62 protein-coding genes and 1 pseudogene (2 of these 63 cut by a window edge) are annotated in these 55,008 nt (G+C 69.6%); 38 read left to right on the top strand and 25 right to left on the bottom strand.

Features of this window, described 5'->3' with window-relative positions; translation table 11 throughout:
* The 3 genes from OHA77_RS16395 to OHA77_RS16385 form a co-directional block, all read left to right on the top strand.
* Window positions 1-119, top strand: the 3' end of a protein-coding gene (locus OHA77_RS16395) for a hypothetical protein (RefSeq protein WP_406318927.1). 526 nt of this gene lie to the left of the window's left edge; the window shows 119 of its 645 coding nt (coding positions 527-645); its start codon lies beyond the left edge, outside the window; it ends in the stop codon at window positions 117-119.
* Window positions 119-355, top strand: a complete 237-nt coding sequence (locus tag OHA77_RS16390) for a helix-turn-helix domain-containing protein (protein ID WP_406318926.1) — start codon at window positions 119-121, stop codon at window positions 353-355. Before OHA77_RS16395 ends, OHA77_RS16390 begins: the two co-directional genes overlap by 1 nt.
* 129 nt (window positions 356-484) lie before the next feature.
* On the top strand, window positions 485-733 hold the full coding sequence (locus OHA77_RS16385) for a hypothetical protein (RefSeq protein WP_406318925.1): 249 nt from the start codon (window positions 485-487) through the stop codon (window positions 731-733).
* 20 nt (window positions 734-753) lie between these two features.
* Here OHA77_RS16385 and OHA77_RS16380 read toward each other — a convergent pair whose 3' ends face one another.
* Window positions 754-888 (bottom strand): hypothetical protein, encoded by a 135-nt coding sequence (locus tag OHA77_RS16380; protein ID WP_406318924.1) that lies wholly within the window; start codon window positions 886-888, stop codon window positions 754-756.
* A gap of 147 nt (window positions 889-1,035) precedes the next feature.
* On the opposite strand from OHA77_RS16380, the gene OHA77_RS16375 reads away from it, so the two are divergent.
* On the top strand, window positions 1,036-2,493 hold the full coding sequence (locus tag OHA77_RS16375; RefSeq protein WP_406318922.1) for an MDR family MFS transporter: 1,458 nt from the start codon (window positions 1,036-1,038) through the stop codon (window positions 2,491-2,493).
* Window positions 2,494-2,854: 361 nt separating this feature from the next.
* Window positions 2,855-3,145: a YiaA/YiaB family inner membrane protein gene (locus OHA77_RS16370; protein WP_326819782.1), complete on the top strand. Its 291-nt coding sequence runs from the start codon at window positions 2,855-2,857 to the stop codon at window positions 3,143-3,145.
* Between the two features lie 37 nt (window positions 3,146-3,182).
* On the opposite strand, the gene OHA77_RS16365 is transcribed toward OHA77_RS16370, so the two are convergent.
* From OHA77_RS16365 to OHA77_RS16350, 4 genes are all read right to left on the bottom strand, one after another.
* Window positions 3,183-3,833, bottom strand: a complete 651-nt coding sequence (locus OHA77_RS16365) for a response regulator transcription factor (protein WP_326819783.1) — start codon at window positions 3,831-3,833, stop codon at window positions 3,183-3,185.
* Window positions 3,834-3,879: 46 nt separating this feature from the next.
* A complete protein-coding gene (gene macS / locus OHA77_RS16360; protein WP_406318921.1) occupies window positions 3,880-5,013 on the bottom strand; it encodes a MacS family sensor histidine kinase in 1,134 nt (377 codons plus the stop codon).
* Between the two features lie 443 nt (window positions 5,014-5,456).
* The gene (locus OHA77_RS16355) at window positions 5,457-6,674 is read right to left on the bottom strand and encodes a hypothetical protein (RefSeq protein ID WP_406318920.1); all 1,218 of its coding nucleotides are present in this window, start codon (window positions 6,672-6,674) and stop codon (window positions 5,457-5,459) included.
* Window positions 6,675-6,725: 51 nt separating this feature from the next.
* Window positions 6,726-7,031 carry a hypothetical protein gene (locus OHA77_RS16350; protein WP_406318919.1) on the bottom strand — a complete coding sequence of 102 codons (306 nt, stop codon included), beginning with the start codon at window positions 7,029-7,031 and terminating at the stop codon, window positions 6,726-6,728.
* 442 nt (window positions 7,032-7,473) lie between these two features.
* Between OHA77_RS16350 and OHA77_RS16345 the strand changes: the two genes are divergently transcribed.
* A complete protein-coding gene (locus OHA77_RS16345; protein ID WP_406318918.1) occupies window positions 7,474-7,653 on the top strand; it encodes a hypothetical protein in 180 nt (59 codons plus the stop codon).
* Window positions 7,654-7,901: 248 nt separating this feature from the next.
* On the opposite strand, the gene OHA77_RS16340 is transcribed toward OHA77_RS16345, so the two are convergent.
* A complete protein-coding gene (locus OHA77_RS16340; RefSeq protein ID WP_406318917.1) occupies window positions 7,902-8,618 on the bottom strand; it encodes an alpha/beta fold hydrolase in 717 nt (238 codons plus the stop codon).
* A 258-nt stretch (window positions 8,619-8,876) separates the two neighbouring features.
* Between OHA77_RS16340 and OHA77_RS16335 the strand changes: the two genes are divergently transcribed.
* From OHA77_RS16335 to OHA77_RS16305, 7 genes are all read left to right on the top strand, one after another.
* A complete protein-coding gene (locus OHA77_RS16335; protein WP_406318916.1) occupies window positions 8,877-9,527 on the top strand; it encodes an HNH endonuclease family protein in 651 nt (216 codons plus the stop codon).
* 66 nt (window positions 9,528-9,593) lie between these two features.
* Complete coding sequence (locus tag OHA77_RS16330; RefSeq protein WP_406318915.1) at window positions 9,594-9,881, top strand: hypothetical protein; 288 nt, start codon at window positions 9,594-9,596, stop codon at window positions 9,879-9,881.
* Window positions 9,882-10,219: 338 nt separating this feature from the next.
* Window positions 10,220-11,494, top strand: a complete 1,275-nt coding sequence (locus OHA77_RS16325) for a hypothetical protein (RefSeq protein WP_406318914.1) — start codon at window positions 10,220-10,222, stop codon at window positions 11,492-11,494.
* A 250-nt stretch (window positions 11,495-11,744) separates the two neighbouring features.
* Entirely contained in the window at window positions 11,745-12,410 is a 666-nt protein-coding gene (locus OHA77_RS16320) for a TetR/AcrR family transcriptional regulator (protein WP_406318913.1), read from the top strand.
* Window positions 12,407-13,276 carry an amidohydrolase family protein gene (locus OHA77_RS16315; RefSeq protein WP_406318912.1) on the top strand — a complete coding sequence of 290 codons (870 nt, stop codon included), beginning with the start codon at window positions 12,407-12,409 and terminating at the stop codon, window positions 13,274-13,276. The genes OHA77_RS16320 and OHA77_RS16315 overlap by 4 nt, the downstream gene beginning before the upstream one ends.
* 50 nt (window positions 13,277-13,326) lie before the next feature.
* The gene (locus OHA77_RS16310; protein ID WP_406318911.1) at window positions 13,327-14,844 is read left to right on the top strand and encodes an AMP-binding protein; all 1,518 of its coding nucleotides are present in this window, start codon (window positions 13,327-13,329) and stop codon (window positions 14,842-14,844) included.
* 384 nt (window positions 14,845-15,228) lie between these two features.
* Window positions 15,229-15,450: a hypothetical protein gene (locus tag OHA77_RS16305; RefSeq protein ID WP_406318910.1), complete on the top strand. Its 222-nt coding sequence runs from the start codon at window positions 15,229-15,231 to the stop codon at window positions 15,448-15,450.
* Window positions 15,451-15,556: 106 nt separating this feature from the next.
* On the opposite strand, the gene OHA77_RS16300 is transcribed toward OHA77_RS16305, so the two are convergent.
* Window positions 15,557-16,717, bottom strand: coding sequence for an FAD-dependent monooxygenase (locus tag OHA77_RS16300; protein ID WP_406318909.1), 1,161 nt, complete (start codon window positions 16,715-16,717; stop codon window positions 15,557-15,559).
* Window positions 16,718-16,799: 82 nt separating this feature from the next.
* Between OHA77_RS16300 and OHA77_RS16295 the strand changes: the two genes are divergently transcribed.
* On the top strand, window positions 16,800-17,489 hold the full coding sequence (locus OHA77_RS16295) for a TetR/AcrR family transcriptional regulator (RefSeq protein ID WP_406318908.1): 690 nt from the start codon (window positions 16,800-16,802) through the stop codon (window positions 17,487-17,489).
* A gap of 97 nt (window positions 17,490-17,586) precedes the next feature.
* Here the strand turns inward: OHA77_RS16295 and OHA77_RS16290 are convergent, their stop codons facing one another.
* A complete protein-coding gene (locus OHA77_RS16290; protein WP_406318907.1) occupies window positions 17,587-18,321 on the bottom strand; it encodes a hypothetical protein in 735 nt (244 codons plus the stop codon).
* 226 nt (window positions 18,322-18,547) lie between these two features.
* On the opposite strand from OHA77_RS16290, the gene OHA77_RS16285 reads away from it, so the two are divergent.
* Entirely contained in the window at window positions 18,548-21,814 is a 3,267-nt protein-coding gene (locus OHA77_RS16285; protein WP_406318906.1) for a BTAD domain-containing putative transcriptional regulator, read from the top strand.
* Window positions 21,815-21,969: 155 nt separating this feature from the next.
* Here OHA77_RS16285 and OHA77_RS16280 read toward each other — a convergent pair whose 3' ends face one another.
* Complete coding sequence (locus tag OHA77_RS16280) at window positions 21,970-22,860, bottom strand: sigma-70 family RNA polymerase sigma factor (RefSeq protein WP_406318905.1); 891 nt, start codon at window positions 22,858-22,860, stop codon at window positions 21,970-21,972.
* A 164-nt stretch (window positions 22,861-23,024) separates the two neighbouring features.
* Between OHA77_RS16280 and OHA77_RS16275 the strand changes: the two genes are divergently transcribed.
* Window positions 23,025-23,522, top strand: a complete 498-nt coding sequence (locus OHA77_RS16275; RefSeq protein WP_406318904.1) for a carboxymuconolactone decarboxylase family protein — start codon at window positions 23,025-23,027, stop codon at window positions 23,520-23,522.
* A 221-nt stretch (window positions 23,523-23,743) separates the two neighbouring features.
* Window positions 23,744-24,910, top strand: coding sequence for an FAD-dependent monooxygenase (locus tag OHA77_RS16270; RefSeq protein ID WP_406318903.1), 1,167 nt, complete (start codon window positions 23,744-23,746; stop codon window positions 24,908-24,910).
* Between the two features lie 141 nt (window positions 24,911-25,051).
* On the opposite strand, the gene OHA77_RS16265 is transcribed toward OHA77_RS16270, so the two are convergent.
* The 4 genes from OHA77_RS16265 to OHA77_RS16250 form a co-directional block, all read right to left on the bottom strand.
* Entirely contained in the window at window positions 25,052-25,939 is an 888-nt protein-coding gene (locus OHA77_RS16265) for a hypothetical protein (RefSeq protein ID WP_406318902.1), read from the bottom strand.
* Between the two features lies 1 nt (window position 25,940).
* Entirely contained in the window at window positions 25,941-26,441 is a 501-nt protein-coding gene (locus tag OHA77_RS16260) for a SigE family RNA polymerase sigma factor (protein WP_406318900.1), read from the bottom strand.
* Between the two features lie 68 nt (window positions 26,442-26,509).
* The gene (locus OHA77_RS16255; protein ID WP_406318899.1) at window positions 26,510-26,803 is read right to left on the bottom strand and encodes a hypothetical protein; all 294 of its coding nucleotides are present in this window, start codon (window positions 26,801-26,803) and stop codon (window positions 26,510-26,512) included.
* 58 nt (window positions 26,804-26,861) lie between these two features.
* Window positions 26,862-27,458 (bottom strand): TetR/AcrR family transcriptional regulator, encoded by a 597-nt coding sequence (locus OHA77_RS16250; RefSeq protein ID WP_406318898.1) that lies wholly within the window; start codon window positions 27,456-27,458, stop codon window positions 26,862-26,864.
* Window positions 27,459-27,546: 88 nt separating this feature from the next.
* Here OHA77_RS16250 and OHA77_RS16245 point away from each other — a divergent pair, with 88 nt between their 5' ends.
* The gene (locus OHA77_RS16245; protein WP_406318897.1) at window positions 27,547-28,179 is read left to right on the top strand and encodes an NAD(P)-dependent oxidoreductase; all 633 of its coding nucleotides are present in this window, start codon (window positions 27,547-27,549) and stop codon (window positions 28,177-28,179) included.
* A gap of 2 nt (window positions 28,180-28,181) precedes the next feature.
* The gene (locus OHA77_RS16240) at window positions 28,182-28,997 is read left to right on the top strand and encodes an SGNH/GDSL hydrolase family protein (RefSeq protein WP_406318896.1); all 816 of its coding nucleotides are present in this window, start codon (window positions 28,182-28,184) and stop codon (window positions 28,995-28,997) included.
* A 210-nt stretch (window positions 28,998-29,207) separates the two neighbouring features.
* Here the strand turns inward: OHA77_RS16240 and OHA77_RS16235 are convergent, their stop codons facing one another.
* Window positions 29,208-29,765 (bottom strand): hypothetical protein, encoded by a 558-nt coding sequence (locus OHA77_RS16235; protein WP_406318895.1) that lies wholly within the window; start codon window positions 29,763-29,765, stop codon window positions 29,208-29,210.
* Window positions 29,766-29,871: 106 nt separating this feature from the next.
* Here OHA77_RS16235 and OHA77_RS16230 point away from each other — a divergent pair, with 106 nt between their 5' ends.
* The gene (locus OHA77_RS16230) at window positions 29,872-30,633 is read left to right on the top strand and encodes a GntR family transcriptional regulator (protein ID WP_406318894.1); all 762 of its coding nucleotides are present in this window, start codon (window positions 29,872-29,874) and stop codon (window positions 30,631-30,633) included.
* Window positions 30,634-30,769: 136 nt separating this feature from the next.
* Here OHA77_RS16230 and OHA77_RS16225 read toward each other — a convergent pair whose 3' ends face one another.
* Window positions 30,770-31,138, bottom strand: coding sequence for a winged helix-turn-helix transcriptional regulator (locus OHA77_RS16225; RefSeq protein ID WP_406318893.1), 369 nt, complete (start codon window positions 31,136-31,138; stop codon window positions 30,770-30,772).
* Between the two features lie 62 nt (window positions 31,139-31,200).
* On the opposite strand from OHA77_RS16225, the gene OHA77_RS16220 reads away from it, so the two are divergent.
* The 4 genes and pseudogenes from OHA77_RS16220 to OHA77_RS16205 all read left to right on the top strand — a co-directional run.
* Complete coding sequence (locus tag OHA77_RS16220) at window positions 31,201-31,599, top strand: YybH family protein (RefSeq protein ID WP_406318892.1); 399 nt, start codon at window positions 31,201-31,203, stop codon at window positions 31,597-31,599.
* A 112-nt stretch (window positions 31,600-31,711) separates the two neighbouring features.
* Window positions 31,712-32,284 carry a flavoprotein gene (locus OHA77_RS16215; RefSeq protein ID WP_406318891.1) on the top strand — a complete coding sequence of 191 codons (573 nt, stop codon included), beginning with the start codon at window positions 31,712-31,714 and terminating at the stop codon, window positions 32,282-32,284.
* Window positions 32,247-32,489 carry a hypothetical protein gene (locus OHA77_RS16210; protein WP_406318890.1) on the top strand — a complete coding sequence of 81 codons (243 nt, stop codon included), beginning with the start codon at window positions 32,247-32,249 and terminating at the stop codon, window positions 32,487-32,489. Before OHA77_RS16215 ends, OHA77_RS16210 begins: the two co-directional genes overlap by 38 nt.
* A gap of 21 nt (window positions 32,490-32,510) precedes the next feature.
* Window positions 32,511-32,615, top strand: a pseudogene (locus tag OHA77_RS16205) (hypothetical protein); the annotation flags it as partial.
* 44 nt (window positions 32,616-32,659) lie between these two features.
* Here OHA77_RS16205 and OHA77_RS16200 read toward each other — a convergent pair.
* From OHA77_RS16200 to OHA77_RS16190, 3 genes are all read right to left on the bottom strand, one after another.
* Window positions 32,660-33,871, bottom strand: coding sequence for a hypothetical protein (locus OHA77_RS16200; protein ID WP_406318889.1), 1,212 nt, complete (start codon window positions 33,869-33,871; stop codon window positions 32,660-32,662).
* 254 nt (window positions 33,872-34,125) lie between these two features.
* On the bottom strand, window positions 34,126-34,587 hold the full coding sequence (locus OHA77_RS16195) for a pyridoxamine 5'-phosphate oxidase family protein (protein WP_406318888.1): 462 nt from the start codon (window positions 34,585-34,587) through the stop codon (window positions 34,126-34,128).
* Window positions 34,588-34,797: 210 nt separating this feature from the next.
* On the bottom strand, window positions 34,798-35,214 hold the full coding sequence (locus OHA77_RS16190; protein ID WP_406318887.1) for a hypothetical protein: 417 nt from the start codon (window positions 35,212-35,214) through the stop codon (window positions 34,798-34,800).
* Between the two features lie 43 nt (window positions 35,215-35,257).
* Between OHA77_RS16190 and OHA77_RS16185 the strand changes: the two genes are divergently transcribed.
* Window positions 35,258-35,401 (top strand): hypothetical protein, encoded by a 144-nt coding sequence (locus tag OHA77_RS16185; RefSeq protein ID WP_406318886.1) that lies wholly within the window; start codon window positions 35,258-35,260, stop codon window positions 35,399-35,401.
* On the opposite strand, the gene OHA77_RS16180 is transcribed toward OHA77_RS16185, so the two are convergent.
* The gene (locus OHA77_RS16180) at window positions 35,398-37,005 is read right to left on the bottom strand and encodes a multicopper oxidase family protein (RefSeq protein WP_406318885.1); all 1,608 of its coding nucleotides are present in this window, start codon (window positions 37,003-37,005) and stop codon (window positions 35,398-35,400) included. The genes OHA77_RS16185 and OHA77_RS16180 overlap by 4 nt on opposite strands.
* A complete protein-coding gene (locus OHA77_RS16175; RefSeq protein ID WP_406318884.1) occupies window positions 36,998-37,399 on the bottom strand; it encodes a hypothetical protein in 402 nt (133 codons plus the stop codon). The genes OHA77_RS16180 and OHA77_RS16175 overlap by 8 nt, the downstream gene beginning before the upstream one ends.
* A gap of 106 nt (window positions 37,400-37,505) precedes the next feature.
* On the opposite strand from OHA77_RS16175, the gene OHA77_RS16170 reads away from it, so the two are divergent.
* The gene (locus tag OHA77_RS16170; protein ID WP_406318883.1) at window positions 37,506-38,408 is read left to right on the top strand and encodes a LysR substrate-binding domain-containing protein; all 903 of its coding nucleotides are present in this window, start codon (window positions 37,506-37,508) and stop codon (window positions 38,406-38,408) included.
* A 213-nt stretch (window positions 38,409-38,621) separates the two neighbouring features.
* On the opposite strand, the gene OHA77_RS16165 is transcribed toward OHA77_RS16170, so the two are convergent.
* Together OHA77_RS16165 and OHA77_RS16160 are read right to left on the bottom strand one after the other, a co-directional pair.
* Complete coding sequence (locus OHA77_RS16165) at window positions 38,622-39,581, bottom strand: SDR family NAD(P)-dependent oxidoreductase (protein WP_406318882.1); 960 nt, start codon at window positions 39,579-39,581, stop codon at window positions 38,622-38,624.
* 413 nt (window positions 39,582-39,994) lie between these two features.
* On the bottom strand, window positions 39,995-41,056 hold the full coding sequence (locus OHA77_RS16160) for a leucine-rich repeat domain-containing protein (RefSeq protein ID WP_406318881.1): 1,062 nt from the start codon (window positions 41,054-41,056) through the stop codon (window positions 39,995-39,997).
* Between the two features lie 288 nt (window positions 41,057-41,344).
* Between OHA77_RS16160 and OHA77_RS16155 the strand changes: the two genes are divergently transcribed.
* The 11 genes from OHA77_RS16155 to OHA77_RS16105 all read left to right on the top strand — a co-directional run bounded on the left by OHA77_RS16155 (window position 41,345) and on the right by OHA77_RS16105 (window position 51,446).
* A complete protein-coding gene (locus tag OHA77_RS16155; RefSeq protein ID WP_406318880.1) occupies window positions 41,345-43,183 on the top strand; it encodes a glycosyltransferase family 2 protein in 1,839 nt (612 codons plus the stop codon).
* A gap of 69 nt (window positions 43,184-43,252) precedes the next feature.
* A complete protein-coding gene (locus tag OHA77_RS16150) occupies window positions 43,253-44,272 on the top strand; it encodes an energy-coupling factor ABC transporter permease (protein ID WP_406318879.1) in 1,020 nt (339 codons plus the stop codon).
* Window positions 44,272-45,036: a cobalt ECF transporter T component CbiQ gene (cbiQ, locus tag OHA77_RS16145; protein WP_406318878.1), complete on the top strand. Its 765-nt coding sequence runs from the start codon at window positions 44,272-44,274 to the stop codon at window positions 45,034-45,036. Before OHA77_RS16150 ends, cbiQ begins: the two co-directional genes overlap by 1 nt.
* Window positions 45,033-45,767, top strand: coding sequence for an energy-coupling factor ABC transporter ATP-binding protein (locus tag OHA77_RS16140; protein ID WP_406318877.1), 735 nt, complete (start codon window positions 45,033-45,035; stop codon window positions 45,765-45,767). The genes cbiQ and OHA77_RS16140 overlap by 4 nt, the downstream gene beginning before the upstream one ends.
* Before the next feature lie 200 nt (window positions 45,768-45,967).
* The gene (locus tag OHA77_RS16135; protein WP_326819819.1) at window positions 45,968-46,306 is read left to right on the top strand and encodes an STAS domain-containing protein; all 339 of its coding nucleotides are present in this window, start codon (window positions 45,968-45,970) and stop codon (window positions 46,304-46,306) included.
* A gap of 71 nt (window positions 46,307-46,377) precedes the next feature.
* Window positions 46,378-47,151, top strand: coding sequence for an SDR family NAD(P)-dependent oxidoreductase (locus OHA77_RS16130; protein WP_326819820.1), 774 nt, complete (start codon window positions 46,378-46,380; stop codon window positions 47,149-47,151).
* A gap of 9 nt (window positions 47,152-47,160) precedes the next feature.
* A complete protein-coding gene (locus OHA77_RS16125) occupies window positions 47,161-47,961 on the top strand; it encodes a crotonase/enoyl-CoA hydratase family protein (RefSeq protein ID WP_326819821.1) in 801 nt (266 codons plus the stop codon).
* Between the two features lie 176 nt (window positions 47,962-48,137).
* The gene (locus OHA77_RS16120; RefSeq protein WP_406318876.1) at window positions 48,138-48,785 is read left to right on the top strand and encodes a rhomboid family intramembrane serine protease; all 648 of its coding nucleotides are present in this window, start codon (window positions 48,138-48,140) and stop codon (window positions 48,783-48,785) included.
* Between the two features lie 25 nt (window positions 48,786-48,810).
* Window positions 48,811-49,977 (top strand): histidine kinase, encoded by a 1,167-nt coding sequence (locus OHA77_RS16115; protein ID WP_406318875.1) that lies wholly within the window; start codon window positions 48,811-48,813, stop codon window positions 49,975-49,977.
* Complete coding sequence (locus OHA77_RS16110; protein ID WP_326819824.1) at window positions 49,968-50,609, top strand: response regulator transcription factor; 642 nt, start codon at window positions 49,968-49,970, stop codon at window positions 50,607-50,609. Before OHA77_RS16115 ends, OHA77_RS16110 begins: the two co-directional genes overlap by 10 nt.
* 105 nt (window positions 50,610-50,714) lie before the next feature.
* Window positions 50,715-51,446, top strand: coding sequence for a hypothetical protein (locus OHA77_RS16105; RefSeq protein ID WP_406318874.1), 732 nt, complete (start codon window positions 50,715-50,717; stop codon window positions 51,444-51,446).
* 168 nt (window positions 51,447-51,614) lie between these two features.
* Here the strand turns inward: OHA77_RS16105 and OHA77_RS16100 are convergent, their stop codons facing one another.
* Complete coding sequence (locus OHA77_RS16100) at window positions 51,615-52,415, bottom strand: maleylpyruvate isomerase N-terminal domain-containing protein (RefSeq protein ID WP_406318873.1); 801 nt, start codon at window positions 52,413-52,415, stop codon at window positions 51,615-51,617.
* A gap of 237 nt (window positions 52,416-52,652) precedes the next feature.
* Here OHA77_RS16100 and OHA77_RS16095 point away from each other — a divergent pair, with 237 nt between their 5' ends.
* Window positions 52,653-53,489: a GntR family transcriptional regulator gene (locus OHA77_RS16095; protein WP_406318872.1), complete on the top strand. Its 837-nt coding sequence runs from the start codon at window positions 52,653-52,655 to the stop codon at window positions 53,487-53,489.
* Window positions 53,490-53,531: 42 nt separating this feature from the next.
* On the opposite strand, the gene serC is transcribed toward OHA77_RS16095, so the two are convergent.
* Window positions 53,532-54,641, bottom strand: coding sequence for a phosphoserine transaminase (serC, locus tag OHA77_RS16090; protein WP_326819828.1), 1,110 nt, complete (start codon window positions 54,639-54,641; stop codon window positions 53,532-53,534).
* Window positions 54,642-54,764: 123 nt separating this feature from the next.
* Window positions 54,765-55,008, bottom strand: partial view of a citrate synthase 2 gene (locus OHA77_RS16085; protein WP_326819829.1) — the end only. Its footprint extends 863 nt past the window's final position; 244 of the gene's 1,107 nt are visible here — the last part of the coding sequence; its start codon lies off the right edge, out of view; its stop codon occupies window positions 54,765-54,767.

The raw sequence follows: 55,008 nt of genomic DNA, 5'->3' as shown, positions 1-55,008 counted from the left end.
ATGACCTGTCTCCATACGGTTTCAGTGGCGGCGCTCTCATCGGTCTCTCCGCGCTGGCCGTGTCCGAGATCATTCGGAAAGGACGGCACATGCTTGAGGACCTCGAAGGAACCATCTGATGAAGGATGAGGGCCGAGCCCACGGCATCGAGCTCACACTCGACGAAGTACTCGCTGAGCGTGACATCACCCTTACGGAGCTGTCCCTTCGAGTGGGGATAACGTTGGCGAACCTGTCGATCCTCAAGAACGGCCACGCGAAGGCGATTCGCTTCAGCACCCTTTCCCGAATATGTCGAGAACTCGACTGCCAGCCTGGCGATCTGTTGCGGTACAGCGAACCCTTCTCATCCTGAGGCCGATGAGCGCGCCTGGGCATACCGAAACTTATGATCGGCTCAGTACCGGCAATGACAACGGGAGCTGGGGAGCCCTCCTCGGCTCGGTGACCTGCGGAAGATCGTGTTGCCGGCGCGTGGCGTCCTGTGACCGACAACCTCGGGAAGTGGCCGGCCGACCGAGTGGGCGTCGGAGGTGGCCGTAGTACCGCCGATCGCGCGGCGAGGAGATGCACGGTCATCCTGATCGCTCACCGCCTGTCGACGGTTACCGATGCCGATCAGATCGTCGTGCTGGAGCACGGCCAGGCGCGCGCTGCCGGCACGCATGCCGGCCTCATCAGCGGGGATCAGCCCTACCGCGAACTGGCGGAGACCCAGTTCCTGGCGGTCTGATGAGGTGATCTCAGCGGCTTTCACGTCAGGCAGCCGCGTTCGCTCAAGTGGCGCGAGGCGCGCGAGAGGGCGTTGCGGGTGTAGGTGTCGAGAGGCCAGCCGTCGGCCGGGTTCTCGCCGGGGGCGCGGACGCCTCGGTTAAACCCGGGTGACATTTCGCATCATTGCCAGAACGCTGGACGCGGGCGATGAGTTTTGTCGGTGGTGTAGGTCAGTCTGTATATGACCGCAACGTCTTGTGAGACCCAAGGCTGGGACGCCAGCCATGAACACGCCATGTCCGATAGCCCGATCGAGGTATCGTGTCCGTCCCCCAGCTTGACTCACTCGCCAAATCTGCGGCCGCCGTCCCGGGTCGTACCCCGGCCGTGATCCGGCTGCTGGTGCTCGCCACATTCGTGGTCATCCTCAATGAGACGATCATGATCAATGCGATCCCGCAGCTGATGAGCGCGCTGCACATCACCGAGCAGACCGCGCAGTGGCTCTCGACCGCCTTCATGCTGACCATGGCCGTCGTCATTCCGATCACCGGGTGGTTCCTGCAGCGGGTGTCCACCCGCCACGCGTACACCACCGCGATGGGTTTGTTCCTGCTCGGCACGGCGTTGGCCATCGTCGCGCCGTCGTTCGAGGTGCTGTTGGGCGCCCGCATCATCCAGGCGTCCGGGACGGCGGTGATGATGCCGCTGCTGATGACCACGCTGATGCAGGTGGTGCCCGAGGGGGACCGAGGCCGGGTGATGGGCAACGTCTCCCTGGCCATCTCGGTCGCGCCTGCGATGGGCCCGACGGTCTCGGGAGTGATCCTCCAGTTCGGACGCTGGCAACTGCTGTTCGCCGTGGTGCTCCCCATCGCCGCCGTGATCGCGTGGCGCGGCCTCGCGCAGCTCAAGAACGTCGGAGAGCCACAGTTCAGCACCATCGACTGGTTGAGCATGGTGACCGCCGCCGCCGGCTTCGGCGGCCTGGTCTACGGGCTCAGCCGGTTCGAGGGCGGCGACGCTCGTGTCGCCGCCGCTATCGTCGCGGCCGGCCTGGCCACCATCGCCTTCTTCGTCGTCCGCCAGGTGGTGTTGCAGAAGCGCGGAGCGCCGCTGATGGACCTTCGCATCCTGCGCCACCGCACCTACACGGTCGCGTTGATCCTGATGTCGGTGGCCTTCATGGCGATGCTCGGCTCGATGATCCTGCTACCGCTGTACCTGCAGAACGTCCGCGAGCTCAGTCCTCTGCAGACCGGACTCCTCGTGATGCCGGGCGGCCTCGCGATGGGGCTGCTCGGTCCGATCGTCGGCCGCCTGTTCGACCGGTTCGGCGGCCGGGTTCTGGTCATCCCCGGCGCGATCGGGATCACGCTCGCGCTCATCGGTTTCACCCAGGCCACGATGACCATGCCGTTCTGGCAGCTCCTCGGTCTGCACGCGCTGCTGATGGTGAGTCTGGCCGCGACCTTCACTCCGGTGTTCACCCTCGGGCTCGGAGCGGTTCCCCCGCATCTCTACTCCCACGCCAGCTCGCTCCTGAGCACATTGCAGCAGGTCTCCGGGGCCATCGGCACCGCGCTCGTGGTCACCGTGATGAGCGCGCGAACCGATGCCCTGAGATCCGCGGGGGTCACGGAGGCGCTCGCCACCCTCGGCGGCATGCGGCTGGCCTTCGTCATCGGCGCGGTGCTGTCCGTGGTCGTTGTCGTCACCGCTCTACTCCTGCCGGCCCGAGCGGACAACGTCGGCGAGGTCGAGGGATCCGGCCGATAGGAACGGCCACGATCGTTGGCGGTCCTCTTCTCACCCTCCAAGTAATGAGGCTCGACCGGGTGACCGATGAGGCTGATATTCCAGCCGGAGGTCACTCGTCGCCCAGCGACAGTTCGTCCAGCGGCAGGGACCGCAGGACGTCCTCGGCATCGAGGATCTTCCCGGCGGTGACGACACCGGTAACCCGGCCGCCGCCGGACGGGATCCGCCCGGCGCCTCCACCACGATCGGCGCGGTGACGGCGCAGATGTCGCGGCCATCGGGCCTACGCTCGACGAGCGTCTGTCTGGGGTCACGTACTCAGCTGGGCCGGGTACGAATACTCAGGCGCCCGGTCGGCCGGTGCCGGACCCTTGACGGTATGGACAAACCACTCCAGCCCGCCATGACCGCCGCCTACTACGCGCAGTCCGTCATCTCCTTTGTTGTGGCGCTCGGCAGCGTGGCGCTCGGAATCGTCTTCCTGCCGATCGATCCCTGGGTTCGCGCGTTTCTCGCGATCTCCGTGCTGTACACCGTGACGTCCGCCTTCGGTCTGGCCAAGTGCGTGCGCGACCGGCAGGAACTCGTCAGCGTGTCAAGCCGCGTCGACCAGGCACGCCTCGACAAACTGCTCTCCGAGCACGATCCCTACAAGGTCGACGGTCTATGAGCCGTCTCTCCGACCGCATGTGTCGGTGTCTCGTCGCCTATGCCTCGTCGAGTCCCCGCTCGATCGCATAACGGACGAGCTCGGCCCGGTTGTGGAGCTGGAGCTTGTTCAAGGTGTTCTGCACGTGGTTCTGCACGGTCCGGTGGCTGAGCACCAGGCGTTCGGCGACCTGCTTGTACGACAGGCCCTTGGCGACGAGGCGAAGCACCTCGGTCTCCCGGTCGGTGAGGCGTGGCCCGTCGTCGAAGGGCCGCTGCGTGGCAAGGCGGCGATACTCGCCGAGCACCAGCCCGGCCAGACCGGGGGTGAACACCGGTTCCCCTTCGGCTGTGCGCCGGACGGCGTCGAGGAACTCCTCCCGGCTCGCCGACTTGACGAGGTAGCCGGAGGCCCCGGCCTTGACCGCCTCAAGCACGTCCTCGTGCTCGCCGCTCGCCGACAGCACCAGCACGCGGGGCGGATGGTCGGAGGCGGCCAGCCCTCTGGCCACCTCCACTCCGGGCAGGTCGGGAAGCCGCAGGTCGAGGACGACCACATCGGGGCGGATGGCGGCGGCGACGCGGAGCGCCTGGCGGCCCTCACCCACGGTCGCCACCACCTCGTACGTGGCGTTCTCCAGGTCGCGGGCGACCGCGTCCCGCCACATCGGGTGGTCGTCCACCACCATCACCCGCAGAGCGCTGGTCATGCCGTAACTGTAAACCGGCCCATGTTCCCGTCCAGAGCGGGTGGGCCTACCCGTGGCCGGGAGGCCGTGCGCGGACGGGGATGATCAGCTCGACCTCGGTGCCCTGACCGGGCACGGACGTGAAAGCGACGGTGCCGCCGAGCCCGGCGATCCGGCCTCGGATGGACTGCGCGATGCCGAGCCTGCCCTCCGCCTCCGCGTCCGAAAGGCGTCCCTCGGGGATGCCGGGACCCTCGTCGCGCACCGTGATGGTCATCGAGACGCCGTCGTCCTCGGCGAGGATCCAGGCCCTCGCGTCTTCGCCGCAGTGCCACCGGACATTGTCGAGCGCCGCGCCCACGGCCGCGACGACCTCGCGAGCCTGACCGGCGGGGAGCGGCAGAGGGGTCGCGGGTGTCGACACGGTGACCGTCGCCGTGGTGTACCGGCGTAACCGGGCTCCCACGTCGACGAGGCCCGCGCCGTCCTGCTCCGCCGAGTCCGGCCCGCTACGGATCATCTCGCGCACCGCCGCTTCCTGCTCTCCGGCGAGCCGTCCCAGTTCGGCGGCTTCCCCGCCGATCTCCAGCCCGCGGCGTTGCACCAGTGTCAGTACCTGGAGAACAGAGTCATGGATGCCACGAGCGAGCCGCTCGCGTTCTCGGCCGGCCGCCTCTATCTCGACGGCCCGTTGCAGTTGTTCTTCCGCCTGTTTGGTGAGCCGGGCCACATGGCCGACCACGGTTCCGGCGAGGATCAGCAGCACGGCTCCGTTGACGGGGACGGAGAGGTCGAATCCACGCAGGCCGCGCAGCCACAGGTCGCCGAGCGCCAGCACGACCGCTACGACGGCGCCCGCCCGCCGCCCGCCGTACACGGCCCAAGCGAGAACAGGCCCGCCGATCCAGGTCGCCGTGACCGGCATCACACCGGCCGGTCCGGCATCAGGTCCCTGGACGTACGGCGAAGCCAGCATGCAGCCGAGAGTGACGAGAACGTCCATCACCAGTAGCGGACGGCTTCTTGCGGTCGAGTACGCGATGGTGGTGGTCGCGGTCCAGACCGTCATCACGCCGAGGACGAGCCAGCCCGCGACGGGACGCTGGTAGCCGCCGGCACCCGCCAGCAGCAGTGCGGCGTATCCCAGGGAGGCGATGCGGTACACCGCGATAGCACGCCAGAACGACCCCTCGATCCCCATGCGGCCCCATCACGCTCGATTGGCGCTGTTGCTGGTGGCCCGACTATATGGTGGCTCGCGCCGGATGGGCGTTCCACCGAGCGGGCCTGCCCGCGCAGGAGGGCGAGGTTGCGTCCATGGATGTGGTGCACAGCAATCCGGTACGGCAACGCCGCCTTAGACGATCACACGCCACCGGCCCACAGCTACCGCCTGAGCAGGCCGAGACGCTGCTGACAAGGCGTCTGCCCTTGCCTTGGAAACAGAAGGTCAGGGGTTCGATTCCCCTCGTCGGCTCTGCATATGAAGCCCTTGAACAGGGACCTTGTCCAGGGTCTTCTCGTTTGTCAGGACATAGCCGACCGCAAGGACGGGTCCTCCCTGAAGAGGGGAGCCGACCGGTGGTGAACTCAAACGCCTCTGAACCAGCCGGTACCGCGCGGTACCGGCGTCGCGAGCGCCTCTCAATACAACTTGTCGATGACTGTCCCGAGGAAGCGTTTGTCCCACGCGTCGCCGAACTGCTGCGGGAAGTAGGAATTGCGCATCTGCTTGGCTATCTCCGCCTGCCCGCTCTGTTCCCCGATCCGCTGCCTCTCGCTCGTGGTCAGTGGCGCCTCTCCGGCGTTCCGGCGGTCGGTTTCGGCCTGCTCGACCGCGTTCTCGTAGCTGGCGTGGTAGTCGTACCCGTAGTTGGTCCACGACCCATCATGGTTACCATGAGCCTTGTCGTACTGGCCGCCGAATTTGATCGCGAGCACCTCGCCCGCCGCCTCCTCGTCGATCGCGGCGGCGATGTACTCTTCGCGGCTCATCAGGAGAGGATCCGGTGTCCCGTCCCGGCGCGCGTGATTGACCTCGTGCACCACGGCGCCGGCCATGTCTTCGGGTGTGGTGGTGGACCCGGAGGTGTCCACCTGGATTATGTTGAACTCGTCGCTGTACAGTCCGGCCACCAAGGGGTCTCCGAGGTCCTGGTACAGGATGGTCACGCCGTGCTCCCGTGCCCATGCGAGTGCCTCCCGCCCCATGGGCGTGGCGTTGAGTATCTGCTCCGTCTCGCGCCGGGCCTGTTCGTCGGACTTGAACAGGCCGACGTTTTTGATCATGATGGGGAGTGGTACGAGGGAGTAGGCGACGCTGACTACGGCGGCTATGGGCAGCAGGTTCCTTGCCTGCCGTACGGTGTTGGTCGTGATCTGCCCGATGTTGAGCTTCAGCCGCTCCAGCAGATAGCGGAGCGAGCGGCGGGAGGCGGCCACCCGTAACGCGGCCCAGATCCCTCCGGAGGGGCCGCTCAGCGCCGCACGCATCAGCGCGAGCAGCAGCATGGCCAGGAAGTAGATGACGAGACCCTTCCAGACGACCCGGAAGAGCACCACGGCCAGCGTTCCCAGCCCGGTCAGGTTGGCGGCGGCTCCGCTCTTGGCCAGTGTCTGCCGCAGCCCCTCCTCATCGTTGTACTCGCGGTCGAAGGCGTCGACGTCGTCTCCGCTGTTGCGCGCCGACACCAGCTCCGCCACCTGGTCCAGCTGGGTGGAGGCCGCTTTCACCTCATCCCCCAGGTCGAACCAGGCACGGGCTGACCGCAGGCGGTCGTCCTCGTCGGGGTCCGGCCACGGCGCGTCATCTCCCAGCAAGCCGTGCAGCGACGCCAGCCCAGCGGGTAGTTCCAGGCCCATGGGCCCTCACCCGGCCAGTTCAGCGGGTAGTTCCAAGCTCATGGTCACCACTCACCTGTCCGTGACGCGCTGGACGGTGTCGCCCGCGCCCTGTTCGGCCGCGGCATGCGTGGCGGCCGCCTTGAAGAGGCGGGCCGCTTGATCGGCCGCCCGGTCGGTCAGCGAGCTCAACGCCTGGGGCGCTTGCTCCATGAGCCGGGCGTACTCCTCGTCGAATTCCGCTCCCGGGTGCCGTGGATCCCCCGACGCCCGCCCACCGGTCCCGGTCAGCGCTCGGCGCAGTGCCGACGCGAGTCGGCGGGCCGCATCCTCCGTCTGACCCCGGGCGTCGGCCAGCGACGTATGGTCAACTCGCATCGCCTGTCGCTCCTTTTCCGGCATGTCCGCCGATGACCTACCGGGCAGAGTAGCAACCTAGATCACCAAAGGGAGGGCTCCCGGTCCGGCGGCTTTTACGGGCTCGCGACCGGGCACGTGCGGACGCCCTCCCGGACACCTGGCGAAGGTCGGCGCCCGCTTCTGCACGCCGAGGACGAAGCGGCTGCCCTTGCCTTGGAAACAGCGGGTCAGGGGTTCGATTCCCGCGTTGGCTCTGCCACGCAGAAGACCCCTGAACAGGTATTATGCCCTCAGGGGCCTCGTCGCTTCTGAGGTTCAGCCTGTCTTCCCGATACGACACCTTCTCCGCGGCTATCCTCACGGTATGAGTGCTCAGCCTGTCCACCCACACGTTCCTGGTGAGCCTCGGGTGCCGCGTACCGTCGAGGGGATCGCCACCGCCCTTCAAGGCGGTCGACGGATGGAGTTCTACCGCGAGCTTGGTCAGGCACCCTTGGACCAGGCCGAGGCGATCCTGCGCCGTTGGTGGTGTGAGGCGATGCTCGACACTGATCCCGAGGCAGATCAGATTCGCGAGGCCGCGCTGGAGGGCACCCTGCCTGTCACCACTCTCGCAGATGTCCTTGCTAGCCGAGAGTGAGCTTCCCCCCGTAGCACGGCCACCTCACCTGAGTTGACCCTGTGTCGGCTGGGAAGGAAGTGCTTCGTGCCCGCACCTCAATCGAGTTCCGTCAGCGTGCCGTCGAGCTTACCCGTAAGGGCGATAAACCGGTCTCTGTCCTTGCTGAAGACCTGGGTATCAGCGATTCCTGTCTGCGGAGTCGGATGCGCCAGGCCGACACCGATGACAACAGCGGTGCGAAGCTGACCAGGGCGGTTCGATTCCCGTCACCCGCTCCACTCTGCCTGGTTGTGCCGGCTCAGGTGTCCGACCAGGAGGCGTAGCAGAGCTTCCGGGTCTTCGAGGTGCGGGTCATGCCCGGTGGACAGGGATGCTTCTCGCACCGACGGCGACTCCCGCACGGCTGCCTTCAGCGCGTGGTGCAACCAGGCGCAATACGCCTCCCAGGCGGAGGCGAGATGTTCGGGGAACATGCCGGCGAAGGCCGTTCCATCACCGCTGACCACAAGAAGCGGACAGCGCGCGGCGCGATAGGCGGAGAAGAGGTCGAGAGCATCGATCTCTCGCATGACCTGGAGGAATGACTCGGAGAGCCCCTGCCCCATCTCGCCCAGAAACGAGGTCATCTCCTGGCAGGCACGTGCCGCTGCCGCCTCGTCCAGGCCGAAGAACTGGCCAGGACGCGTCGGGTTGCCGTGGCCATCGAGGTTGACCGCGAGCGGACACTCCGGATGCTCGCCGGCCCACAGCGCGGCGACCATGCCTCCCAGGGAGTGCCCGACGATCACAGGCCGGCGAAGTCCGACCTCGTCGACGACGGCGGCGACGTCCGCCAGCGCTTCCTTCCACGACCACGGTGCCTCACCGGACTCACCATGGCCGCGCAGGTCCATGGTGACCGGCCGGAAGCCGCTCTCCGAGAGAAGCCCCGCGAAGACATCCCAGTCCCCGCGTGTCCGCCCACCGCCATGCAGGAGAAGCACGTCATCACCGTGCCCCCCATGGTCTTCCGCCACGATCGGCACGTCACCGACCGCAAGCTTCCTGACCGTCCTCATACAGGTCACCGCCTTCGTCGCGGCCCTTCCTAGCACCCGGGCGCAGCAGCCGCCACAGCTTTTCCCGCCGGACAGGACGGTCTCGAACGGAGCGAAGCGCAGGGTCGTCCCGTCGGCTTGCCGCACCCTTCGTGCTTTGCGTATCGCCGCCGCCGACGGGGAATGACTGGTATGGGTAGAAGCATGATCTTATTGAGGCGGACGCTCCGAGTCGCGGTACTCACTTTTCTGATCATCCCGTTCACCGCAACCCCGCAGGCGGCAGCCGACTCGCGCAAGCGGTTACCGGCCGATGCCGGAGCGTCGGCCCGCCGTGTGCTGGCCCAGCTGAAAGTCGCCAGGCCATTGTCGATCCGTGGTTACAGTCACCGGCGGTTCCAGCCCCGATGGGCGCACCACAAGGGCAGGTGCGACGCACGAGAGGTGGTCCTGGCCCGCGACGGGCGACGCGTGCGCAGAAACGCGGCCTGCCACCCGGTCAAGGGCCTCTGGTACAGCCCGTACGACGGCAAGTGGCTGAAAAGCGAGAAGCAGGTAGACATCGACCACGTGGTGCCGTTGGCACACGCCTGGCGCTCTGGCGCCGGCAAATGGAGCCAGGCGAAGAGGCGCGCCTTCGCCAACGACCTCACCCGCCCCGAGCTGGTGGCGGTCAGCCACTCCGTCAACATCGCCAAGGGTGCCCAAGGGCCGCAGAGCTGGCGTCCGCCGCGTCGCAGCCACTGGTGCCGCTACGCAACCTCATGGATCACCGTGAAGCGTCACTACCGGCTCTCCGTGACCAAGGACGAGAAGGTGGCCCTGCTCAACATGCTCCGCACCTGCCGAGGGTGACCTGCCGGTCCGCGATCCACCCGCGCCCCTCGTAAGATCTTCCGGTACCCAGGGACTGGAGCGAGCATGGCCGACTACGACTTTCCACCCTCGCTGCTGGAGGCCCAGCGCGCCTATGACGCCGCGGACTCCCGCGTGCAGGAGGTGACGGACGCACTGCCGTCATCGATGGCGGTTCTGTCCGGTGAGGCGGAGATCAGCATGGAGCAGAGGCAGGCCCTGGCTGACGCCCGCGCCGAGCGGCTCCACCGGTTGGCCGTGCTGTACCACGACGCCTGGTGGGACGCCGTGGAGGATCAGCGCGCCGCCAGACTGCAACTGCAGGAGGCGGCCAAGGCCAGGGGAGCCCACTGACCGTCATCTGCCGTGGCCGCGCGACCGGCCGGATGAGATTGTCCCGGTCTTCAACGGCCGGTTCCCCGGTATTGGCCGGCAGGTCAGCCTCGATCGTTAGACCTTGCAGCTGATCGGTTTTGTTCGCGGGCGTGTCCCCTGGCTCTTTCGGCCTCGCGCACCCGCCCGCGGCACCGTCTCTGCAATGGAGGAACCTGATGCGCGTTGTCCGACTGTTAACCGTTCCGGTGGCCGTCGCCTTGGCTGTGGCGGGCTTGGCAGCCCCGGTTCTGGCACACGGGAAGCCGAGCGATACCGCCCATACGAAGCATTTTTCGGTCCGCCGCGACCACCCGGACGTGCGGGTGCCGGTCGTCGTGCGGAAGTCCGGCGAGGCGGTCGTCGACCTGAACGCGGTCGCACCGGGTACGGACTGGGCGGTGGCGGGTGCCGAGTCGGCGGTCGTCTCCATCTCGGTCGACAACCGGTACGCCACCGATCTTGTCGTCTCCGGTAAGCAGTCCCTGCACCGGCAGCTCGCGCTGGGGCGGCTCACCGCCGGGGTGCATCAGCTGCGACTGCGTTTCGCGGGCGAACGCTCCGCGGCGGTGAGCACGTCGGTCGTGGTGGACACGCTGAAGGTCTCGACGTACGCGCCGGGAAGTTCCGAGCACCAGGTGCTGCGGTACGCGCCGGTCGTCTACGGGCGCAACATCGCAGCCCTCGGGAACCCGTACCAGAACGCGACCACCGACACCCCGCTCATCGCCTGGCACGATGCGGTGCCGGCCGCCACTCCCGGCCACACGAAGCTCACCTACTCGGTGGTGTGGAGCAATGAGGACGGCGGGACGAACACGCCGGCGCTGATGGCCCGTTGGGGGCGGACGACCGACATCGAGTGGATCTACGCCGTCGAAGTCGACGAGCACGGCAACCGGGTCGCGGGCAGCGACACCTACCAGGCCGCCAACCACGAGACACTGCACTTCTCCGGCCGGTACGAGGGCGACCACGCCCTGCTGGAGACGTGCACGTCGAACAACAACATGTGCGACGTCGTGGACGACCCCATGCGGTTCTTCCTGTCGGCCCTGCCGACCCTGCCGGCCGGTCAAGCCCGCGAGCACCTCCTGGACACCAACCCCTGGATCTACGAGATCATGGCGAAGGAGATGCTCCGCGAGGGCAAGATCGAGGCGGCATCGGCGGCGACGCCGGCCACCGCGGAGGTGAGCGACCAGCGCAACTATCTGTACGCGGTGGTCAAGAAGACCACGCAGTCGGCCAACACGGGGACGTCCTGGGTCGGTGTCTCGCTCGGCGTACGCCTCGTCAACGGCGACACCGTCTATCTGTCGCACCACGGTGATCCGACCTGGTCCCTCCAGCGTGACGACGCGGCGGCCACCACCGTCGAACTGCCCGCCGGTACGACGGCCGACGACATCGCCGAGGTGACCGCCCACCGCGTCGTGGTCGGCACCGACACCGGCGCGGCCGTACACGTCACCGCGATCAATCGCGGCTTCCTCCTCGGCCAGGACTACCTCCCCCAGCAGTCGTTCCTGACCTGGAACGGTGATGTCCTCCTCGACGGCACCACCACCTCGGCCGTGCTCTGGCGGCGCTGAGGCCACCGCCTGGCGGGCGCCGGTCGGCATCCGGCGCCCGCTCACCTCATCGGACCCGAATAAGACGTTTCCATCGATCGATCGACTGGCTATGAATTCCACGAGCAAGGCGAGACGGATGGATTTCGGAGCCTCTGCCGCAGGAATACACAGATATGAGGGCTTATAACGGAGAAGTGCCCTATGCGTGGTTGACGCGATCTCGCCGGGCTGGTTACCGTTATCCCAATCGATCGATTGGGAGTCGCTCGTGAAGCTTGCGGAGATCCAGCAGGCGGCGGTCTGGCTGTTCGCCCAGAAGGGGTACGCCGCGACCGGCATCCGCGAGCTCGGACGTACCGCGGGCATCAACTCCGCGACCTTGTACCACTACGCCGGAGGCAAGGAGGAGATCCTCTCCGGCATCATGCGCTCGTGCCTTGACGAGCTGCTGCGCTCCGCGATCGATGCGGTCGGCGCGTCGGCCGACCCCGGCATTCAGCTGGCACGCCTGGTGCGGGCGCACGTGGGACTGTCCGCGCTCAATCCGCTGACGGCCAAGGTGACCGACCAGGAGATGCGCGCCCTGACGTCGGAGGATCGCGAAGCACTCATCGGTATGCGCGACGACTATGAGTCGATCTTCGCCAAGGTCATCGAACGCGGCGCGCGCACGGGCGTCTTCCAGCTCACCGATCTCCGCCTCGCCCGGCTGGCACTTCTGGAGATGTGCAACGGAGTCGCCAACTGGTACCGCCCGGACGGGCGGCTGGCCGTCACCGACGTTCAGGACCGGTTCGCCGAGTTCGCCTGCCGGCTTGTCGGAGTCCCGCCAGTGAGCCGCGAGGAGTCCGGGGATCTGCCGGTCCCCATCCGGCTGGCCAGCGAGCCCGCCACCGATCACACGTTCACAGCGAGCACGGAGGCTGCCGGATGAACATCATCGACGCCCGGGTGCGGCTCCCCCAGGAGCTCCGTCCCAGCCCCACCTATGCCGCGCCCAGGCGGCAGACCGAGCAGTACGACAGAGTCCTGCAGCTGACCGACAAGATGAACACCGGCGGTCTGGCCGACCTGCTCCAGGTCATGGACGTCGAAGGCGTCGGCCGGGCGGTCATGCACGCCGAGTCAGAGGGAGGCGAGTCGGCCGACGCGCTCAATGAGGCGCTGTGCCAGGTCCTGGCCAAACATCCCGACCGCTTCGCGGGTATCGGCTGCGTCGACGTCGCGGGTGTCCGGCCGACCCGGATCGCCCGGCAGGCGGCCTCGATCGCCGACCTCGGCCTGCTCGGGATCACACTCCAGCCGGCGTTCTTCGGACTCGACATCGACGACCGCAGCCTCTACCCGATGTACTCCCGCGCCGAAGAGCTCGGCCTGATCGTCGCCGTGCACACGGGCATCACCTACAGCCGCATGCACCCGCTGCGCCACGAACGGCCGGAGCTGCTGGACCAGGTGGCCTGCGACTTCCCCGACCTGACGCTGATCGCCAGCCACGCCGGCTGGCCCTGGGTGACCGAGTACTGCGCGGTGGCTCGCCGCCATCCGACGGTCTACCTGGAGTTCGGCGCCCTGGCACCGAAGTACGTCGCCAGGGCCGGGACCGGGTGGGACCCGCTGTTCGGCATGATGCCCAACGTCCTACGTGATCAGGTGCTCTACGGCACCGACTGGCCCATGATCTCCCCCACCCGCGCCATCGCGGAATGGCGCGCCTCGGGGCTGCCGGACGCGGCGCTCCAGGCCCTCATGCATGACAACGCCGCCCGCCTCTTCGGCCTCGGGAGTCCATCTCAGTGACACGGCAGCCGGCAGGGAACAGTGACAGTGACGGAGCCACCATCACCGCCATGCTCACCCGGGCGGCAGCCGTCATCCCCGATGCGGTCTTCCTGCGCACAAGCGAGGGAGACCTGACCTACCGGCAGGCCGAGCAGCAGTCGGCCGGGCTCGCGACGGCCTTCGCCCAGGCTGGAATGGGGGCGGGCAGTTGTGTCGCCCTGCTGATGCACAACAGCCTCGACCAGGTTCTCGTCTGGTTCGCCCTGGCCCGGCTGGGTGCCGTCCACGCTCCCCTCAACACCGCCCTGCTCGGGGACCGTCTCATCCACGCCCTGCGGGTGGCGGAGGCCTCGGTGCTGATCGCCGATGCCGAGCTGCTACCGGTCCTCACGCCCGTGCTCGATCGGCTTCCCGAGCTGAAGCGGGTCATCGTGAACGGCGTCACGAGCGACGACCGGTTCGAGGACCTGGCCGGCTATCGGCGCTGCACGGACCCGGCCTCCGTCACCGAGGTCGACGAGCTGGCCGCGGCGACCATGCTGTTCACCTCCGGCACGACCGGTGCGTCCAAGGCGTGCGTCCTGTCACACCGATACCTGGCCCGGCAGGGACAGCTGCACGCCGAGCATCTGGGGCTGCGGGCGGGCGACGTCCTGTACTGCCCTTTCCCGCTGTTCCACATCGACGCGGCCACGCTGACCGTCGTGGCGGCTCTGGCGTGCCGGGGCACCGCCGCGCTGAGCCGCCGCTTCAGCGCCTCACGGTTCTGGGCGGAGGTCCGCGCCTTCGACGCGTCCGTTTTCAACTTCATGGGCGCGACGCTGACGATCCTGTGGAAACAGCCGCCCGGTGCCGGAGACCGCGACCACCGGGTACGGCTGGCGTGGGGAGTGCCGATGCCCGAGTGGCGACGCGGCTGGGAGGAGCGGTTCGGCATCCCGCTCAGAGGGATCTACGGCCTGACCGACGGTGGGATCCCCGTCTATGACACCGTCGACGGTCCGCAGAGACCGGGGACCTGCGGCCTGGTGATCCCGGAGTTCGACGTCCGGATCGTGGACGACAGCGGACAGCCGTTGCCCAGCGGACATGTCGGCGAGATCGTCGTGCGCGGCCGCGAGCCGGGGCTGACGATGAACGGCTACCACGCGATGCCCGAGGCCACGGCGCAGGTCTTCAGGCACGGCTGGTTGCACACCGGTGATCTCGGCACGTTGGACGACGACGGATACCTGACCTTCGAGGGCCGGCTCAGCGACTCCATCCGCCGGAGGGGCGAGAACATCTCCGCCTACGAGGTGGAACAACTGCTGATCAGGCATCCGGCGGTGCTGGAGGCAGCCGCCATCGGTGTGCCCAGCGAGCTCACCGAGGAGGACCTCAAGGCCGTCGTCGTGCTCAGACCCGGGGCGGGGCTGACCCCCGAAGAGCTGCACGCGTTCTGCCGGGAGACGGCGCCGCGCTTCATGGTGCCCCGCTACATCGAGTTGGTGCCGGCCCTTCCGAAGACACCGACGCAGAAGATCGAGAAATTCCGCCTGCGGCAGGACGGGATCACGCCGGCCACCTGGGACAGCGGAACATGACAGCGCCGATGCGCTGATCGGACTCCTCCACTCCACCGGGATCGAAACGGATCAGGTCACGACCGCCCGGCCGACGCAGTGCCCCGGCCCGCCCCGCTCCGGCCCGGCGAGCGTTCCGGGCCGGACCGACTGAGCCGCCTCGTCGGCCGGCGACGTCCGAGAAGCCGGCACTGGCCGACGCCCCCCTGGAAGGCACGTGCGAGGGCCTCGGCGCTGCCCGACCGGTCGTGCTTCTCGCCGGATGGCGGCTTCAAGATTTTGATCAACCATTGGCATGATCACGAGGAGTCTGTACTGTCGGCTGCGACAGGTGTCCGCGATCTTGGAGAGGCCATGAGAAGCCGAGCAAGCATTCGGGTAGCCATACTTGGAACAGCCCTGGCCATGACGGCAGGTGTGGGCGTAGTCGGGACCACCACGGCTTCGGCCGCGTCGTCGACTGCTACCTCCACGCAGTCCGTCCTGGCCACGTGGCGGTACTACGACACGTTCTCGTCCTACCTGCGGTGCCTGGACAAGGGGGCCGCACTGGAGCGCAGCGGCTACGCAAGCGACTCCCGGTGCGATTCGGACCATCCCTTCTGGCAGTTGTGGGTCCTGCGCTGACACGCTGACAGTTCAACCGGAACCTGTCCGTCGATCACGGTGGCGGACGTCATGGGTCCTCCTCGGCGGCCTCCCGCCGGGCGTCGTCGATCGTTCGGTATGAGGTTTACGGCACTGCCGGAGTCCTGCTGAGGGTATGCCTCAGCCGTGTGGCGACGGCCACGGCGGGCCACAGGTGGGTGGCCAGGTTCCGCGCCAGGATGCCGAGTCGTGTCGCGGGGACGAGGAGCGCCGCCGCCTGTCCGACGTTTCGCTGTTTGGGTTCCACCAGGCGTCGGTGCGTGGTCTCATATCGGCGGAAGGCCGCCTGGGGATCGTCCGGGCTGGAGGCCAGTTCTTCAGCGAGGGTGAAGGCTCCCGTCATGGCGAGGGTGGAGCCGTCTCCGAACAGCGACACGCAGGACGCGGCGTCGCCGAGGAGCGCGACCCGGCCGTTCCACCAGCGGGGCAGGCGTACCTGGCTGACCGAGTCGAAGTAGAGGTCCTCGGCGGTGCGCACGTGCTCCAGCAGGTCGGGCACCCGCCAGGACACGTCTGCGAACGCGCTGGTCAGCAGCCGCTTGTGCTGCTCGGTGTCGCGGTAGTCGAAGCCGGGCTCCGCCGGGCTGCGGTAGAGGAAGAACGCCAGGTCGCCGCTGGGGGTGGGGCTGACGGCGACCGCCTTGCCGGGCGTGTTGTGCATGAGGATGTCTCGGCCGGGTCCGGTCCGGCCGCCGAGCGGTGTCGTCGCCACGTAGAGGCCCATGTGGCGCGCGAGTCCGCTCTCCGCCCCGAACGCCAGCCGGCGCGTCGTCGAATGCAGGCCGTCGGCCCCGATCACCAGGTCGAAGCGGCGGGGATCGGCGCGGTCGAAGGTGACCTCGACCCCGTGCTCGTCCTGGTCGAGGGAGGCGATGGAGTCGTCGAAGAGGAACTCGGCATGGTCGCGGCTCGCCTCGTACAGGATCGACGCGAGGTCGCCGCGTGGCAACTCGACCTCGTCCGCCTGCTGCACGGCGCGCATGTCCATCCGGCCGATCCGCCTGCCCGAGGCGTTGACGAAGCTGAGCCCCGTCGTGCCGGTGGCGGCCTCGCGCAGCCGGGACAGCAGCCCCATCCGTTCGGCGACGTCCACGGCGCTCCCTCTGACGTCCACCGGGTTCCCGCTGGAACGTAATCCCTGGGCGCGTTCGACGACGGTGACGCGGAAGCCGTGCCGGGCCAGCCAGTAGGCCGCTGTCGGGCCGCCGACGCCGGCCCCGGAGATCAGTACTGTGCGCTCGCTCATGACGCCTCACTAACTGGATGAATTTCCTCCACTTTCTCGATGGTACTCTAAGCGGAGGAAAAACATCCAATTCTCGGTTGAGGTGGCAGTGGAGACGGAGAACCCTCAGGGGACGACGGGGCTGCGCGCCGACGCGCGCCGCAACCGGGACCGGATCATCGCGGCCGCCCAGAAGCTGTTCCTGGAGCAGGACATCGATGTGCCGCTGGAGGAGGTGGCGCGCCGGGCGGGCGTCGGCATCGGCACGCTGTACCGCCGTTTCTCCGACCGGGACGCGCTGCTCCGCGTGGTCTGCGAAGAGAGCCTTCGCCGCCTGGCGGACCTGGCGGAGACCGCCTGGCGGGAAGAGCCCGACGCCTGGCACGCGCTGTGCCGCTTTCTGCGCGCCTCCACCGAACTGCGGCTGGGCACACTGTCGGCAAAGCTCGATCCGCACCTGCACCAGCAACTCCGAGCCGGGCGCGACCTGCACGAGATACGGCAGCGGGTGATCGCCGTCGTCCTGCAGATGACCGAGCAGGCGCAGGCGGACGGAATCCTGCGCGGCGACATCGGCCCCGGCGACATCGCCCTGCTGATGACCGTGCACGTCTACACGCCACTGGACACGCCCGACGAGCAGGCCGTCTCCCGCGTGGTGGAGATCATGCTGAGCGGCCTGCGCGCCGGATCGGAATTCACCCTTCCCGGAGCTCCGCTCACCGGCGACGACCTGCGCCGCTACACGGCCGTGGAGGGATCTCCCGCCACCCGGGTGCAGCTGACCGAGTAGTTCCGAAAAACAGGCGTCCAGATCATACGAACAACGACATGACCGGACGCTTTCGCTATGAACCAGGACCAGCCCACGAAACGGGACGAGAACCGTCTCACCTCTGCGATATGTCGATGTCCCCCGTGGCGCTGGTGACCCGGACCGAGCGCGGCGAGGCGGGGTCGTCCACGACGCCGATCCGCTCCCTCCCCGTGACCGTGCCGGTCACGACGTGGTACGAGCCCTGTGGCAGGCGCACCACGCCGTCACCGGTGGCGGTCCGCACCTCGACCGACTCGGGCGGGCCGCTGAAGGTCAGTCGCACCCCGCCGGTGCCGGACGAGGCGGTGATCCGTTCGGCCGACAGGTTGTCGGCCTCGACGTCGCCGGCTCCCGACCGCGCCTCCACCGTGCCCGACAGCGCGTGCAACGTGACCGTTCCCGCTCCGGCGTCGGCCTTGACCTCCAGGCCGTGCGGGATCTCCACCCGGTAGTCCACCACGCACATCCGGTTGTGCCACACCTTGTCGTCGGACGGGCACGTGTGGTCCAGGGTCAGCGTTCCGCCGTCCACTGCGTGCCGGGTGACGGGCTTGGGGCCTTTCCACCGGAGGGTTTCGGTGACCCGGGCGCCCGACCTGGCGGACTCCGTCACATCGATGGTTCCGGCTCCGGTCGCCACCCGCAGCGCGGTCAGTTCGCCGGACACGTCGTAGGAGACGGTTTCATGCTGTTCCGGGGCGTCGGCACCTCCCACCTCCACCGGGCCGCTGACGCCACCCACCTCCACCGCGTTGCAGCCCGTGAGCACCAGACCGAATGCGAGCAGCACCGCTGCGATGACCGTCATCTTCCCCGCTCCCATGATGTCGACGCGCCTGCCGGCCGTACGGCCGCCGCCCCGGTGGCCCCGAGGCAACCGAAGGTACTCCGGACCGACCGTCCGGGAACGGGCTTCCCGGACGTGGCGCAGAACCTTTTACCTGCTGGGCGGCCACCCGCACGGTCATGGAGGCGCACCGCGTCACGGGGCTCGCCGGGCCGCCCGACTGGGAGCATGGGGGACAATCGGCATCATGCGGTTCGGCATCCTCGGCCCCCTGGACGTACGGTCACCCACCGGCGAGGCGATCTCCGTGGGCGGGCCGCGGCCGCGTGCCCTGCTGGTGATGCTGCTGCTGAACGCGGACCGGGTGGTCGGTGTGGAGCAGCTGATCGACGGCCAGTACGGCGACGACCCCCCGCCCGGCGCCGCCAACGCGCTGCAGGCTCAGGTGTCCCGGCTCCGCCGCAGCCTGCCCGCCGAACTGGTCGAGTTCCACGGATCCGGATACCGGCTCGCGATTGATCCCGACGACGTCGACGCACACCGGTTCGAGCGGCTCGCCCGCGAGGGAAGGCGGCAGCTCGCCGCGGGCCTTCATCCGGCCGCCGCCGACCTGCTGCGGGAGGCGCTCGGCCTGTGGCGGGGAGCGGCCCTGGCCGACCTGCCGTTCGGGCAGGCGCAGGCGGCGCGGCTGGAGGAGCTCCGGCTGGCGGCGGCGGAGGATCTCGCCGAGGCGGAGCTCGCCCTTCCCGAGGGTGCCTCCGTCGCCGACCTGCGGCGACTGGCAGCCGCGCATCCCCTGCGGGAACGGCTCACTGGGCAGCTGATGCGCGCCCTGTACGCGGCGGGACGGCAGGCCGAGGCGCTGGCGGTGTTCGAGGAGACCCGGCGCCTGCTCGCCGAGGAACTCGGCGCCGACCCTTCGCCCGAGCTCGCCGAGGTCCACCTGGCCGTCCTGCGCGCCGAGCGGTCCGCGACGGCACCGCGACGGCTCGCGGCCCAGCTCAGCAGCTTCGTGGGGCGTGAACAGGAGCTCGCCAGGATCGACGGACTGCGCGACTCCCGGCTGATCACGATCATCGGGCCGGGCGGCACCGGCAAGACCCGGCTGGCGATCGAGGCGGCCGGGCGCGGGCGGCACGAGGTGTGCTTCGCCGATCTCTCCCCACTCCGTAGCGGCACCTCCCCGCTCGACAGCGCCTCCTCACCCGGAAGCGCCTCCTCGACCGGCGGTGCCTCCCCGTTCGACGGCGCTTCCTCACCCGGTGGCGCCTCTTCGACCGGCGGTGCCTTCCCGTCCGGCGGCGACCAGGTGCCGCAGGCGATACTCGACGCCCTCGGGTTGCGTGAGACCGGGTTCCAGCCACTGCGCGTGCCGGATCCCACGGAGCGTCTGGTGTCGGCGCTCGCCGGCCGGGAACTGCTGCTCATCCTCGACAACTGCGAGCACGTCGTCACCGCCGCCGCCACGCTGGCCCGCAGGCTGCTGGGCGAGTGCCCAGGGCTGAGCGTCCTGGCCACCAGCCGGGAGCCTCTGGGCATCACCGGTGAGACGCTGGTGCCGCTGGCGCCGCTGGACACCCCGCCACCGGACTCCCCGCCGTCCGCCGCGCTGTCCTACCCGGCCGTGCGGCTGTTCGCCGATCGGGCGGCCGCCGTACAGCAGGGGTTCGAGGTACGGCGGGACAATGTGGAGACGGTCACCCGGATCTGCGCGACGCTGGACGGGCTGCCCCTGGCCATCGAGCTGGCGGCGGCGCGGTTGCGGACGTTCACCGTCGAGGAGATCGCCGCACGCCTGGCCGAGCACGGCCGGTTCCGGCTGCTGTCGCGCGGCGACCGTACGGCGGCGGCCCGGCACCGGACCTTGCGCGCGGTGGTGGAATGGAGCTGGGATCTTCTCACCCCGGCCGAGCAGGCGCTGGCCAGGCGGTTCACCGTGTTCGCGGGGAGCGCCTCCCTGGAGGCGGTCGAGGAGGTCTGCGGCATGGATGACGCCGCCGAGCTGCTGGCCGACCTGGTGGACAAGTCGCTGGTCGAGACGGACGGCGACCGATACCGGATGCTCGACACGATCGGGCTGTTCTGCGCGGAGAAGCTGGACGAGGCAGGGGAGCGCGAGCGTCTGCACGGTGCCCACGCCCGTTACTTCCTGGACCTCGCGCAGCGCGCGGACCCCCACCTGCGCCGGGCCGAGCAGCTCCGGTGGCTGGAGCGGCTCTCCGCCGAGCACGGCAACCTGATGGCCGCGCTGCGCCGGGCCGTACGCGAGGACAGGGAGACGGCGCTGCGACTGATCGCCGCGCTGGCGGCGTACTGGTGGCTGAGCGGACGGCGCAGCCACGCCGGTGAGGCGGCCGCCGAGCTTCTCGACGCGATCGGCCTGCCTCCCGCGGGGCTGGCGGAGGAGTACGTCATGTGCGTGACGCATGCCGTACCCCGAGCGGGGCCCGAGCACTGGGAACGGGCCGGAGCGATCATGGGGTCGCTGGACCGGCCGGCGCGGCACCCCTTCACCGTCGCCCTGTGGGGCATGGTCGCGGGTCCGTCGGGAGCCGTCGAACCCGGAAGCGACCGGCTGTTCGGTTCCGACCCGTGGAATCTGGCCCTGGGGCGGTTGAGCATGGCCCTGCTGGCGGTGCTCGACGGTGACCCGGCCGGGGCCGAGAAGGAGCTTCGGGAGTCGCTGGCCCGCTTCCGTTCTCTGGGGGAACGCTGGGGAACGGCCCAGGGGCTCGACTGGCTGGCCCTCATCGCGAGCCGGCGCGGAGAGTGGGCGCGTGCCCGTGAGCTGTGGGGGGAGGCGGTGGCGCTGCTTGAGGAGCTCGGCGCCCTGGAGGAGACCGCGGACGTGCTGGAGCGCCGGGCCGAGGGGCTGGTGCGTGAGGGGGATCTCGCCGCCGCCGCCATCGACTACCGGCGTGCCGAGGAGCTCACCCGCAAGGCGGGACGGCCGGACGTGTCCGCCGGGGTCCACCTGGGCCTGGGCGGGATCGCGCGGCTCGAAGGCGATCTCGCCGGGGCCCGGCTCCGGCTCGACGCGGCGCTGAAAGCCTCGGAGACCGGGACCTTCGGTGCCGACGGAGCGCGGGCGCGCGTGCTCACCGCCCTGGGGCGGCTGGCCGGAGCCGAGGACGATCCCGCCGAGACCCGCCGCCGCCACCGCCAGGCGCTGGCCTCGGCGCGGAGGTCCCCCCTGACGACGGACATCGCCGACGCCGTCGAGGGGCAGGCGGAAGCCGTCCTGTCGGAGGGTGCGGGGGAACGGGCGGCACTGCTGCTCGGTGTGGCGGTGGCGCTGCGCGGGATGTCCGTGGCCGGTGACCGCGACGTCGCCCGGGTCGCCGCGGGCGCCCGTGACCTCGCCGGTGCGGAGGCGTTCGCGTCGGCGTTCGCTCGCGGGGCCGCGATGCGCCGCGACGAGGCGCTGAAGGTGCTCGACGGCGAGAGCGGCGAGAGCGGCGGGCCGGGGGAGGACGCCGAATGGGGCGGGCACCCGGCCGGAGGGCCCCGCTGAGGATCGCCGGCGTCGGCCGCTTCCCTTCGGCGTTTCTCAGGTACGCACGGGGCCGGATGCCGCGCGCGGAGAGCTCGGATGTGGCCGGCGGCCCGACGCCTGTGATCGATTCGGCGGCCCTCGGCTGGACGGATGGCCTCCGTTACGGGGCGGGATCAGGGCTCCAGGCAGGGGAGGTCGAGGTGGGCCAGCCGGTCGGGGTCGGACAGGATGTCGATCGCGGTGATCTTGCCGTCGGCGACGATGAAGCTTATGACGGAGATCGGCTGACCGTCGACGGTGTTGACCAGGCCGGCGAGTCCATTGATCAGCACAGGGTGGGTGACGGCGGCGGTGGCCATGCGCTGGAAGGTGGGAGCCTGCCCGGCCACGGCCGCGACACCACTGATGATCTTCAGGCCACCGGTGAGAACACCGCCGTCGGCGCGCAGCACCACATCGGGATCGAGGATGGCGAGCAGCGCGTCGAACTCGCCGCCGCGGGCGGCGGCGAGGAACGCATCCACTACCCGGCGCTGATCGGCCAGATCGGGGTCAGGACTCGGGGCCGAGCCGCGAACCCGCTGGCGCGCCCGGCTGGCGAGCTTCTTGGTCGCCACGGGTGTGCGGTCCACGATGGGCGCGATCTGTGCGAACGGCAGACCGAACATGTCGTGCAGCACGAACGCCAACCGTTCCGCCGGAGTCAGCGATTCCAGCACCACCACCAGCAGCGCCAGCCCCACCGAGTCGGCCAGCAGCGCCTGCTGCTCCGGGTCGGCGGCATCTTCACGGCTGACCACCGGATCCGGCAGACGGGTTTCCAGCGGCTCTTCACGCCGCCCTTTCCGGGTGCGGAGCATGTCCAGACACACCCGGCCGACCACGGTGGTCAGCCAGCCGCCGAGGTTGTCGATGTCGCCGGCGTCCGAGCGGGCCAGCCGCAGCCACGCCTCCTGAACCGCGTCTTCGGCCTCTGTCAGCGAGCCGAGCATGCGGTAGGCGACCCCCTTCAGATGGGGGCGATGGTCCTCGAACCGGACGGCCAGAAAGTCAGTGGGCTTCACGGTCGCATTCCCTTTCCTCAACTGTGCCGTACCGCTGACGGATCGAACCCGAAAAGGTGACACGAAGCGCGGAGACGAATTCTTTCTCGCACCGGTCACCTCCACTCCTTGCGAGCCGTCAGAGCGGTGACACACCAATGAGATCCGAAAAGGAAGACCCCGCTATGACCACGACCACTCAGGACGCCCTCCAGTCGCGTCTGCCCAACCCCGCCCGGCTCGTCCCCGAGCTGAAGGAAATCGGCGGAGCCCTGTTCAAGGCCACCGGGAACGGTTCGATTCCGCAGGCGGTCATCAGTCTGGTGCAGTTGCGCGCCGGACAGATCGTCGGCAACACGTACCTGACCGTTCTGCACACCGGCAACCTCCGCAAGGCCGGGGAAACAGAGGAGCGCATCACCGCCGTGGCGTCCTGGCAGGACGCGCCCTACTTCACTGATGCCGAACGGGCCGCGCTGGCGCTGGTGGAGGCCGTCCTCACGCCGAACCCGGCCGGTGAGCGCGTCTCCGACGAGCTGTACGCCCAAGCGTCCGAGCACTACGACGACAGGGCGCTCGCCACGCTCACCATGGCGATCGGCCAGGTCTGCTTCTTCATCTCCCTGGCCCTCATCGGCAGGCCGCTTTCCGGTGTGTCACCGGCGGAGCAGTGGAGGGAGTAACGCTCAGCAGGCTCAGGGTGAGGACACGGCGACCGTGCCTCACCCTGAGCACCGCCACCTCAAAGGCCGATCCCTGCCGGTCTCACCGGGCATCCGGTGACAACGTTCGCCGGCGACCGGCCGACTCGCACGGACGGCACTGACAGCGGCCGACGGCGGAGCCGGGTGGGTGTCAGCCGATGTGCGGTGAGCTGTCAGCGCCTCCCGCGAAGCTTCCGGACATGAAGAACACCACGGTCCTCATCTCCGGCGCGAGCATCGGCGGCCCCGCCCTCGCCTACTGGCTGAACCGCTACGGCTTCACCGTCACCGTCGTCGAGCGGGCACCCGCGCTCCGGCTCGGCGGCCAGGCCGTCGACTTCAAGGGCACGACCCACCACACCGTGCTGGAGCGCATGGGAATCCTCGAGGAGGTACGGCGGCGCCAGACCGGCGGGGCCGACCAGGTCATCGTCGACGCGAACGGCAGACGGCTGACGGTCATGCCGGGCGAGTTCAGCGGCGGCGACGTCGAGATCCTCCGCGGTGACCTCGCCGCCCTGCTGTACGAGAGGACCGCGGGAAACTGCGAGTACGTCTTCGGCGACTCCATCACCTCGCTGACCGAGACGGAGACCGGTGTGCACGTCACATTCGAGCGCGGCGCGCCGCGCACCTTCGACCTCGTGGTGGGCGCGGACGGCATCCACTCCAACGTCCGGCGGCTGGCCTTCGGCCCCGAGTCGGAGTATGTGAAATTCCTCGGTTACTACTACGCGCTGGCCGACATCGACACCGGTTTCAGCGGCGCGATGTACAACGAGCCGGGCAGGATGGTGTCGGTCGGCGGCCCCAAGGCGCCCGCGTTCTTCGTCTTCGCCTCCGAGCAGCTCGACTACGACCGCTACGACACCGGTCAGCAGAAGCGGATCCTCCTCGACGCCTACCGGGGCGGGGGCTGGAAGATCCCCGAGCTCATGGCCAAGGTGCCGGACGCGCGCGACCTCTACCTCGACTCGATCAGCCGGGTCCACATCGACCGGTACGCCAAGGGCCGGGTGGTGCTGCTCGGCGACGCCGCCTACGGCAACACCCTGGGCGGCTTCGGCACCGGACTGGCCCTGGTGGGTGCGTACGTGTTGGCCGGAGAGCTGGCGGCGGCCGGAGGGGAGCACCGGACGGCGTTCCAGAACTACAACGACGTGTTCCGCGGCTACGCCAAGGTGGCCAGGCAGGGCACCGCCGGGCCCTTCCTCGCCCCGGCCACTCCGGCGAAGATCAGGATGCGGAACTGGATGTTCAAGCGCAGGTTCCTGATGAAGGCGATGCTGAAGATGACGGACTGGTTCGCCACGGACATCGAGCTCAAGGACTACCCGAAGCTCGTCCGCACCGCCGCCCCGAGGTGACTTCCGAGAGGGACACGGCCGGGAGCCGCACCCCTCATGGACAGTTATGCCCCGCGGGCCCCTGTTTCCGCAGGGCACAACTGTGCTTGACGCACTCACATCACGTTTTGACCCGCCGGAGACGGCCCGCCGCGGTGGTGGTCAGTTCCTGGGAGTGGGCCGGGACGCGGGACCCCGCCAGGCGTAGGTGACGTCCTTCTCCTGCCCGACGACCTGGTCCGTCTCGTCGTAGGCGGTCACGGTGACCGAGGGGGTGTCGAGGATTGTCATGGGTTCGCCCGATGCGTCTACGCCGCCTTCAGGATCCGAGACCGATTTCCCGAGCACCCGCCCGACGAAGAAGCCGTTGGCCACCTGCGCATCGGTGCGCCGTCCGTCCGCCCAGTCGATCTCCACTCGCCGCACGCCGGGTGCGACGCGCCCGGCCACGACCCGGTAGGAGCCGCCGCTCTGGTCGTCGTCCCGCATGCCGTGTGAGTCCGTCTGCACCTCGTAGGCATCCACGGTGAGGCTTCCGGACAGAGCGGCCGCCAGATCACCGGGGGGCTGGTAGCCCCAGTAGGTGAACACCGCGCGCTCGGCGAACGCCTCGTACTTCTGCGGTGTGCAGAACACGAACCCGGCGGTGCTGCCGACGAGTGCCGTCGACCCCACCGCGTCCCGGTACTCCACCAGCACGCGGAAGTCCTCCGTCTTGCCGTGTTCGGGAATCCGCTGCTTGCCGTCCATGCTGTGCACCGGGCCTCCCATGGGCATGCATTCACGTACCGCCCGCAGTTGCTCGGGGGTGTTCTGCGGCAGTCCGGCGACCTGCGCGGCGATGTTCTGGCCTCCGGCGGAGGGGATCACGACGAGTACGCCGACCACGGAGGCCGCGGCGACCGCGAGTCCGGCGAGCGACCACGACAGCCGGCGGCGCCGCGATGCTCCGGTGGCCGCCCGGGAGGCGTAGGCGAGCGCGTTGACCGGCTGGGCCTCGCCCGCGATCAGCCGCAGCTCGTCGGCGATCTTCTGCTCGTTGACGGTCATGTCAGGCCTCCAGGGTGATGGGTTCGCCGACCAGTTCGCGGAGCCGGACGATCGCCTGATGGGTCTGGCTGCGGACGGTCCCCACCGAGCAGCCCATGATCTTCGCGACCTCCGATTCGGAGAGGTCTTCGTAGTAGCGCAGCACCAGCACCGCGCGTTTGCGCACCGGCAGGGCACGCAGCGCCTGTCGCAGGGTGAGCCGGTTCTCGACTTCGCCGGTGCGGTCGAGAACCGGCTGCTCGGGAAGTGCCTGGACCACTCGTTCGCGGCCCCAGCGGGGACTTCGCCAGCGGCCGACCTGCTCGTGGTACATCACCCGCCGCACGTAGGCCTCGGGATTGCCGCGGATTTTCCGCCAGTGGCCGGCGGTCTTCATCAGCGCTGTCTGCAGCAGGTCCTCGGCGGCGTGCTGGTCGTTGGTCAGGACGTAGGCGAGCCTGATCAGGCTGTCCGATCGGCTGGCCACGAATTCGGTGAAGTCGCGTTGTTGGTCGGGATGCAAGGCTCTCCTCGGGTCTCATCCGCTTAGATGCGACCGAGGCCGTCCATCTATGGTGCCCGGCAAGCGATTCAGTCTCCGGACTCTCCGGAAGCCGGCGTCGGTCTGAGATCGCTGCGCACCGCTTGGCGGACTACTCCGACACCTCTGATCGGTCTCTGCGGACCGGCCGGCTTGGGACCGCCGCCGGAGGGCAGGTGGTCGACCTGGGAGCGGATCACCGCCCCTTCGACGATGGGTAGCTCGGTGGGGAAGCTTTCCCAGGCGGCTCGGCAGGTCAGCAGGGGGCGGAGCCGGTCCCGGGCCTGGGTGTGCGCGATGCCGTACCGGATGGTGTCGGTGAGGGTCTGCGCCTGCGGGGTCACAGGTGGCCGGGTTGAACGACGAGATCATGTCTTCTACGGCAGACGCGAGGACTGGAGGTCAATCGGCCAGGTGAGGGGCGAGCCCCTCGATGAGGGTGCGGGCGAAGCCTGCCGCCGCCTCACGGGTGTCGCGGTGGTCGGGTGCGGCCATGTGGCCGAGGAAGGCGTGTTGGAAGCAGGCGCCGAGCAGCAGTCCTGCGGCGGCTTGGACGTCGGCCTCCGGTCGCAGCCGACCCTGTTGCTGTTCGGCGCGCAGGTATGCGGCGACCGCATCGTTGACCTTGTGCGGTCCGGCGGCAACGCGTACCAACTCCGCCTTGTGAGCCGCCAGCGTCTCCGGGTCGGCGAACATGGAGGCGAACATCGGGAAGCCACTGCGATAGAAGGTGATGGCCGCTTCGGCGATGGCGGTGAGGTTGATCACAACGTCTCCGGTTTCGACTCTGCCGCGGAGTACCTCCTCGAGCCAGCCGAAGCCGGGTGACCGTTCACGCATCACCGCGACGAGCAGGTCTGCCTTGTTGGCGAAATGTTTGTAGAGGGCCGCCTCGGTGAACCCGGCGGCCCGCGCGATCTGGCGCGTGGTCACGTTGGCCAATCCCTGCTTGGCCATGACCTCGGCTGCCGCGTCGAGGATCACATCCCTGGTGCCCATTGCTGCTCCTCTGTCGCTTGACGAAGTTAGTAAACGCTCGCTAACTTCATTTTAGCAGTTAGCGAGCGTTTACTAACCGGGAGTTAAGATGAACCTGGCCATCTTCGGGGCCACCGGTGGCACCGGGCAGCACCTCCTCGACCAGGCGCTCACCGCCGGTCATCACGTCACCGCGATCGTCCGCGATCCGGCTCGCCTGCGCCGGGCGGATCATCCCCGGATCGACGTGGTGATCGCCGATGCGATGGACGCCGATGCGATCGGCGCGAGCCTGACCGGACAAGACGCCGTCGTGTCCGCCCTGGGGCCCCGGCCCGGAGGAAGCGGGTCGGTGTGCGCCGACGGCGCCCGAGCGATCATCACCGCGATGCGCACCACCGGAATCCGCCGTCTGCTCGTCGTCACCGCCGGCGGGCACATCGTCGACGAGGGCGACGATCTGCTCAACCGTGTCCTGGTCAAGCCGGTGCTGCGGCGCTTGCTCCGAAACACCTTCGCCGACTTCGCCCGCACCGATGAGGCTGTGCGCGCCAGCGGACTCGACTGGACGATCATGCGGCCACCGCGGCTCACCAACGGCACACGCCGCCCCTACCGCACCGCCATCGACCGCAATGTGCGCCGCGGCATCACCATCGCCCGCGCCGACCTCGCCCACGCCACCCTGGCCGCGCTGGCCGACCCGGCCGCCATCGGCCACAGCATCGCACTGGGGTACTGACCATGAAGAAACGCATCGTCATCACCCTGTGCCTGCTGTTGGCCGCCGTGCTCACGGGCACCGGAGCCGTCGGCTATCTCACCTTTCTCCGCCCGGCCGACAACCCGCCCGCCGACGCCTGCGCGCCGGGAAGCACACCAGGCACGCGCCCCATCGTGGTCGCGGCCGGTGCCAGCATGACCCAGGGCAGGCTCGGCGCCGACTGGGTGAGCGCGCTACGCGCCGATCCCCGGCACCGGGGATACCAGTTCGTCAACGCGGGCATCAACGGCAACACCACGGCCGACCTACGTCAGCGGGTCGATGCCGACGTCATAGCCTGTCACCCCGCCGCAGTCACGCTCCTGATCGGCACCAACGACGTCCGCAACGGCGTCCCGCTGGAGCAGTACCGAGACAATCTCCGAGCGATCGTCGACCACGTCAAGACCCGCACCACCGCCAAGATCGCGCTGATGTCCCTGCCGCCACTCGGCGAAGACCTGGATGCGACGATCAATCGCACCCTCAGCGGCTACAACGCCGCCATCAAACAGATCGCGGCCGGCGCGGGTGTGGCCTATCTCCCCGCGCACGAGCGAATGGTCGACGCACTCCGGCAGGGCCACGGCGCCGGACCGAAGTACGCCTTCAGCTTCGGTCGCGCCCTCGCTGCGGCGGCCCAGCACCACCTGCTCGGACGCAGTTGGGATCAGGTCGCTCGCTACGGCGGCAGGCAACTCCTCATCGACGACGTTCATTTGAACGAGCGAGCCGGCGCCATCGTGGCCGACCTCGTCGCGCACTGGTTGTCTCGCACTCCCGTTCCCACGCGCTGACCGGAATGGCACTTCGGTAACAGACTCCGGCTTTGTGGACAAAGTTCCATCGAGCGCTGCCACGCCGGCGAGGAGCCGGTGACATGGGGCGGCCCCGGCCTCCGGGGGACGGAGGCCGGGGCCCGGGAGTCCGGCGGGAGGCACGGGGGCGACCTCTCCGCCGGACCGGTCAGGGGATCCGGCCCGTACGCGGGGCGTCGGGATCGGCGGTCACGGGGTCACCTTCCGGGCCCGTTCCGCCTGGTCCTTCAGGCAGGCGGCCAGGTCTTCCGGCGCGTCGGCGTACACCGTGCGGGCGGATCCGGCATCCTCCTCGGCCCGGCTGAGCGGCGGGCGGGTGGCGAACCACCGGCCGTGGTCGCTGCGCCAGACCACCCAACCGGGGTACCGGGTGGCGAGCATGCCCCGCACGCTGATTTCCCAGTCCCTGCGGGCTTTCACATCATCGGTGTACGTACGTGCGGCCGCATCCTGTGGAGTCCGGTAGGCGAGATGAAGCAGTCCCGTGCTGCGGTCGATCAGAAGGGCCACCTCACTGCCGTCCCAGGCGGCCGTAAGGATCCGATCGCCATGGGTGAAAATGCTGTCGGTCACTGCTCGCCAGAATGCCGAATCGGCCTGCTTGAGGGTGACGTACGGTGCGCCTCTGGACACAGAGTCGCTGACGAGCACGACGGTGGGTTCGGGGTCTTCAAGGAGATGCCAGTGCTCGTTCTGCCACACGTAGGAGAGCCGTGCACGATGGGCCGGATCGTGGGGGACGGGCATGAGCACTCCACGTAGATGTCGTATACACGGAAAGTGATTTCGTATACGAAATTGCCTGATCGTGTACGCTCCTGTCAAGTTGAATCCGAGATTGAGGGGGCGGAGCGTGACCGAGAGGCCTCACGCCTACCTCCGTGTCGCCGATCACCTGCGTGAACAGATCGCATCGGGCGATCTCGCTCCGGGTGTCAAGCTCCCGCCGCAGCGAGTGCTCGCGGAGCAGCACGGGGTCTCCGACATCCTGATCAGGCGGGCGCTCGACATCCTGCGCAATGAGGGCCTTGTCGAATCCCGGCAGGGATCGGGCACGTTCGTCCGCGAGCGTCCGCCCGCACGGCGCATCTCGATGGACCGCTACCGTGTCGACGCCGGTCCTCAGGACACTCCGCGGACCTCGTTCACCCATGACGCCGACATCACCTGGTTGCAGTATCGGTTGGACAAGGCCTATCGATGGGTTGAGGCCGATACGCGCCTGGCCGACCTCTTCGGAGTCAAGGCCGGCGCCCGAGTGCTGGAGCGCCGTTTCGTTTTCTACGCCGCCGGTGAGCCCTCCCAGATGTCCCGCTCATGCCTGCTCGCCGCCGACGTCGAAGGTACGGCGGTCGCCGACCCGCACAACGAACCCTGGCCAGGCGGGAACACCGGCCAGTTGAGGACACTGGGCATCGAGGTGGACGGCATCACCGAGGAGACCGCGGTGCGCATGCCTACCCCGGACGAAGCCGGAATGCTCCGGATCGGCGCGGGCGTGCCGGTGTTCTCCGTCACCCGGCAGACGCATTCACGAGGCCGTGTGGTCGAGGTGGCGGACCCGATCGTCATCCCGGGTGATCGCGCGGTCCGGGTGGACCGCATCACGCTGTGAACACGTCCCGGTCAGGTGCCTGCCGGGTCCATCCGGCGGACGGACTCTCTGCGGTGTCCGCACGGCGGCGGCACGTGCAGAGCGACCTCGTCGCTGACGGCAGGGTGCGGGGCCGTCGGGCTCCGGCCGACGGGGGTCAGTGCTGGGCGCCCCAGTCCCAGAGCGACTGGAGGACGGGGCCGAGGCGCTGCCCGTGTGAGGTGAGCGTGTAGTGCACCCGGGGCGGCCAGCCAGGTTGGCGGCGGCGGTCGAGCACGCCGGCCTGGGTGAGGTGCGCCAGCCGGTCGGACAGGACCTTGTCCGACAGCGCGGGCAGGGCCTGGCGGAGCTCGGTGAAGGTGCGGTCACCCTGCAGGAGCTCACGGATCACCAGGGTCGTCCAGCGGCCGCGCAGGACCGCGAGGGTGATCTCCACCGGACAGGACGGGGTGGGTTCGGTGACGTTGGCGTGAGGGTGGTCGGGCAGGCCCGGCCGGGCCGGGTGACCAACCGTTTGGTGAGTCACGAGGGCGCCTCCTAGCGTTGCCGCGTCTGACTGATCTCTGCTCGTTGGAAGGATATGCACCCATGACGAGGCAACTTGCCGAACGTCCCGAGGACGTGCCCGCGACATTCGCCGAACGGTTCAACAGCGGTGACACGGAGGCGGTGGCGGAGATGTACGAAAGCGGGGCGGTGTTCGTCCCCGAGCCGGGCACGGCGCTGACCGGGCAGGACCTGCACGCCGCCAACGGCCGGTTCATGGGTCTCGGGCTGCCGATCACCGTCCGGCCCCGGCACGTCTACACCACGGGCGACGTCGCCCTGCTGATCGTCGACTGGGTCATCGACGGCACGGACCGCGACGGCGGGCCTGTGCACATCGAGGGCACCGCCACCGACGTCGCCCGGCGCGGGCAGGACGGACGCTGGCGGTATGTCATCGACAGTCCCTTCGGCGTACGTCCGGATACGCCGGCCGCATAGGACGACAGGTCGGGTGGCCCCGTAGCGTGGGGGCGTTCACCAGGATCGCCGTACGGCGTCGCGGATCCACCGGCGTGACGGCGGCGCTCCCCGAAACGTCTGGAGTCGTCGCGTGAGCCGTACCGGCAAGGTCCTCTACGTGATCGTGTGCGCGGCCGGGGCCGCCGCCGGGGTCGGCCGTCTCGTCGCGATGGCCCAGGACGGAGGCTGGACCGTCCAGGTCGTCGCCACTCCGTCCGCGCTGGGTTTCGTCGACCTCGACGAACTGGAGAAGCAGACCGGCCGCCCCGTCCGCAGCCGGTACCGCCGGCCGGACGAGCCGAAACCGCCCCGGGCCGACGCGATCATCGTGGCCCCCGCGACCTACAACACGGTCAACAAGTTCGCGCTGGGCATCGCCGACACCTATGCCCTGGGCCTGCTGGCCGAGGCCCCCGGCCTGGGGATCCCCGTGGTGATGCTGCCGTTCGTGAACAGCGCCCTCGCCGCCCGGATCCCGTTCCGCCGCAGCGTCGAACAGCTACGTGCCGAAGGCGTGTGTGTGCTTCCCTGCCCCCCGGAGTTCGAGCCTGGCCCCGTCGGCCCCGCGGGCGGCGCCGCCGACGACCGTCCCTGGGAGCTCGCGATCATCGAGATGGACCGGCTCGTTGACTCCTCCGGACCGGAGGGCGCGCGGCCGTCCTGACCCCGGCGAGTCCGGTCGGCGCCCGATCCCGCAGGGCGAGGAGTCGCGGCTCCCCGTCGACGAACGGCGTCCCGGCCAGCACCGCGCCCACAGGTCGCTGTCGTCCGAGGTGGCGGCGGCGATCGACCAGCACACCGTCATCGTGAGCGTGACGGCGGCGGCGCCGATCATGTGCCACGGTACGGCGTGCGGTGCCGCCTCGTGATGTCACCCGGACACACGGCGGGTGTACGGCCTCGCCGCCCACCCGCACATCTCGCCCTTTGACTGGAGCAATGACGGCTGCAACCACCCGGTGCCCCCGCCGGCGGACAGGGCTTTTCACGTCGCCTGCGCTCAGCATGACTTCGGATACCGGAACTACGGTTGGCAGGTCTACTTCTGCGCCTCGGCGTACTCCCGCTGCACCTTCTCAAGCTGCTCTTTCAGCCCTTGGAGGTACGCCTCATTTTTGGATATGGTTCCGCTCTCTTCCCACATCTGGGCGTTTCTCGCCTCGCTCGCCTCCGGCGAGGTGGCGGCGGCGATCTTGTCCCGCAAATCCTCGATCGTCTCCTTGGCAATCTTCAGGGATACCGGTGACGGGTGGAACGTCGGCCGCCGCGCCGCCTCCTGGATCAGCCCGGGAAGGTCTTCGCGGACTGACCGCGGTAGCATGCGGGCGATCTTGTCGAGTTCCTCCTCCGCGTCGCGGAGGTGGTTGCGGGCGCGGCTGGTAGGGGTGCCCCCGAGGTCGAAGGTCTCATGCCACCAGCCTCGGCCCTCGTCGGCCGCACTCGCGAGGCTGTTCTTCCGATTGGTCACTATGCTGTGGAAATGCCCGGCGGACTGACCCACCAGGCCCGAAAGACTGGCGAGCGCGGTCAGGTTTACGGTGATCTGGGCGAGTTTCTGCTGAGCCACGCTCGCCGCCGATCCCCGCCAAGGCGCGGCGTAGAGCTCCGTTGCCTGTGTGAACAGCCCGTCGACCGCCCCTGCGAACTCGTCGGCCGCTCTTATGAGCGGCGCGCCGAGGTCTCCGACACCGGAGTTCGAGAGCGCGGATAGCTCTGTTTCGATGTCCTGAACGGACATCTCGTTGATGGGGTCGTACTCGAGAAACACCGACGGTATTTCTTCGCTCTTCGGAGCGTCCCAGCTGTCTTCGCTCTCCGGATAGCCCCAGCTGATGCTCGTGGGCTCCCAGTAGGCGTTCGCCGGGTCTCTGATCTCCCTGGGTGCCTTCAGGAGGGTGGGGTCCTCGGCCAGGTCGTAGTTCTCACCCACTCTGTACACAAGCAGGGCCGCCGCGATGAGCTCGTGGGCGATGTCTCCACGCAGCCGGCGGATGCTGTTGTGGAAGAACCTGATGATGTAGTAGACCTGCCGCCCCTTCTGCCAGGTGGGCCCTACCACGTCCCCATCAGGCAAGGGGTCCTGGATGCCGACCTCGGCGATGTGGGTGGCCACGCGGGCGACAAGCCCGGCCACGGATTTCAACTTGGCGCGGTCCGCGTCAATGTCGTCCTTGCTTCGGTCGTCAAGGCCGGGCCAACCGCTGGGCGGGATGGGGTAGGGAGGCCAGGAACTCCAGTCGTGCTGGGTCACTCGAAATCCGATCACTGTGGGGCGGCGACCGTGGCGATCTTACTGAGAAGCCGATTGCTGTAGTGCTGCGAGGGCGGTCGCATTTGATGGTTTTGCCGATGTCGTATCCGTCACCCCTACCGATCAGGACACGCTCACCCCGCGGACCGCCGCGGACAGGGGGAGGCGTTCCAGAAGACGACGCAGCGGCTCGTCCAGGCAGCGGCTCGTCCAGGAGGTGTTCGGCGAAGGGGCGGACGAGCCGTCTCTTCTCTTCAGCCGCGTGGCTGCTCCATCTCATCGCCGTCGACTCGGGTTCGTGACCAGTGCTGGCGCGGGGCGAAGCCGTCCCGGCGAAGCCAGTGCTCGGTATAGACGACACGGTCGGCGACCACCCGCACCAGGGGGTTGCGCGGCACCTCCAGCACCGACCGTCCTCGCTCAGCCGCATCCGACTGCCAGCGGTAGGCGGCCATTCCCTCATCGAAGTCCGTGGAACCGGGGAGCAGCACCTCGGCCATCCCGAACAGTTGGGCGCCCCGCGAGCTGGCCTGACCGACCAGCGGCGCGAACACGCCGATCGAGACACGCGGCTCCTGCTGGATGTTGCGCAGCTTCGGCGTCCCGGCCTGGGAGGTGAAGAACAACGTCAAGTCACGGTGGTAGTAGCGGACCGGCGTGGCCAGCGGGCCATCCGGGCCGGCCGTCGCCAGCACACACATGTTCTGTGATGACAAGAGATTGAGAATCCGCTCTTCAAGTCGCGCTCGTGTCAACAGTGCCGTCGGGGCCGGGCCCACCAGCCACGGAGATGTCACGGAAACCGAAAATTGATCATCAACCATGCGGCACCTTATCGCCGCCACCGCCACCGCCACCGCCACCGCCACCGCCACCGCCACCGGTAACCGCCACCGCCGACTCGGTGAACCTATCCGGTCACAGCGCTAATGGCCGCCTCTGCGGAACCTCGCCGTGAGGGCGGCGACCGCTCCGGTGCCCAGAGACGTCCCGGCCAGCACCAGCAGCGCGCCCACCGCCCACAGGCCGCTGTCGTCCGAGGTGGCGGCGGCGACCGACCAGCACACCGTCATCGTGAGCGAGACGGCGGCGGCGCCGATCACCGGATGCCTCCGCCACCCCGCGACGGCGGCCAGGACTCCCAAGCCCAGTGCCACGCCGGCCACCTGCCAGGGCTGGTAGGGGCCGGTGGTGCTGCCGTCGGGGAGCACGTCCTTCTGCCGGTCCCAGCCCAGCCAGGCCAGGTAGTTGGCGAGGGTCGCCACCGCCAGCAGCCCGGCCGTTCCGGCCGCGGACGCGAGGCCCGTGCGCCGGGCGGGAACAGTCTCCCTGTCCTCGGGCATCGCAACCTCCCCTGCTCGTGATCACGACGAGTCCACTGTAGCCGTGGTCGAGACGCATTGCCTGTGCGGCTTTCGCACCGGCGAGGCTGGCTCCGACGATGACGATGACGATGACGATGACGATGACGATGACGATGACGATGACGATGCCGATGCCGGAACGGGCGGGCAGAGCGGACGCTCCTAGATGATCTCTAGATTGGCCATCATGCCCATGTCCTCGTGTTCGGCATTGTGGCAGTGGAAGAGGTAGCGGCCGCGGTAGCCGTCGAACCGGGTGATGATCTCCACCGATTCGCCCGGCCGCAGGGAGATGGTGTCCTTGAGACCGGCGTCGTGGGGCAGCGGCGGGCGGCCGCTGCGCGAGAGCACCCGGAAGCCGACCAGGTGCAGGTGAATGGGATGGTGGACGTCGGCGACCATCCGCCACACCTCGACATCGCCGAGCCGGGCGGTGACGTCGGTGCGGGCGGGGTCGAACGGCAGCCCGCCGATCAGCCATCCGTGACCGCCGTGCATGCGCCCGGCGCGGAAGGAGAAGTCGCGCACCCTGACGGCGTCCGACCGGCGCCAGGCAGGCAGATCGGCCGACAGGACACGCGGGATGCGGCTGTCGTCGGTGACCTTGCGCGCGACACGGAAGGCCATCACGTCACGAGTACGGCCGGAGCCGAGCCGGTTGAGAAGTCTGACGCGGCTGCCGACGGGGACGCCGGAGAAGTCGACGATCACGTCGTAGCGTTCGGCGGGCGCGATCGGCAGGACCCGGTGGGTGACCGGCGCGGCGAGCAGTCCCTGGTCGGCGCCGATCTGGACGAGGTCGAGCCGGCGTCCGTCGTCGGTGACCGCTTCGAGCTCGTAGTGCCGGGCGTTGGAGGCGTTCAGGACGCGCAGCCGGTAGCGGGCCCCGTCGACCTCGTGCACGGGCCAGGGAGCGCCGTTGACCAGGATCACATCACCGAGAACGCCGGCGAGGTACGGCAAGGTCACGCCCGGCCGCCGGCGCAGGGTGGGGTCGAGGGAGGGGTAGGCGAGGCTGCCGTCCGCGGCGAACGCACGGTCGGCGATCATAAGCGGGAGTTCCCGCTGCCCTGAGGGCAGGCCGAGGGCTTCCTCGGCGTCGTCGCGGATGAGGTGCAGTCCGGCCAGGCCGCGCCAGATCGCGGGCGCGGTGTAGTCCATCCGGTGGTCGTGGTACCACAGCAGCGTCGGCCGCTGGTCCAGCGGGAAGGTGTAGTCGCGCGTCAGCGTGGTCACCACCGCCTGCGGATCGCGCATGCCTTCCATATCGTGCATGTCGTGGCCCATGGGCAGGGAGGCCTCCTGCCAGCCCTGCGGCAGGACGAGATCGGTGGGATAGCCGTCCGACTTCGCGGGGGTCCGCCCGCCGTGCAGGTGCACGACGGTCGGCACGGGCAGCTCGTTGCGGTGCGTCACGGTGACCGGCCGGCCGCGGCGCGACTCGATCGTCGGCCCGGGGAAGGTGCCCGCGTAGGTCCACAGCGGCGTCCTGACCCCGGGCAGGATCTCCGCGGTCACCTCGCGCTGGGTGATCGCGTAACGGTCGACCCCGCCCGCGGTGCTGACCGGCGCCAGCACCGACGGGATCGGCAGCGGCACCTGGAAGGGCGGTGGCAACGGTACGGCACTGCGCAACTCGGCACCGGTGATCGACGGCCTGCGGGCAAGCGCGGCCGAAGCCGTCAGCGCAGTGGCCGCCATCGCCCCGAGTGCCCCGCCGATGCCCAGCAGTCGCCGCCTGGTCATGCCTCGCGCATCACGCTCACGCATCGCGGCCCTCCCGCCTCGGAAGGGGTCGGCGCCAGACGGCGATGAACAGCACGACCAGCGCGGCGATCGTCAGCACTCCCAACGGGATGTGCAGCCACAGCGCGCCGTCCAACCCGGCGAAGTACTGGACCGTCTCGGCCGCCGTCACGGCCGCTGTGGCCAGGAACGGCCACACCTGGCGCAGCCGGACCCACACGACGATCGCCACGATCAGCTGCAGGTAGCCGATGGACGTGACGACGTCGGCGCCGACCGCGTGCCAGCGCAGGCCGTCGAAGTCACCGGTCAGGTAGACCCCGGCGAAAACCGGCTGGCCGGCGATCGCCACCGCATGCGCGCTGACAACCCCTCGCAGCGTCCACTCCGTGGGTGTCGTCCGATGCGCGATGCGCATGTCGGCGCCTCCTCCATCTGTCCTCACTGCGAACGACGTCGACATTATGGCTTGTGCGTTATCTTAGCTAAGATCAATATTGCTATGATGTTATGTATGGGGAGGCATGTTGGAGCTGAACACGCTCAGGCAGTTCCTGGTGGTGGCCAGGCTGGAGCACCTGAGCCGGGCGGCCGAGGAGCTTCGCGTCGCCCAGCCGTCGCTGAGCCGTACCATCGCCCGGCTGGAGAGTGAGCTGGGCACGCCACTCTTCGATCGCAGCGGCCGGCTCCGGCTGAACGAGACGGGCAGGCTCTTCCGCGGTTACGTCGAGCGCTCCCTCGGCGAGCTCGACGCAGGACAGCGGGCCGTCGCCGAGGCCACCAGCGCGGGTGCGGGCACCGTGCGGCTGGCGTCGGAGACGTTCCTCACTCTCACCGGGCCGCTGGCGGCCTACAAGCGAGCCCATCCCTCCATCGAGGTCGAACTGGTGTGGATGCCGGCCGAGGACATGGGCCGCGGCCTGCGAGCCCAGGACGTGGACCTGTGTGTCGCCTCACAGCCGATCCGCGCCGAGGGGCTGGAGTCGGTTCAGCTGCTCGATGAGGCGGTGGGGCTGGCTGTGCCTCTCGATCATCCGCTGGCGGGCCGTACCTCCGTGAGCGTCGGCGAGCTCGCCGACCAGCCCTTCGTCTCCGCCCGCAAGGGCCACTGGCAGCGCCGGGTCCTGGAGCGGCTCTTCACCGCCAACGACCTCACCCCGAAGATCGTCTGCGAGGTCGACGAACTCGGCGCCATCGCCGAGCTGATCAGCGCGGGGCTCGGCGTCGGTCTCGTCCCCGGCATCGCCCGGCGCGGCGCCACGCAGGCCCCCCTCACCTGGGTCACCGTCGACCACCCCGAATGCCGCCGTACGGTCACCCTGTTCTGGAGCGCCGACAGCCACCTGTCGACCGCGGCCCGCCTGATGCGCACCACGATCGACAGCTGGAACTGGATCACCGGCGAGCCGCAGGAGAGACGCGGCTGATCGACGGCGCCACCGTGTGGCGCATCCTGGTCGCACACCCGCGCTACGACCCGCCCCCGCTGCGCCGCCGCCGGCGGCCCCGCCGTACCGACCCCCGGCCGCGCCACTGAACGACATCCGCCTCAGCCCCGAGCTTCGGGAGCACGGGTCTTATCCGGGTAAACCAGCCAGATCGCATCCCGGATTTTGAAACAGACCCCAGACCAAGGTCATCTAGGTCGTGGTCGCGAACGCATCGACGCCGGTGAGGTCGGCCGACAGCGCCCACAGGCGCGTGGCCTGGTCGGGGTCGGTCGCATGGCCGCGCACCCCACCGCCCGAGTCGTCGGCCGGCTCCGCGATGTCGCAGTCCTCGCAGTACACGCCGCCCATATCCGTCAACCGCGGGGAAGTCGCTGCCCATACCTGCGTCGCCGCACCCTGCTCGGGCGTCTTGAAGGTGGGATCGGTCAGGTTGTCGTACTCGTCGATCCACCCCGCGGCGACCATCTCCGCCTTCGGGAGGTGGCGCTGCAGCGGGGTGAGGATGCTGCCGGGATGCACCGAGAACGCCCGCACCCCGACGTCGCGGCCGAGCGCGTCGAGCCGCGCGGCGAACAACACGTTCGCCGTCTTCGCCTGCCCGTAGGCCTGCCACCTGTCGTATCCATGCTCGAACTGCACGTCGTCCCAGCGGATACCCGTGATCGCGTGGGCGCCGGAGGACACGGCGACCACCCGTGCCCCGCCGCGTGCGATCGCCGGCCAGAGCTGGTTGATCAGCGCGTAGTGGCCAAGGTGGTTGATGGCGAACTGCGCCTCCCATCCCGGGCCCACCCGCGTCTCGGGGCAGGCCATGATGCCGGCGCTGTTGATCACGATGTCGATGTCCCGGCCCGATGCCAGGAAGCGCTCGGCGAATCCGCGGACACTGTCGAGGTCGGCCAGATCAAGGTCGTCGATCTCTACACCCTCGATCCCCTTGACCGCCTCCTGAGCGGCCGCCCGTCGCCGGGCGGGGACGATGACGCGCGCCCCGGCACGGGCCAGCGCGCGGGTCGTCTCCAGACCGAGTCCCGAGTAACCGCCGGTGACGACAGCGATGCTTCCGGATAGGTCGATCCCGTGCAGTACGTCGTCCGTGGTGCTCCGGGCGCCGAGGCCGGAGCCGATTCTGCGTTGAGGTGTCGTCATGGACGGAAAGCTAGATCCTCGACTGCGGTCTAGGTCAACGGCGTACGCCCGGCGCCATGACCGCCACCACGTGATGAGGGCGCGGGCGGCGCGGCCAGCCGTCTCTCACCTGGGAAAAACTCAGTCCAGGCTCAGCTCATGGCAGGTTTGCGGCGTACCTTGGCCGGACCCCTCAACGCCGCGGATGTCGCCTTTCTCATGTGCCGGCCGCAGACCGGGACGAACGGCGGTAGGAGGAGGCACCACCCACGCGGCACCGCCGCCTACCAGGAGGCCGTCGACGAACTCCGCGCCGACGCCTGGACCTGCGTCTTCGATCGCGCGCCGGAATCCCGCTCCGCCACGGGAAAGCGGCCCGTCGGGAGTCACCGGTGAGGGAAAGGCTCAGCGCAGCACGACGCATCCGCGCAGGCTCAGCGCAGCACGACGCACCCGCGCAGGCTCAGCCGGTGCAGGACCTCCGGATCGCCGTCGAGCTTGTTCCAGCGGAGGTCGAGCTTCTCCAGAGTGGGCAGGTCGCCCAGGATGTCGGGCACCTCCCGGAGACGGTTGTTGCGCAGGTCAAGATGGGTGAGGCTGCTCAGCCCGGCGATGGAGCCGGGCAGGGAGACGATCGCGTTGTTCCTGAGGTCGAGCTGCCGCAGCCGTGACAGCCCGCCGATCGAGGCGGGCAGGCCGATGAGGGCGTTGTTCATCAGGTGGAGCTCGCGCAGCTCGCCGAGCCGGCCGATGGTCTCGGGGATCTCGCGGAGCCGGTTGCCGTAGAGCCGGAGCTCGCGCAGGGCGACGAGGCCGCCGAGCGCGTCGGGGAGTTCGGTGAGGCGGTTGTCGGTCAGGTTCAGGTAGGTCAGCCGGGTGAGCCTGCCCAGGGAGGCGGGGACCGAGGTGAAGAGGTTGTCGCTCAGGTAGAGGTAGTCGGTGAGGCCGTGCAGGTCGCCGATCGCCTCGGGCACGCTGGTCAGCCTGTTGTGCCCGAGGTCCAGCATGCGCAGCCCGGTCAGCTCGCCCATGGCCGCCGGCACTTCGGTGATCTCGTTCTCCGCGAGGTTGAGGGAGACGAGCCCGGTCAGCCGCCACAGGGAGTCGGGCACGGTGGTCAGGGCGTTGCCGCCGACGGCCAGCTCCCGCAGCCCCCGCAGCCGCCCGATGTCCTCGGGCAGCTCGCCGATCGCGTTGCCGTACAGGAAGAGCGTCCGCAGCTCGGGCAGGTCCAGGACGCTTCGCGGGAAGCGGGTCAGCGCGTTGCCGTCGAGGTGCAGGGCGCGCAGCGCGGTGAGGCCGCTCAGGTCGGGGAGGTCGCGGAGCCGGTTGCCGTCCAGTCGGAGGTCCTCCAGCCGGGGCAGCCGCCCGACCCACGGCGGCAGTTCGGTCAGCTCGTTCCAGGCCAGGTCGACACGGCGTAGCCGGGCAGGGTCGCCGGTGGGGAGCGGGAGTTCGGTGAGCCCGGCACCGGGGGCGTTCAGCTCGTACGGCATGGCTCTCATTTTCCCGGTGGCCGCGGCGGTGTGCTCCCGCATCCTGGGCAGGCCGATGCGGCAAAACGTACGTACCGGTTGCTTTTCCCCAAGCGCGGCAAGCTCGGTGCCGAGGTGGGGCAACCAAGACTCCGGATCCGCCGCGCACAGGCGGTTCTCCGTCACATACTGGAACGCCAGGTAAACCAACGGTGACCGACGAGGGGCACGGCGGTGACGGGGACGATCCTTCCGCGAGTTCGCACGGGGCACGGCGGCGATGCCGTGGGGGAGGGCGCGGACCGTCACGTGACGTCCGGGTCATCCGAGATAGACGTCAGCGTGATCGTGGCCGTCCACAACTGCCGCCCCTATCTCGACAGGTGTCTCACCTCCCTGCTGATCCAGCGGGTCAGCAGGGAGATCGTCGTGGTGGACGACGGGTCCACCGACGGCAGCACCGAGCTCCTCGACCTCTACGCCGCCCACCACCGCGGTGTCATCCGGGTCATCCGGCAGGAGCACTCCGGCGGCGCGGGCCGTCCCCGCAACGTCGGGATCTCTTATGCACGCGGCAGATACGTCTTCTTCTGCGACGCGGACGACTACCTCGGTCCCGAGGCGCTGGAGCGGATGCTCGCGATGGCCGACCGCAACGACTCCGACATCGTCCTCGGGAAGATCGTCGGGCATGACCGCAGGGCGCCGGTCTCGATGTTCCGGCAGAGCGCCGAGCGGGCGTCCCTCGGGGCGAGCGCGGTCTACAACAGTCTGAGCTGCTTCAAGCTGTTCCGCCGGGAGATGCTGGAGCTCCACACCATCCGCTTCGACGAGACGCTGCTGGTGGGCGAGGACGTGGTCTTCACCGCCCACGCCTACTGCCACGCCGGCGTGATCTCGGTGGTCGCCGACTACGACTGCTACCACCTGGTCTCCCGGCCTGACGGCAGCAGCATCATGCAGCGGGAGGGGAGCCGCGACCCGGTCTCCTGGCTGCGGATGATCAGGCGGCCGATCGAGCTGGTCGTCGCCCACGTGCGGCCCGGCGCCCTCCGCGACCACCTCCTCCGGCGGCACTTCCGGCTGGACGCCTTCGGCGCCCTCGGCGGTCCCTTCCTCGCGGCGGGGGAGCTCCAGCGCAAGGAGATCGTCGCCGAGGTGGCCGACATGTGCGACCGCTGGCTCACCGACGGCGTCCGCGCCCGGCTCACCGTCATCGACCGGAACCGGATCGCCGCGCTCCAGGACATCGACCGCCTGGTACGGCTGGCGCACATCGAGTCGGCCGTGGTGCGCCGGGAGCTCACCGAGCTCCGCTGGGACGGGGAGAACCGGCTGGTCGTCTCCGGCCGGGTCGAGCTGAGCGCGCTGGAGCAGGAGGGCCGCCCGAAGCTCGTAGGCGGGGCCCTGGCCCTGGTGCTGAGGCCCCGGCACGGCGGCAGCGCGCCGCCCCCCGACGTCGTGGTCCCGGTGAGCGGCGACTGTGACGGTTTCACCGGCCGCATCGACGTCGCGGGGCTGCCCTCGGGCGTCTGGGACGTCCAGGTGACCGTCGAGTGCGAGGGGATCACCCGGCTCGCGCGGTTCGGCGCCGACCGGGACGGCCGGATCGCCCAGCCGGTGCCCCGCATGGTCGGCGGTGCCGTCGCCCTTCCCTACTTCACCCGGCCGCACGGCAACCTCAGTCTCGACGTCGGGGGACACGTGGTGAACGTGCCCGCCAGCGTGCGGCTGACCCGGACGCGCTGGGCGGCCGGCAACCGGCTGATGATCGACGGGGAGGTCGTGGTGGGCACCGGCACGCCGGGGGCGCACGCCGTACGCCATCTGGTCTGGCGGGAACGCTGGTCGGGGCTGGAGCGGCACGAGCCGGTCGCGGTCGGGGCGGGAGGCGCGTTCGCGGTCCAGCAGATGGTGGGCCGGCTGGGACCGGGCACCTGGGACGCCTATCTGGAGCTGGATCTCGGAGGCCCGCCCGCACGGTTCCGGATCGAGGCGGAGGCGGTGACGATCGTGCCGCAGCGCACGTGGTGGCGGGGCCTGGTCAGGCGGAGTGTGCGGCCGTACGCCACGGCCGGGAAGGGGAGGCTCAGCACGGTGGTCCGCACCGCCACGCCCAGGACGTTCGTCAGGCGCATCCTCCGTTAATGCCACCTTATTGCAAGTACAAGCCTATGGCCTAAAGTAGGGGGCGATTCCGCACTTCGGAGGCTTGTCGTGCACGTACCCGATGGTTTTTTCAACGCCGCAGTCTCGGTCTCAGCCGGGGCCGTCGCGGCGGCCGGCGTCGCGGTCTGCCTGCGTGGCGCCCGCCGTGAGCTCGACGACCGGACCGCCCCGATGGCCGGTCTGGTCGCGGCGTTCATCTTCGCCGTCCAGATGCTCAACTTCCCGGTCGCCGCGGGCACTAGCGGGCACCTCCTCGGCGGCACGCTCGCCGCGATACTCGTCGGTCCGTACACGGCCGTGTTGTGCGTGGCCGTGGTCCTGCTCGTGCAGGGTTTCTTCTTCGCCGACGGCGGCCTGACCGCCCTGGGCGTCAACATCACGCTCATGGGCATCGTCGCCATCGTGGTCGGCTGGACCGTCTTCCGCCTGATCACCCGGGTCGCGAGGAGCAGGGGCGCCGTCGTCGCGGCCTCGTTCGCCGCGGCTCTGGTCTCGGTGCCCGCCGCGGCGCTGGCCTTCACCCTGCTGTTCTGGATCGGCGGCACCGCACCCATCGACGTCGGTACGGTCGCCGCCGCGATGGGCGGCGTGCACGTGCTCATCGGCATCGGCGAGGGCCTGATCACCGCGGTCACCGTCAGCACCGTGCTCGCGATCCGCCCCGACCTGGTGTACGGCGCGCGGGGGCTGGCCGCCCCGCTGGTCCTGCGCGGCGCCGAGGGCGACACCGTGGTGACCCAGCAGGCCCCCGGCCGGCCCGCCCCGCGGCGCCTCGGCTGGTTCCTGCCGGCCGGCATCGTGGTGGCGGCCCTGCTGGCGGGGATCGTGAGCTTCTACGCCTCCTCCTCGCCCGACGGACTGGAGCGGGTCGCCGAGGACAAGGGCTTCAGCAGCCAGGCCACCGACCACTCGCTGGGCGGGCAGCCGCTCGCCGACTACGGTGACGCGGGCGGCATCCCGGTCGGCGTGGCCGGCCTCATCGGGGTCGGGGTCACCCTCGGGGTCGGCGGCGGGCTGTTCCTCGGGGTGCGCCGCCGTACCAGGAGCGGGGAAGAGGTCACGGTCTAGTGGGTGCGGGTCACCACCACCAGCTCTACCGGCCGGGCGACACGCCCGTCCACCGGCTGCCGCCCCAGTGCAAGCTGGTGGCGGTGGCCTGCTTCGCCCTGGTGGTCGTGACCACCCCCCGGGAGTGGTTCTGGGCGTTCGGGCTCTACGCCCTGCTGCTGGCGGCCGTGGCGTTCTCCGCGCGCGTCCCGCCGCCCTTCCTGCTGCGCCGGATGGCCGTCGAGATCCCGTTCGTGATCTTCGCCGTGGCGCTGCCGTTCATCGGGTCCGGTGCGCGCGTGCCGTTCCTGGGAGTGTCGTTCAGCGTCGCGGGCCTGTGGGCCGCCTGGAACATCCTGGCCAAGGCCACCCTGGGGGTGCTCGCGAGCGTCCTGCTGGCGGCGACCACCGAGCCCCGCCTGATGCTGCTGGGCGCGCAGCGGCTCCGGCTGCCGCCGATGCTGGTGCAGATCGCGATGTTCATGCTCCGCTACATGGACGTGATCATGGATGAGATGCGCCGGATGAAGGTGGCCAGGGAGTCACGGGGGTTCACGGCCAGGGACGTCCGGCACATCCCGGTGATCGCCAAATCCGCGGGCGCGCTGTTCATCCGCTCCTATGAGCGGGGCGAACGGGTGCACCTGGCGATGCTCAGCCGCGGCTACACCGGCTCGATGCCGGTCATCCAGGACCTGTCCGCCTCGTCGCGGCAGTGGCTCACCGCCGGTATGTTGCCGGGCGTGGCGCTCGTGGTGCTGCTCGGAACCTGGGGGTTGGCATGACGACACCGTCTCTGGAGGTGCGCCGCCTGGCGTACGCCTATCCGGACGGCACGCAGGCGCTGTTCGGCGTGGACTTCGCGATCGGGCGCGGGGAACGGGTGGCGCTGCTCGGGCCGAACGGCGCGGGCAAGACGACGCTGGTGATGCACCTCAACGGCATCCTGACCGCCGGGCACGGCACAGTGGCGGTGGCCGGGCTGCCGGTGACGAAAGTCTCACTCCGGGAGATCCGCCGGCGGGTCGGGCTCGTCTTCCAGGACCCCGACGACCAGCTTTTCATGCCGACCGTCCGCGAGGACGTGGCCTTCGGCCCGGCCAACCTCGGGATCGGGGGCGAGGAGCTGCAGCGCCGGGTCAAGGACGCGCTGGACCGGGTGGGCATGCTGGAGGCGATCGACCGGCCCCCGCACCACCTGTCCTTCGGCCAGCGCCGCCGGGTCGCGGTGGCGACCGTGCTCGCCATGGAGCCGGAGATCCTGGTGCTGGACGAGCCCTCGTCGAACCTGGACCCCGCCTCCCGCCGCGAGCTCGCCGAGATCCTGCGGAGTCTCGACGTGACCGTGCTGATGGTCACCCACGACCTGCCCTACGCCCTGGAGCTGTGCGACCGCGCGCTCGTTCTGTCCGGAGGCGTGATCGCCGCCGACGGGCCGACCCGGGACATCCTCGCCGACGCCGACCTGCTCGCCGCCCACCGGCTCGAACTTCCGTACGGCTTCGCCCTGCCGTGACCGGCTGCCCGGCCCGGTGCGCCCGGCCCGGTGCGCCCGGCCCGGCGCGGCAGGCACGGCGGCCCCGGGCGATCCAGGCGGCGATATGCGGCAATCCTGCCAGCGTCTCGTGATCCTGATGAATGATCGTAGGTCGCATGACCTCACATCGGGTGATGGAGAAGTAAAGTGGGTCTGCCTCATAGGCGCGAGGAGGATGCATGAAGCTACGGCTGGCTCGCCGCGCCGTTGGTGACGCCGTGGTGGTCGCCGTCGAAGGTGAACTCGATCTGTTCACCGCCCCGTTCCTCCGGGATGAGGTCCGCGACGCGATCAAGCTCGACGGTGCCAAGCTGGTCCTCGACCTGACCGCCCTGTCGTTCATGGACTCCAGCGGCCTGTCCGTGCTGATCGAGGCGTGGCGGCTGGCGACGGCGGAGGGCGGCGGGGTCTGCCTGGCCGCGCCCCAGGGGCCGGTGGCCCGGATCCTGCGCACGACCGGGCTGGACCGGCGGATAAAGGTCTACCCCGACGTCGGCAGCGCGGTGGGGGAGATCTGACGCCCCAGTCGTGGGTCAGATTTGGCCCCCCTGAGTAGAACTTCATTCGGTATTCGCGTTAAAGTCCGCTCATGGACCTGAACGGAGCAGCAGCAATCATCTCGGGCGGTGCCAGCGGTCTCGGCGAGGCCACGGCCCGCGACCTCGCCGCACACGGCGTCACCGTGGTCATCGCCGACCTCAACGAGGAGCGCGGCAAGTCCCTCGCCGACGAGCTCGGCGGCGTCTTCGTCAAGACCGACGTCTCCGACGAGGAGCAGGTGCAGGCGGCCGTGGACGCGGCCGTGGCGACCGGCAAGCCGTTGCGTGTCGTGGTCAACAGCGCGGGCATCGGCTGGGCCACCCGTACGGTGAACCGCGACGGCTCGCCGCACGACCTGGCGTCCTACCGCAAGGTCATCGAGGTCAACCTGATCGGCACCTTCAACCTCATGCGCATCGGCGCCGCGGCGGTCGCCAAGACCGAACCGGTCGACGCGGACGGCCAGCGCGGCGTGGTCATCAACACCGCCTCCGTGGCGGCGCTGGAGGGCCAGATCGGCCAGGTCGCGTACTCGGCGTCCAAGGGCGGCATCGTCGGCATGACCGTCCCGGCCGCCCGCGACCTGGCGGCCGTCGGCATCCGCGTCAACACCGTCTGCCCGGGCATCATCGACACGCCCATCTACGGCTTCTCGCCCAACGCCGAGGAGTTCAAGGCCAAGCTGGTGGCGCCGGTGGTCTTCCCCAAGCGCATGGGACAGGCCGCGGAGTTCGCCCACCTGGTGCGCTCGCTGATCGAGAACGACTACATGAACGCCGAGACCGTCCGTTTCGACGGCGGCATCCGCTTCCAGCCCAAGTAGGAGTCATCGGTGTCTGACACGTCTGGCGATCACCTGCCGACTTCCGAGACCGCCGAGGTCCTGGTCGAGGTCGACGACGGTGTCGCCGTCATCACCATCAACCGCCCCCGGGCGAAGAACGCCGTCAACGGCGCGGTCGCCCGGGGCATCGCCGCCGCGCTGGACGAGTTGGAGGAGCGCAAGGACGTCTCCGCCTACGTCCTCACCGGAGCCGGCGGCACCTTCTGCGCCGGCATGGACCTGAAGGGCTTCCTGACCGGCGACATGCCCGTCGTCAAGGGAAGAGGGTTCGGCGGCGTCGTCGAGGCGCCGCCGAAGAAGCCGATCATCGCCGCGGTCGAGGGCTACGCCCTGGCCGGCGGCTGCGAGCTGGCGCTGGCCTGCGACATCGTCATCGCCGCCGAGTCGGCCACGTTCGGGCTGCCCGAGCCCAAGCGGGGCCTGGTCGCGGGGGCGGGCGGCATCATGCGGCTGCCGCGGCGCATCCCGTACCACATCGCGATGGAGATCGCCCTGACCGGCGACCACTTCCCGGCCTCCCGGTTGCACGAGGTGGGTCTGGTCAACCACGTCACGCCCACCGGCGAGGCACTGGCCAAGGCGCTCGAACTCGCGAAGCGGATCGCGGCGAACGCCCCGCTGGCGCTCGCCGCGACCAAGCGCGTGATCGTCGAGTCCGCCGACTGGGACAGGGACGAGATGTTCGCCAGACAGGGCGAGATCATCAACCCGGTGTTCGGCTCCAAGGACGCCATGGAGGGGGCGGCGGCCTTCGCCGAGAAGCGCGCCCCGCAGTGGAGAGGCGAGTAGCCGTTCCCTGGCCGGGATCGCCTCGGTGGTCCCGGTGGTGACAGGTTGGGTGCCGGACGTGATTCCGTACGGACATGTCCGGCATTCATGGCCAAGAGTGCGTACGGTAAAGGTGTGGACGAGTGCGGCGGGGGCACTTGCCGTCCACGCGACCGCTCCGATGGCCAGGAGAGTGCATGAACGACTACGCGACCCGGACCACTCCGACGAAGCGGTCCGCCGGCGCGCTTTTCAAACGCAGGGCCGGCAACCTGGTGGCCGGTGCCGCGGGGGCCGCGATGCTCATCATCGTCCTGGTCGCCGGTATGTGGGTCATCGAGGTCGCCGACTACGTGATGCCCGCCGACTTCGACTCCTACGGCATCCGGTCGTGGAACCCCGAAGGCCTGACCGGCATCTTCCTCGCCCCGTTCCTGCACGCGGGCTTCGGCCACCTGATGGCCAACTCGCTGCCGCTGCTGATCCTCGGCTTCCTCGCCGCGCTGCGCGGGATCGGCCGCTTCCTGGCCGCCAGCCTGATCATCATCGTGGTCAGCGGTCTGGGGGTCTGGTTCACCAGCTCACCGACCACCGTCACGGTCGGCGCGAGCGGGCTGGTGTTCGGCTACTTCGGCTTCGTCGTCGCCCGCGGCCTGTTCGACCACCGGGCCCTGGACATCGTGATCGGCATCGGTGTCGCGGTGGCGTACTACTCGATCATCTGGGGTGTGCTGCCGGGTGAGGCCGGCATCTCCTGGCAGGGGCACCTGTTCGGGCTGATCGGCGGGATCGTGGCGGCCTGGGTGCTGCGCCGCAGGCGTCAGGCCGCCGTCTCCGCCCCCTGAGCCGCCGGACGCTGACCGTCTCAGGGTGAACACGCGGACGGCCCTGGAGGCACTCTCCCTGCGCCCCTCGGCCTTCCTGCGCTCCTCGTGGCCATGGAGGTCGCTGGCGTATCTGGCGGGGAGCGCCCTGCCCGGCGCCTTCCTCGGACTGGTCGCGATGGCCGTCTCCCTCCTGGAACCGGTGCCGGCCCGGGTGATCGCCGGGCTGGCCGCCCTCATCGCGGTGCTCTCGCCGGTGGCCGGGTTCGAGCGGTGGCGGTTACGGCTGGTGGACGCCGTCCCGGTCTCCGAGACGCCTGACGGGCGGTGGCGGGGGATCGGCCTGGCCGTCACGTCGCTCCTGGCGCTGTGGTGGATCGACCTGATGATGGTCGGCCTCACCGTCGGCGGTCCCGTCCTGCTGATCCTGTCGCCCGTCGTGCAGCCGATGGCGGTGGAGGCGCCGTTCCAGACGCTGGCCGTCTCCGTCGGGGGTGTGCTCCTGCTCCCGGTGGCCGTCTACACCTTCACCGCCTGGGCGGGTGCGCGCGGGGTGATGGTCAGGAGCCTGCTCGCCTCCCGCAACACGGAGTTGGACGAGGTGGTGCGGTCGCGGGCCAGGCTCGTGGACGCATTCGAGATGGAACGGCGCAGGATCGAGCGGGATCTGCACGACGGTGCCCAGCAGCGGCTCGTCGCGCTCTCCATGAAGCTGGGGCTGGTCAGGCTCGACCTGCCGCCCGATTCACCTGCCGGAGAGCGGCTGGCGCAGGCTCACGAAGAGGCCATGCGGGCGCTGACCGAGCTGCGGGAGCTGGTCCGCGGCGTGCACGCGCAGGTGCTCACCGACCGCGGCCTCGCCGCCGCCGTCCGTGACGTGGCGGGGCGGTCTCCGGTCGCCGTGGAGGTGGACGTCTCCCTGGACGACCGGTTGCCCACGGCCGTGGAGGTGGCCGCCTTCTACGTCGTCTCCGAGGCGTTGGCGAACGTCGCCAAGCACAGCCGGGCGAGCCGGGCTGTTGTGCGTGGCCGGCTCACCGGCCGGACACTGCTCCTGGAGATCCGTGACGACGGTGAAGGCGGCGCGGATCCGTCGAAGGGCACGGGACTGACCGGGCTGGCCGACCGGCTCGCGGTGGTGGACGGCAGAATGTCGCTGTCCAGTCCGGCAGGCGGGCCGACGTCGATGCGAGTGGAGATCCCGTGCGCGTAGTGATCGCCGAGGACGCCGTGCTCCTGCGGGAGGGGCTCGTCGGCCTGGTCGAACGGTTCGGGCACACGGTCGCGGCCTCGGTGGGCGACGCCGCCGCCCTCGTCGCCGCGGTGGAGGAGCACGCGCCCGACATCGTGGTGACCGACGTGCGGATGCCGCCCGGCTTCAGCGACGAGGGGCTGCGTGCCGCGCTCGCGCTGCGCCGGGCACATCCCGGCCTCGCCGTGCTGGTGCTGAGCCAGTATGTCGAGCAGACCTACGCCACCGAACTGCTGGACTCCGGACGCGGCGCGGGCATCGGCTATCTGCTGAAGGACCGGGTCGGGGCCGTGACCGAGTTCGCCGACGCGTTGACGCGGGTCGCCGGGGGCGACATGGTCATCGACCCCGAGGTGGTGCGCCAGCTGCTGAGCCGGCGCCGTGACCCGCTGGAGCGGCTCACGCCCAGGGAGCGTGAGGTGCTGGCACTCATCGCGGAGGGCCGGTCCAACGCCTCGATCGCCCGTGAGATCGTCGTCACCGACGCGGCGGTCGCCAAGCACATCGCGAACATCTTCGCCAAACTCGACCTGCCGCCCGCCGCCGACGGGCACCGCCGGGTCCTCGCCGTCCTCGCCTACCTGCGCGGCTGAGGTCCGGGCCGCCGGCCTCCCGGCGCGGCATTAGTGCCAGGTCTACCTCGCATTCTCGCTCCAGCGCCCCTGTGCCGGCTGTGTCGCGCCGGTTGGATCGAAGGCATGACGACGACTGAGCGCACATCGCCCGCCTTCCGTTTTCCCGGTCGCCTGGCGGAGGGGGCCGGACTGGTTCTGGGCCCGGTACTGATCCTCGCGGGGGTGCTGCTGCGGGTGGAGTTCGGGGATTTCTTCCCCGAACAGCTCGCGGCCTTCGCCGGGAGCCCCGTCCTGATGACCGTCTCCTACAGCGCCTTCGTCGCCGGAGTCGTCCTGCTCTGGCCCGCGGTCGCGGCCGTGACCAGGCGGATCGGGGCGTTGCACTCCGGCTGGGCCATGTGGGGCGGGGGACTGGTCACGGCGGGGCTGTTCGCCCGTGTCTTCCACGCGGGTGTGAACCACCTGGCCTTCCAGCTTGTGGACGTGCAGGGGCTGGAGGTCGCACAGCGAGCGGTGAGTGACCAGTACGGTGCCTTTCACGTCTTCCAGCCGCTCGACATCGCCGTCTTCTCCGGCTGGATCGTGCTGGCCCTCGGCGCTTGGCGAGCCGACGTATTCGGCGCCGGTGTGACAGGCACGGCGCGGTGCGTCGCGCTCGGGCTCATGTCGGCCATGCCGCTCGGCGTCCTCAAGGGCACGGGCCCGATGTCGGTCCTCGCCGCGGCCGGCCTGTGCGTCGCACTGGTGCCGCTCGGCGTCAGGGTGCTGAGGGACGGGTCCGCGCCCAGGTGGTGGGCCTACCCGCTGGCCGTGGTCGTGGGGGCGGGAGCCGTACTCCTCGGCACTCTGGGCTAGGTGTGATGACCGCAGAGGTCGCGTGCGCGGGCGACACGAGCTCGATGATGTTGAAACAGGGAAGGGCCTACGGGTTCGGTGTGGATCGCGACGCCTGCACCGGGCTCCCGGAGGCATCCGTGTCCCACCGCAACGCGCCGACCGGGACGTCAGCCGGACCGCGGGCCGTCACAGGCCCGGGAAGACCCGGCGCAGGTCGTCCAGGGTGACGCCGGTGACGGTCACCGAGCCGGGGGTGTACCGGGGGTCCAGTCTGCCGGTGAGCAGGCGCAGCCACGCCTCGGCCGGGGCGGACAGGACGATGTCGGCCGGCTCGGTCACCCGGCTGAAGCCGACGGTCTCCCCGAGAGTGAGACCGAGGGTCCGCTCGGGCTCTCTCGTCTCGACGCGGAGCGTGGTCTGCCGGGGGTCGAGGGCATCGGGCTGGCCGATGAAGCCGACGAGGAAGTCGAGCGGCCCGGGGTAGAGGTCGGTCAGCGCCTCGACCGCGTCGGAGGCGACGGTGGCCCGGGGGTCGAAGGCGATCCGCACGTCCCAGGCGTGCAGGGCGGCCTCGTTCAGGCGCATCCCGGCGACCAGTGCGACGTCGGCGGGGTTCGGCAGGAAGCCCAGTCTGATCTCCAGGCGCTCGCGGGTGCCGGCGTCCAGGCTCTCGTAGGCGGCGACCAGCTCGGCGTCGGCCCCGGCGAAATCCGCGGCCTGCTCGGCGGGGCTCTTGGCGTTCCAGCGGTTCCACACCGCCTCGTTGAACTCCTGGCCGGGCGCGTCGTCCCCGGCCAGCGCGGACCGCAGCGCCGCCAGGCCGATCTCGGCGCCGCTGCCGAGGTGGCTGAGCACCTGGGCGACGGTCCACTCCGACGACCCCGAGGGCCGGGCGAGGCCGTCGCCGTCCAGGCCGCTCACGAAGGCGGTCAGGTCGTCGTGGCCGGTACGCAGGGCCGCGATGGTCCGATCGGTGAGCGTGGTCATGGAAGTACCTCCAGCGCGAAGGTTTCTCGGGGCCTTACGGCAGGGCGGAACCGCCTGCCCGGCATCCTCTCCCAGAACTACCCGCCGCCACTCCGTTATCACGATTGTCGACTACTCACCGTCATCTTCCCCGGTGTGAGCAGGGCAGGTCCCCGGCCGCCCGCCGTACCGCCCACGTCCGGCCGCCCGGGGCCGCGGGGCCGGGTACGGGCCGTTAAAGTCGGCCGGGAGGACCGTTTGACAGGGGGGCAGGGACCGGTGGACGAGAAGGCCCTGAAGGACATCGCCGCGATCGCGGACCCGGTCGAGCGCGCCGGGGCCGTCGACCGCGCGCTGGCCGAACAGCGGGAGCTGGCCGGCGAACTCGCCCGCCTGCACCGTGAGGCCGTCGCCGAGGCACGGGCCGCAGGGGGGCGTCAGGACGTGATCGGGCCGTGGCCGGGAGCCGACCCGGGGAGCGGGGCTCAGGAGGAGGCAGCGGGCAGCACAGGCGCCGCGGGCGGCCTCGTGGAGCCGCTCCGGAGACCGCCCAGGGTGCTGGTCCGGCGGGCGCTGCCCACCGAGCCCGCTGTACGCGCGTCGGCGTCGCTGTTCATGACCGAGGCGGAGCGGCAGGGCATCCGTCCGGGCCGCCGCATGCTTTACGTCGGTCCCGAGCCGGCCTCCGGCCATGTCGCCGCCGCGCTGCGCGTCGAGCCCGGCACCGAGGTGCTGGCCCGCCGCAAGCTGCTGCTCGCCGACGACGTGCCGGTGCGGATCGCCACCAGCTACTTCCGGCTGGACGTCTTCGGTGACACGCCGCTCGCCGCCCCCGACTTCGTACGGCCCAGCCTGCAGGCCGGGATCGAGGCGCTCGGCCACCGCTTCGGCCATGCGGAGGAGCATCTCGTGGCCCGTCCGCCCACCGGCTTCGAGGCGGTGACGCTGGAGCTCGACCCCGGGGAGTGGGTGGTGCAGATCCTGCGGGCCGGCTACGGCGACGACGGCACCCCGGTCCACACGCTGGAGACCGTCTGCGCGGCCTCCCGTCATGTCTTCCCCGTCGCCCAGGTCACCGGGGCCGACGAGTTCTGACCATGCCCCCCGGGGACGGCTCTCCGGGGGCACGGCGACGGGCTAGAGCCGCTCGACCACGTGGTCGATGCAGTGCGTCAGGGCCTCGACGTCGTCCGGGTCGATGGCCGGGAACATCGCGACGCGCAGCTGGTTGCGGCCGAGCTTGCGGTAGGGCTCGGTGTCCACGATGCCGTTGGCGCGCAGGACCTTGGCGATCGCCGCGGCGTCGACGCCGTCGGCGAAGTCGATGGTGCCGACCACGTTGGAGCGGAACTCCGGACCGGCGAACGGCGTGGTGTAGGAGGTCTTGTCCGCCCAGGTGTAGAGGCGCCGCGCGGACTCGGCGGTCCGGGCGGTGGTCCAGGCCAGGCCGCCGTTGCCGTTCATCCACTCGATCTGGTCGGCGAGCAGGAACAGCGTGGAGACCGACGGGGTGTTGTAGGTCTGGTCCTTGCTGGAGTTGTCGATGGCCACCGGCAGGCTGAAGAACTCGGGGACGTAGCGGCCGCTGCCGGCGATCTCCTCGACCCGGGCGAGCGCGGCCGGGGACATCAGGGCGATCCACAGGCCGCCGTCGGAGGCGAAGCTCTTCTGCGGGGCGAAGTAGTAGACGTCGGTCTCGCTGATGTCGACGGGCAGGCCGCCGGCCCCGGAGGTGGCGTCGACCAGGACGAGCGAGCCCTCCTCGCCCACGCGCCTGATCGGCATCGCGACACCGGTCGAGGTCTCGTTGTGGGTGAGGGCGTAGACGTCCACGCCCTCCTCCAGCCGGGCCTCGGGGTGGCTGCCGACCTCGGACTTGATCACGGTCGGGTCGCCCAGCCACGGGGCCTTCGCCACGACGGAGGCGAACTTGGAGGAGAACTCGCCGAAGTGCAGGTGCTGCGACTTCTCCCGGACCAGCCCGAAGGCGGCGATGTCCCAGAACGCGGTGGTGCCGCCGTTGCCGAGGACGACCTCGTACCCCTCGGGAAGGGAGAACAGCTCCGACAGTCCCGCGCGGACGCGTCCGACGAGCGACTTGACCGGCTTCTGGCGGTGCGAGGTGCCGAGCACGCTGGAGCCCGAGGCCGCGAGAGCCGCGAGCTGCTCGGGGCGCACCTTCGAAGGCCCGCAGCCGAAACGGCCGTCGGCGGGCTTGATGTCTGAGGGAATCACGATGTCAGCCACCCGAACAGCCTACTGAGCCTTCCGGCTGGTCCATCCCCAAGTCCGGATTGTGAGATGGGCGAGTCTGGAATGCGAAACGGCTGTCGCGCGAGACATTCGCGCGACAGCCGTACAGGACACCGGTCAGACGGCGCCGAGAACCTCGGCGGCGCCGGGGACGTCGTTGACCGAACGCTGTGCCGGACCCACGTAGTCGGCGCTGGGGCGGACGAGCCTGCCCGTGCGCTTCTGCTCCAGAATGTGGGCGGCCCAGCCCGCGGTGCGGGCGCAGGTGAACATGGAGGTGAACATGGAGGAGGGAACCTGGGCGAAGTCCAGGATGACAGCCGCCCAGTACTCGACGTTGGTGGCGAGCACCCGGTCGGGC

This window comes from Streptosporangium sp. NBC_01639, assembly GCF_045209755.1.
Lineage (GTDB): Bacteria > Actinomycetota > Actinomycetes > Streptosporangiales > Streptosporangiaceae > Streptosporangium.
The sequence above is the reverse complement of the archived record's forward strand: the minus strand, read 5'-3'. Positions and strand labels throughout refer to the sequence as shown.

Bases quoted from the DNA above. Each gene is read 5' to 3' on its own strand.
- OHA77_RS16390 (WP_406318926.1), top strand. From the start codon at position 119: ATGAAGGATGAGGGCCGAGCCCACGGCATCGAGCTCACACTCGACGAA.
- OHA77_RS16380 (WP_406318924.1), bottom strand. From the start codon at position 888: ATGTCACCCGGGTTTAACCGAGGCGTCCGCGCCCCCGGCGAGAACCCG.
- OHA77_RS16370 (WP_326819782.1), top strand. From the start codon at position 2,855: ATGGACAAACCACTCCAGCCCGCCATGACCGCCGCCTACTACGCGCAG.
- OHA77_RS16365 (WP_326819783.1), bottom strand. From the start codon at position 3,833: ATGACCAGCGCTCTGCGGGTGATGGTGGTGGACGACCACCCGATGTGG.
- macS (WP_406318921.1), bottom strand. From the start codon at position 5,013: ATGGGGATCGAGGGGTCGTTCTGGCGTGCTATCGCGGTGTACCGCATC.
- OHA77_RS16355 (WP_406318920.1), bottom strand. From the start codon at position 6,674: ATGGGCCTGGAACTACCCGCTGGGCTGGCGTCGCTGCACGGCTTGCTG.
- OHA77_RS16350 (WP_406318919.1), bottom strand. From the start codon at position 7,031: ATGCGAGTTGACCATACGTCGCTGGCCGACGCCCGGGGTCAGACGGAG.
- OHA77_RS16345 (WP_406318918.1), top strand. From the start codon at position 7,474: ATGGAGTTCTACCGCGAGCTTGGTCAGGCACCCTTGGACCAGGCCGAG.
- OHA77_RS16335 (WP_406318916.1), top strand. From the start codon at position 8,877: ATGATCTTATTGAGGCGGACGCTCCGAGTCGCGGTACTCACTTTTCTG.
- OHA77_RS16330 (WP_406318915.1), top strand. From the start codon at position 9,594: ATGGCCGACTACGACTTTCCACCCTCGCTGCTGGAGGCCCAGCGCGCC.
- OHA77_RS16315 (WP_406318912.1), top strand. From the start codon at position 12,407: ATGAACATCATCGACGCCCGGGTGCGGCTCCCCCAGGAGCTCCGTCCC.
- OHA77_RS16310 (WP_406318911.1), top strand. From the start codon at position 13,327: ATGCTCACCCGGGCGGCAGCCGTCATCCCCGATGCGGTCTTCCTGCGC.
- OHA77_RS16305 (WP_406318910.1), top strand. From the start codon at position 15,229: ATGACGGCAGGTGTGGGCGTAGTCGGGACCACCACGGCTTCGGCCGCG.
- OHA77_RS16300 (WP_406318909.1), bottom strand. From the start codon at position 16,717: ATGAGCGAGCGCACAGTACTGATCTCCGGGGCCGGCGTCGGCGGCCCG.
- OHA77_RS16290 (WP_406318907.1), bottom strand. From the start codon at position 18,321: ATGACGGTCATCGCAGCGGTGCTGCTCGCATTCGGTCTGGTGCTCACG.
- OHA77_RS16285 (WP_406318906.1), top strand. From the start codon at position 18,548: ATGCGGTTCGGCATCCTCGGCCCCCTGGACGTACGGTCACCCACCGGC.
- OHA77_RS16275 (WP_406318904.1), top strand. From the start codon at position 23,025: ATGACCACGACCACTCAGGACGCCCTCCAGTCGCGTCTGCCCAACCCC.
- OHA77_RS16270 (WP_406318903.1), top strand. From the start codon at position 23,744: ATGAAGAACACCACGGTCCTCATCTCCGGCGCGAGCATCGGCGGCCCC.
- OHA77_RS16265 (WP_406318902.1), bottom strand. From the start codon at position 25,939: ATGACCGTCAACGAGCAGAAGATCGCCGACGAGCTGCGGCTGATCGCG.
- OHA77_RS16250 (WP_406318898.1), bottom strand. From the start codon at position 27,458: ATGGGCACCAGGGATGTGATCCTCGACGCGGCAGCCGAGGTCATGGCC.
- OHA77_RS16245 (WP_406318897.1), top strand. From the start codon at position 27,547: ATGAACCTGGCCATCTTCGGGGCCACCGGTGGCACCGGGCAGCACCTC.
- OHA77_RS16240 (WP_406318896.1), top strand. From the start codon at position 28,182: ATGAAGAAACGCATCGTCATCACCCTGTGCCTGCTGTTGGCCGCCGTG.
- OHA77_RS16235 (WP_406318895.1), bottom strand. From the start codon at position 29,765: ATGCCCGTCCCCCACGATCCGGCCCATCGTGCACGGCTCTCCTACGTG.
- OHA77_RS16220 (WP_406318892.1), top strand. From the start codon at position 31,201: ATGACGAGGCAACTTGCCGAACGTCCCGAGGACGTGCCCGCGACATTC.
- OHA77_RS16190 (WP_406318887.1), bottom strand. From the start codon at position 35,214: ATGCCCGAGGACAGGGAGACTGTTCCCGCCCGGCGCACGGGCCTCGCG.
- OHA77_RS16180 (WP_406318885.1), bottom strand. From the start codon at position 37,005: ATGCGTGAGCGTGATGCGCGAGGCATGACCAGGCGGCGACTGCTGGGC.
- OHA77_RS16175 (WP_406318884.1), bottom strand. From the start codon at position 37,399: ATGCGCATCGCGCATCGGACGACACCCACGGAGTGGACGCTGCGAGGG.
- OHA77_RS16170 (WP_406318883.1), top strand. From the start codon at position 37,506: ATGTTGGAGCTGAACACGCTCAGGCAGTTCCTGGTGGTGGCCAGGCTG.
- OHA77_RS16165 (WP_406318882.1), bottom strand. From the start codon at position 39,581: ATGACGACACCTCAACGCAGAATCGGCTCCGGCCTCGGCGCCCGGAGC.
- OHA77_RS16160 (WP_406318881.1), bottom strand. From the start codon at position 41,056: ATGCCGTACGAGCTGAACGCCCCCGGTGCCGGGCTCACCGAACTCCCG.
- OHA77_RS16140 (WP_406318877.1), top strand. From the start codon at position 45,033: ATGACGACACCGTCTCTGGAGGTGCGCCGCCTGGCGTACGCCTATCCG.
- OHA77_RS16135 (WP_326819819.1), top strand. From the start codon at position 45,968: ATGAAGCTACGGCTGGCTCGCCGCGCCGTTGGTGACGCCGTGGTGGTC.
- OHA77_RS16130 (WP_326819820.1), top strand. From the start codon at position 46,378: ATGGACCTGAACGGAGCAGCAGCAATCATCTCGGGCGGTGCCAGCGGT.
- OHA77_RS16120 (WP_406318876.1), top strand. From the start codon at position 48,138: ATGAACGACTACGCGACCCGGACCACTCCGACGAAGCGGTCCGCCGGC.
- OHA77_RS16105 (WP_406318874.1), top strand. From the start codon at position 50,715: ATGACGACGACTGAGCGCACATCGCCCGCCTTCCGTTTTCCCGGTCGC.
- OHA77_RS16100 (WP_406318873.1), bottom strand. From the start codon at position 52,415: ATGACCACGCTCACCGATCGGACCATCGCGGCCCTGCGTACCGGCCAC.